Annotated in this window: 48 protein-coding genes (2 of these 48 running past the window's edge); 35 read left to right on the top strand and 13 right to left on the bottom strand. The window is 48.6% G+C overall.

What is annotated here, in order from left to right; all coding sequences use genetic code 11:
* The 7 genes from OM416_RS23720 to OM416_RS23750 all read left to right on the top strand — a co-directional run.
* Positions 1–160, top strand: partial view of a lactonase family protein gene (locus OM416_RS23720; RefSeq protein ID WP_264933624.1) — the end only. It extends 896 nt beyond the left edge of the window; only the last 160 of its 1,056 coding nucleotides appear in the window; its start codon lies beyond the left edge, outside the window; the stop codon is at positions 158–160.
* Positions 161–396: 236 nt separating this feature from the next.
* Positions 397–1,791 (top strand): helix-turn-helix domain-containing protein, encoded by a 1,395-nt coding sequence (locus tag OM416_RS23725; protein WP_264933626.1) that lies wholly within the window; start codon positions 397–399, stop codon positions 1,789–1,791.
* Positions 1,792–2,096: 305 nt separating this feature from the next.
* The gene (locus OM416_RS23730) at positions 2,097–3,974 is read left to right on the top strand and encodes a rhamnogalacturonan lyase (protein ID WP_319951928.1); all 1,878 of its coding nucleotides are present in this window, start codon (positions 2,097–2,099) and stop codon (positions 3,972–3,974) included.
* Between the two features lie 484 nt (positions 3,975–4,458).
* On the top strand, positions 4,459–5,538 hold the full coding sequence (locus OM416_RS23735; protein ID WP_264933627.1) for a sulfate ABC transporter substrate-binding protein: 1,080 nt from the start codon (positions 4,459–4,461) through the stop codon (positions 5,536–5,538).
* A gap of 87 nt (positions 5,539–5,625) precedes the next feature.
* Positions 5,626–6,462: a sulfate ABC transporter permease subunit CysT gene (gene cysT / locus OM416_RS23740; RefSeq protein WP_264933629.1), complete on the top strand. Its 837-nt coding sequence runs from the start codon at positions 5,626–5,628 to the stop codon at positions 6,460–6,462.
* A 67-nt stretch (positions 6,463–6,529) separates the two neighbouring features.
* On the top strand, positions 6,530–7,405 hold the full coding sequence (gene cysW, locus OM416_RS23745; protein WP_264933631.1) for a sulfate ABC transporter permease subunit CysW: 876 nt from the start codon (positions 6,530–6,532) through the stop codon (positions 7,403–7,405).
* Between the two features lie 156 nt (positions 7,406–7,561).
* The gene (locus OM416_RS23750; RefSeq protein WP_036607453.1) at positions 7,562–7,801 is read left to right on the top strand and encodes a YezD family protein; all 240 of its coding nucleotides are present in this window, start codon (positions 7,562–7,564) and stop codon (positions 7,799–7,801) included.
* Positions 7,802–7,902: 101 nt separating this feature from the next.
* Here the strand turns inward: OM416_RS23750 and OM416_RS23755 are convergent, their stop codons facing one another.
* Both OM416_RS23755 and OM416_RS23760 read right to left on the bottom strand, forming a co-directional pair.
* Positions 7,903–9,543, bottom strand: a complete 1,641-nt coding sequence (locus OM416_RS23755) for an extracellular solute-binding protein (RefSeq protein WP_264933636.1) — start codon at positions 9,541–9,543, stop codon at positions 7,903–7,905.
* 34 nt (positions 9,544–9,577) lie between these two features.
* Positions 9,578–11,899, bottom strand: coding sequence for an AraC family transcriptional regulator (locus OM416_RS23760; RefSeq protein ID WP_264933638.1), 2,322 nt, complete (start codon positions 11,897–11,899; stop codon positions 9,578–9,580).
* Between the two features lie 363 nt (positions 11,900–12,262).
* Here OM416_RS23760 and OM416_RS31840 point away from each other — a divergent pair, with 363 nt between their 5' ends.
* The gene (locus OM416_RS31840; RefSeq protein WP_319951929.1) at positions 12,263–14,974 is read left to right on the top strand and encodes an S-layer homology domain-containing protein; all 2,712 of its coding nucleotides are present in this window, start codon (positions 12,263–12,265) and stop codon (positions 14,972–14,974) included.
* 911 nt (positions 14,975–15,885) lie between these two features.
* On the opposite strand, the gene OM416_RS23775 is transcribed toward OM416_RS31840, so the two are convergent.
* Positions 15,886–16,773 carry a hypothetical protein gene (locus tag OM416_RS23775; protein WP_264933640.1) on the bottom strand — a complete coding sequence of 296 codons (888 nt, stop codon included), beginning with the start codon at positions 16,771–16,773 and terminating at the stop codon, positions 15,886–15,888.
* Between the two features lie 111 nt (positions 16,774–16,884).
* Here OM416_RS23775 and OM416_RS23780 point away from each other — a divergent pair, with 111 nt between their 5' ends.
* The 3 genes from OM416_RS23780 to OM416_RS23790 all read left to right on the top strand — a co-directional run bounded on the left by OM416_RS23780 (position 16,885) and on the right by OM416_RS23790 (position 20,141).
* Positions 16,885–17,313, top strand: coding sequence for a GNAT family N-acetyltransferase (locus tag OM416_RS23780; protein WP_264933642.1), 429 nt, complete (start codon positions 16,885–16,887; stop codon positions 17,311–17,313).
* Between the two features lie 318 nt (positions 17,314–17,631).
* Positions 17,632–18,264, top strand: a complete 633-nt coding sequence (locus OM416_RS23785) for an NAD(P)-dependent oxidoreductase (RefSeq protein ID WP_264933644.1) — start codon at positions 17,632–17,634, stop codon at positions 18,262–18,264.
* 197 nt (positions 18,265–18,461) lie between these two features.
* Positions 18,462–20,141 carry an NAD(P)H-hydrate dehydratase gene (locus tag OM416_RS23790; RefSeq protein WP_264933646.1) on the top strand — a complete coding sequence of 560 codons (1,680 nt, stop codon included), beginning with the start codon at positions 18,462–18,464 and terminating at the stop codon, positions 20,139–20,141.
* A gap of 642 nt (positions 20,142–20,783) precedes the next feature.
* Here OM416_RS23790 and OM416_RS23795 read toward each other — a convergent pair.
* The 4 genes from OM416_RS23795 to OM416_RS23810 all read right to left on the bottom strand — a co-directional run bounded on the left by OM416_RS23795 (position 20,784) and on the right by OM416_RS23810 (position 26,488).
* Positions 20,784–22,436, bottom strand: coding sequence for a methyl-accepting chemotaxis protein (locus OM416_RS23795; protein WP_264933648.1), 1,653 nt, complete (start codon positions 22,434–22,436; stop codon positions 20,784–20,786).
* 26 nt (positions 22,437–22,462) lie between these two features.
* Complete coding sequence (locus OM416_RS23800; RefSeq protein ID WP_264933650.1) at positions 22,463–23,476, bottom strand: BMP family lipoprotein; 1,014 nt, start codon at positions 23,474–23,476, stop codon at positions 22,463–22,465.
* 377 nt (positions 23,477–23,853) lie between these two features.
* The gene (locus OM416_RS23805) at positions 23,854–25,464 is read right to left on the bottom strand and encodes a gamma-glutamyltransferase family protein (protein WP_264933736.1); all 1,611 of its coding nucleotides are present in this window, start codon (positions 25,462–25,464) and stop codon (positions 23,854–23,856) included.
* Between the two features lie 124 nt (positions 25,465–25,588).
* On the bottom strand, positions 25,589–26,488 hold the full coding sequence (locus tag OM416_RS23810) for an SDR family oxidoreductase (protein ID WP_264933652.1): 900 nt from the start codon (positions 26,486–26,488) through the stop codon (positions 25,589–25,591).
* 155 nt (positions 26,489–26,643) lie between these two features.
* Here OM416_RS23810 and fosB point away from each other — a divergent pair, with 155 nt between their 5' ends.
* Together fosB and OM416_RS23820 are read left to right on the top strand one after the other, a co-directional pair.
* A complete protein-coding gene (gene fosB, locus OM416_RS23815) occupies positions 26,644–27,063 on the top strand; it encodes a metallothiol transferase FosB (protein ID WP_264933654.1) in 420 nt (139 codons plus the stop codon).
* 135 nt (positions 27,064–27,198) lie between these two features.
* Entirely contained in the window at positions 27,199–27,402 is a 204-nt protein-coding gene (locus tag OM416_RS23820; RefSeq protein WP_264933656.1) for a hypothetical protein, read from the top strand.
* Positions 27,403–27,530: 128 nt separating this feature from the next.
* Here OM416_RS23820 and OM416_RS23825 read toward each other — a convergent pair whose 3' ends face one another.
* Positions 27,531–28,781: a helix-turn-helix domain-containing protein gene (locus tag OM416_RS23825; RefSeq protein ID WP_264933658.1), complete on the bottom strand. Its 1,251-nt coding sequence runs from the start codon at positions 28,779–28,781 to the stop codon at positions 27,531–27,533.
* A 185-nt stretch (positions 28,782–28,966) separates the two neighbouring features.
* On the opposite strand from OM416_RS23825, the gene OM416_RS23830 reads away from it, so the two are divergent.
* From OM416_RS23830 to OM416_RS23910, 17 genes are all read left to right on the top strand, one after another.
* A complete protein-coding gene (locus OM416_RS23830; protein ID WP_264933660.1) occupies positions 28,967–29,158 on the top strand; it encodes a hypothetical protein in 192 nt (63 codons plus the stop codon).
* 239 nt (positions 29,159–29,397) lie between these two features.
* Positions 29,398–30,408: a 3-oxoacyl-[acyl-carrier-protein] synthase III C-terminal domain-containing protein gene (locus OM416_RS23835; protein WP_264933662.1), complete on the top strand. Its 1,011-nt coding sequence runs from the start codon at positions 29,398–29,400 to the stop codon at positions 30,406–30,408.
* Complete coding sequence (locus OM416_RS23840; RefSeq protein WP_264933664.1) at positions 30,347–31,735, top strand: ATP-grasp domain-containing protein; 1,389 nt, start codon at positions 30,347–30,349, stop codon at positions 31,733–31,735. The genes OM416_RS23835 and OM416_RS23840 overlap by 62 nt, the downstream gene beginning before the upstream one ends.
* Positions 31,736–33,022: a diaminopimelate decarboxylase gene (gene lysA / locus OM416_RS23845; RefSeq protein WP_264933666.1), complete on the top strand. Its 1,287-nt coding sequence runs from the start codon at positions 31,736–31,738 to the stop codon at positions 33,020–33,022.
* An 18-nt stretch (positions 33,023–33,040) separates the two neighbouring features.
* Positions 33,041–33,301, top strand: a complete 261-nt coding sequence (locus OM416_RS23850; RefSeq protein ID WP_017690901.1) for an acyl carrier protein — start codon at positions 33,041–33,043, stop codon at positions 33,299–33,301.
* A complete protein-coding gene (locus OM416_RS23855) occupies positions 33,301–34,179 on the top strand; it encodes a hypothetical protein (protein ID WP_264933670.1) in 879 nt (292 codons plus the stop codon). The genes OM416_RS23850 and OM416_RS23855 overlap by 1 nt, the downstream gene beginning before the upstream one ends.
* Before the next feature lie 31 nt (positions 34,180–34,210).
* Complete coding sequence (locus OM416_RS23860; RefSeq protein ID WP_264933672.1) at positions 34,211–35,167, top strand: 3-oxoacyl-[acyl-carrier-protein] synthase III C-terminal domain-containing protein; 957 nt, start codon at positions 34,211–34,213, stop codon at positions 35,165–35,167.
* A gap of 15 nt (positions 35,168–35,182) precedes the next feature.
* Positions 35,183–35,905: a hypothetical protein gene (locus OM416_RS23865; RefSeq protein ID WP_264933674.1), complete on the top strand. Its 723-nt coding sequence runs from the start codon at positions 35,183–35,185 to the stop codon at positions 35,903–35,905.
* On the top strand, positions 35,905–37,062 hold the full coding sequence (locus OM416_RS23870; RefSeq protein ID WP_264933676.1) for an acyl-CoA dehydrogenase family protein: 1,158 nt from the start codon (positions 35,905–35,907) through the stop codon (positions 37,060–37,062). Before OM416_RS23865 ends, OM416_RS23870 begins: the two co-directional genes overlap by 1 nt.
* Complete coding sequence (locus tag OM416_RS23875) at positions 37,055–38,023, top strand: hypothetical protein (RefSeq protein WP_264933678.1); 969 nt, start codon at positions 37,055–37,057, stop codon at positions 38,021–38,023. Before OM416_RS23870 ends, OM416_RS23875 begins: the two co-directional genes overlap by 8 nt.
* Positions 38,024–38,041: 18 nt before the next feature.
* Complete coding sequence (locus OM416_RS23880) at positions 38,042–39,430, top strand: MATE family efflux transporter (protein ID WP_264933680.1); 1,389 nt, start codon at positions 38,042–38,044, stop codon at positions 39,428–39,430.
* Positions 39,431–39,457: 27 nt separating this feature from the next.
* Complete coding sequence (locus OM416_RS23885; protein ID WP_264933682.1) at positions 39,458–40,639, top strand: arginase family protein; 1,182 nt, start codon at positions 39,458–39,460, stop codon at positions 40,637–40,639.
* Positions 40,640–40,641: 2 nt separating this feature from the next.
* Positions 40,642–41,619, top strand: a complete 978-nt coding sequence (locus tag OM416_RS23890) for a hypothetical protein (RefSeq protein ID WP_169480789.1) — start codon at positions 40,642–40,644, stop codon at positions 41,617–41,619.
* Between the two features lie 25 nt (positions 41,620–41,644).
* On the top strand, positions 41,645–42,949 hold the full coding sequence (locus tag OM416_RS23895) for a M16 family metallopeptidase (protein WP_264933685.1): 1,305 nt from the start codon (positions 41,645–41,647) through the stop codon (positions 42,947–42,949).
* A complete protein-coding gene (locus OM416_RS23900; protein WP_264933687.1) occupies positions 42,942–44,165 on the top strand; it encodes a M16 family metallopeptidase in 1,224 nt (407 codons plus the stop codon). The genes OM416_RS23895 and OM416_RS23900 overlap by 8 nt, the downstream gene beginning before the upstream one ends.
* A gap of 30 nt (positions 44,166–44,195) precedes the next feature.
* Positions 44,196–44,987: a 4'-phosphopantetheinyl transferase family protein gene (locus tag OM416_RS23905; RefSeq protein ID WP_264933689.1), complete on the top strand. Its 792-nt coding sequence runs from the start codon at positions 44,196–44,198 to the stop codon at positions 44,985–44,987.
* 127 nt (positions 44,988–45,114) lie between these two features.
* Positions 45,115–46,926, top strand: coding sequence for a S9 family peptidase (locus tag OM416_RS23910; RefSeq protein ID WP_264933691.1), 1,812 nt, complete (start codon positions 45,115–45,117; stop codon positions 46,924–46,926).
* 172 nt (positions 46,927–47,098) lie between these two features.
* Here the strand turns inward: OM416_RS23910 and OM416_RS23915 are convergent, their stop codons facing one another.
* From OM416_RS23915 to OM416_RS23930, 4 genes are all read right to left on the bottom strand, one after another.
* Entirely contained in the window at positions 47,099–48,136 is a 1,038-nt protein-coding gene (locus OM416_RS23915) for a phosphotransferase family protein (protein ID WP_264933693.1), read from the bottom strand.
* 21 nt (positions 48,137–48,157) lie between these two features.
* Complete coding sequence (locus OM416_RS23920; protein ID WP_264933695.1) at positions 48,158–49,132, bottom strand: SMI1/KNR4 family protein; 975 nt, start codon at positions 49,130–49,132, stop codon at positions 48,158–48,160.
* Positions 49,133–49,314: 182 nt separating this feature from the next.
* Entirely contained in the window at positions 49,315–50,346 is a 1,032-nt protein-coding gene (locus OM416_RS23925) for a ribonucleotide-diphosphate reductase subunit beta (protein WP_091018583.1), read from the bottom strand.
* A 215-nt stretch (positions 50,347–50,561) separates the two neighbouring features.
* Positions 50,562–52,874, bottom strand: coding sequence for a ribonucleoside-diphosphate reductase subunit alpha (locus tag OM416_RS23930; RefSeq protein ID WP_264933699.1), 2,313 nt, complete (start codon positions 52,872–52,874; stop codon positions 50,562–50,564).
* Positions 52,875–53,647: 773 nt separating this feature from the next.
* On the opposite strand from OM416_RS23930, the gene OM416_RS23935 reads away from it, so the two are divergent.
* The 3 genes from OM416_RS23935 (at position 53,648) to OM416_RS23945 (ending at position 55,826) form a co-directional block, all read left to right on the top strand.
* Positions 53,648–53,974 carry an MTH1187 family thiamine-binding protein gene (locus OM416_RS23935; protein ID WP_264933701.1) on the top strand — a complete coding sequence of 109 codons (327 nt, stop codon included), beginning with the start codon at positions 53,648–53,650 and terminating at the stop codon, positions 53,972–53,974.
* 225 nt (positions 53,975–54,199) lie between these two features.
* Positions 54,200–54,568, top strand: coding sequence for a hypothetical protein (locus OM416_RS23940; RefSeq protein WP_145151937.1), 369 nt, complete (start codon positions 54,200–54,202; stop codon positions 54,566–54,568).
* A gap of 25 nt (positions 54,569–54,593) precedes the next feature.
* Positions 54,594–55,826 (top strand): exo-alpha-sialidase, encoded by a 1,233-nt coding sequence (locus OM416_RS23945; protein WP_264933705.1) that lies wholly within the window; start codon positions 54,594–54,596, stop codon positions 55,824–55,826.
* Positions 55,827–55,910: 84 nt separating this feature from the next.
* Here OM416_RS23945 and OM416_RS23950 read toward each other — a convergent pair whose 3' ends face one another.
* Positions 55,911–57,035 carry a PsbP-related protein gene (locus tag OM416_RS23950; protein ID WP_264933708.1) on the bottom strand — a complete coding sequence of 375 codons (1,125 nt, stop codon included), beginning with the start codon at positions 57,033–57,035 and terminating at the stop codon, positions 55,911–55,913.
* Positions 57,036–57,467: 432 nt separating this feature from the next.
* Between OM416_RS23950 and OM416_RS23955 the strand changes: the two genes are divergently transcribed.
* Positions 57,468–57,572, top strand: a complete 105-nt coding sequence (locus OM416_RS23955; RefSeq protein WP_017690880.1) for a hypothetical protein — start codon at positions 57,468–57,470, stop codon at positions 57,570–57,572.
* A gap of 43 nt (positions 57,573–57,615) precedes the next feature.
* On the top strand, positions 57,616–57,671 hold the 5' portion of the coding sequence (locus OM416_RS23960; RefSeq protein WP_201028111.1) for a sporulation protein YjcZ. The gene runs 52 nt beyond the window's last position; only the first 56 of its 108 coding nucleotides appear in the window; the start codon lies at positions 57,616–57,618; its stop codon lies beyond the right edge, outside the window.

A 57,671-nucleotide genomic window follows, 5' to 3' on the forward strand; every position in this document is an offset into this window, starting at 1 on the left:
GCGTAACTTCAATATTTTGCCGGGCGGGATTCTATTGGTGGCGAATCAGGACAGCAATAACCTCGTAAGTTTCCAGATCAGTGAAGAAGACGGACGTCTGACGCATAACGGGTTCAAGCTGGAACTGCCTCGTCCGGTATGTATTGCGCCTGTGGTATAAGTTGTAATACGGTGAAGTAAACATGGAATATTACATCTGAAAAGTGGTCTATAAGCTGTGAAATCATGAGGAAACACATGGTTTTACAGCTTTTTTTAGTCTTTTTATACAATTAACTTGAAAATAGTGGCAATTATCACATTTTTTTATTGACCATTGTTCGAACGTTCATTATGATCAGAATATATGGTGATAAAACCTAAAATCTGGATGTTGCACGAAGGGTGGTGCTTTCCTTGGAACCTGCAAATTCAATTCGGGAGCAATTAACCCAGTTTATTGATAAGAACAGCATGACGCTCTCCCGATTCTCGGAAGTATCTGGCATGAATACAGGAACAATTAGTCGTATTTTACATGGGAATCGTCCCATATCCGTGAGTCAATTGATTGCGATCTCATCAGGAATGGGCGTGGCAGCAGATCATTTTTTTGCCGACTATGTGGAAGAGTGTTTCGCTTATTCCGTATCCATGCGGCGGATCAGACCGTTTATTCTCCGAAGTGCGGAGCTGAATAGGCTGGACTGCATTGAGCAGATTCTTCATCGGCTATTGGACGACCTGGATTATGCGACAGAACTATTTGAGATGGCAGAACAGTTATTTGAACGAAATCAGCGGTCTGCGGCGGCATTGTTATATAAGAGTGTGAGTGAAGTCGAGAAATATCAGCATTCCGAACGACTTGCGATGTGTCACTATCGGTTGTTTTTAATTGCACAAGGAGAAAACTTGGAGGAAAATCTAAGGACGGCTATCTTGTTCGAGCCCTATGTTGACCGGTTGGATGAAGGATACCAATTGGATGCGTTGAAACATTTGATTCATGTGTTTATGGCAGTTCATAAATGGATCAAGGTTAGTGAGCTTTCTCACAAAATGCTGCTCTTAGCCCAGATACAGTATGAGGCAAGTAACAACCGTAAACGTAAGAATCAGGAGATGAAACGGACAGAGCGACCACTGTACTTTTATATATTGTACTCCTGGTTGATCCAATCCACAGTATATGAGGAGCACAGGGACTATGTCCGAGCACTCGACTTTGTGAAGTTATATGCTGACGGACAAAGATGGGTGAAAGAGGACGATGAAGAATCCCGTCGTATATTGAAGCAGTTTGAAGAGTGGGCTGTGGCTAATACGTATCTCTATCGTTTAATGTCTGGCGAAGTTGAAGTCATTCCCGATTATGCAGACTATATTGAGGGACGTAAAGACGAAATCTTCATGGCCCTTCGATATATAGTACAAGCTGCAAATAAATTTGGCGTAAACATTGATCACATTTTAGATCGTTTCTCTGACTATATCCCCTTACGCACATACAAGACTGAATTTGGGGAGTACAATCATTCAATTATGGGTGAGACTTACGCACAGTTTTTAAGTGATTTAGGAGTATATAGTCTTACAAAACATCGTCATGATGCAATTAATCTAATTTTGGAAGGTTTGCATTTTTCAGTTAAAATAAATAGTGATAGGAATATTATTACGTGCATGACCCTGTTTGAGCAATACAGGGATCGGGCCGATTCAGTTGCAAAACAAAAATTCAAATTATTATCAAGCGAGGTGCAGCGGATCAATGCAGAAAAAAGTGTCGCTTTTGTTGATTCTGTGTAGTGTTTTAATCGTGATGAACCCTATAATCTATACTTTGATGGGACATGGAGCGGGTGGCGGCTGATTGTAGTAGTAAATGAAAATCGTGTATTCAAGGGGTTTAAACAGCATTCTCAAATTAATTGAGAGTGCTGTTTTTTTATATAGAATATATAATCTACATCATATTTTTCTGTTAATTACTAAATTAGACCTATAGATGGAATTATATGTTTAATTTAAAATGAATATATTAAAGCGCTTACATATAAGATGGCGCTACAAGGGCATCGGGCTTACCAATACAATTGGGGAGGCAATTGTTTATGGGAAATCGATCATCATTGTGGAAGCGCACATTACGTACAGCCGGAGTATCGCTGCTGAGTTCCGCGTTACTGGTCACTTCGCTTGGCTTGGGCAACACGCAGGTAACACATGCAGCGGGAGCAAGGCAGATGGAATATCTGGATCGCGGTGTGGTGGCTGTGAAGACCGGGACAGGTGTGTTTGTCAGTTGGCGGCTTCTGGGAACGGAAGGATCGAATGTATCGTTTAATGTCTATCGGGATGGAACCAAGGTGAACGCTACGCCCATAACAAACAGCACCAACCTTCAGGATGCAAGCGGGACAAGCAGTTCCAAATATACAGTTCGCGCTGTCGTGAGTGAAACGGAGCAGGCTGCTTCAGCGGCAGCAAGCGTATGGGGCAATAACTATCTATCTGTACCGCTCAGTGTACCCGCAGGTGGGACAACGCCCGATGGAGTAGCCTACACCTACAGTGCTAATGACGCCAGTGCAGGTGACCTGGATGGTGATGGTGAGTATGAATTGATTGTGAAGTGGGACCCCTCCAACTCCAAGGATAACTCCCAGAGTGGTTATACCGGAGAAGTGTTTATCGATGCCTACAAATTAAATGGAACACGCCTCTGGCGGATTAGTCTGGGCAAAAATATCCGTGCAGGTGCTCACTACACCCAGTTCATGGTGTACGATCTCGACGGTGACGGCAAAGCCGAAATTGCGATGAAAACAGCCGATGGTACCAAGGATGGTACTGGCGTGGTCATCGGGGATGCAAGCAAGGATTACCGCAATTCCAGCGGTTATGTATTGTCTGGCCCCGAATTCCTGACAGTTTTCAATGGGCAGACTGGCAAAGCGCTCTCCACGGTGAACTATGAACCAGCGCGTGGCAATGTGTCCGACTGGGGAGATAACTACGGCAACCGGGTGGACCGATTCCTTGCCGCCATTGCTTATCTCGATGGGGAGCGTCCAAGTCTGGTCATGGCGCGTGGGTACTACACCCGCACAGTGCTCGTGGCTTATAACTGGCGAAATGGACAGCTGACCAAACAATGGACGTTTGATTCCAATACCTCCGGTAACTCGGGTTATGCCGGGCAGGGCAATCATAATCTGAGCGTGGCGGACGTGGATGGGGACGGGAAGGATGAGATCATCTATGGCGCCATGGCGGTGGATGATAACGGCAAAGGATTGTACACGACAGGACTTCATCATGGCGATGCCATGCATCTGAGTGACCTGGACCCGGACCGTCCTGGACTTGAGGTGTTTCAGGTTCATGAGACGCCATCCAATGCGGGAGTGGAGTTTCGGGATGCAGGTACAGGCCAGTTAATCTGGGGTGTCAAAACAACGAAGGATATTGGACGCGGCATGGCGGCAGATATTGATCCAAGATATAAAGGCACCGAAGTGTGGGCAGACGGCAGTCTGTACACAGCCAAAGGGCAGAAGCTTGGGACAACCCTACCTTCCTCCACGAATTTTGGGATCTGGTGGGATGGTGATTTACTCCGTGAACTTTTGGACAGCAACCGAATCGACAAGTGGAATTATGCCAATAGCACAACGGTGAACCTGCTTACTGCATCCGGCGTTTCTTCCAATAACGGAACCAAGTCTACGCCGAATCTCCAGGCCGATCTGTTTGGGGACTGGAGAGAGGAAGTCGTGTGGCGGACGAATGACAGTTCGGCGCTGCGGATCTACACCACAACAGCAGTGACGGACAAACGCATCTATACGCTGATGCATGATCCGGTGTACCGTCTTGGCGTCGCTTGGCAAAATGTAGCCTACAATCAACCGCCGCACACTGGCTTTTATCTGGGGGAAGGCATGAGCACACCGCCGGTACCCAATATCCGGTATGCGGGCAGATGAGGAATGGACAAGGTGTGGCCGTCCAAATTCCGTTCATGTTTACAATAGACAGCGAAGTGTAGGATTCGCTGAAGGGAACAACGGACGATGGTTCGTTGTTCCTCTTTTTTTTGCCAATAGCGCAGAAATCCGGTAAAAATCGGAAAAAACGTTTGACAGGTATATAGACTGCCTTTATTATACGTATATAACTTACTAAACAGGTAGGAATAATAAAAATGAATCTGTTTTCATCGTGAAAACGGTCATTTTACAGACAGATGCAACCATGCAACCTGAACAGAATAACGTTCTCACCGTATAGACGGAGGAACACCGCAGCGCATCATTTCCGTATGAAGCATACACAGCCCAGGGGCTGGCATGACTTTATGAGGGAGAAGTGCGCGGGGGTTCCTCCGTCTTCTTATTTTTTACGGGGCGTTCCATCCTGTTCAGCCGGCCTGAGGTAGTCATGCAGATCTATATCGGGGGAGTGTTATTCATGAAAAAGAGAATTCACAAGGGTATTTTGGTTGGTCTGGCACTGGTGTTAACAGGGGTACTGGCAGCATGCGGATCGGATAGCGGCGGGTCCAGTGCGACCGGAACATCAGGGGGAGCAGAAGGCGGTACAGAAGGGGCCAAGGCCATCGAGCTGCTGAATGTTTCCTATGATCCAACGCGGGAACTCTATGAGCAATATAACAAAGCGTTTGCGGCGCATTGGTTGAAAGAGAAAGGCCAGGAAGTGACCATCAAGCAATCCCACGGGGGATCGGGCAAACAGAGCCGTTCTGTTATTGACGGACTGGATGCCGACGTGGTGACACTGGCATTGGGATACGATATTGATGCGATTGAAGATAAAGGTCTGATTAACGAAGGCTGGCAGGATAAATACGAGCATAACAGCTCTCCGTATACCTCTACGATTGTATTCCTTGTACGTAAAGGCAATCCAAAGGGCATCAAGGACTGGGATGATCTGATCAAAGGGGATACGCAAGTCATCACACCAAATCCTAAAACGTCCGGCGGGGCACGTTGGAACTATTTGGCGGCATGGGGATATGCACTGAAGCATAACAACAATGATGAAGAGAAGGCGAAGGAATTCGTGGGTGAATTGTTCAAGCATGCGCCTGTGCTGGATTCGGGTGCTCGCGGATCTACGACGACGTTTGTTGAACGTGGTATTGGTGATGTGCTGCTTGCCTGGGAGAATGAAGCTTTCTTATCGGTAAAAGAGCTGGGTCCGGACAAATTCGATATTGTCGTGCCTTCGGTTAGTATCTTGGCTGAACCGCCCGTTGCAATTGTGGACAAAAATGCAGACAAAAAAGGAAGCCGCGATGTAGCGGATGCCTATCTGAAATATTTGTACAGTGAAGAAGGACAGACGATTGCTGCTGAAAATTATTACCGCCCAACGCTGGACAGCGTGGAGGAAAAATTCAAAGATCAGTTCCCGGCGCTTGAACTGTTCACGTTGAAAGATGTATTCGGCACATGGCGGGATACTCAGGCCAAACATTTCAATGACGGTGGTATCTTCGACCAGATCTATGTTCCAGGCAGCTAAGGTTGCTCTGTTCAATGAACACCAGATCAATCGCGCTGTGAGCGGCCAACCAGCCTTACCGGCTGAAGGCAGAGAGGATGAACGTGCATGAGCAAGGTAATGTTGGCGCGGAGACGCACATTGCCCGGATTCGGATTAACGATGGGTTACAGTGTGTTCTACCTGAGCCTGGTTGTACTTATTCCATTGGCAGCGCTGTTGTTTAACTCGACAGGGCTGACGTGGGCAACCATGATTGAGGTTGCGACCAATCCCAGGGTGCTGGCTTCCTTCCAGGTCAGCTTTCTGACCGCAGGTGCAGCGGCCCTGATTGATCTCGTGCTGGGGTTACTCCTGGCATGGGTGCTTGTTCGTTATGAGTTTCCTGGTAAAAGGCTGTTTGATGCGGTCATTGATTTGCCTTTTGCCTTGCCAACTGCGGTAGCAGGGGTTGCCCTTACGGCGATCTATGCCGGCAATGGCTGGATTGGACAGTTTGTAGAGCCTTTGGGTATTAAGCTGGCCTATTCACAGGCCGGGATTACGCTGGCGCTGATGTTTATCGGCATTCCGTTCGTGGTTCGTACGGTGCAACCGGTGTTGGAGGAGTTGGAGGCAGAGGTGGAAGAGGCGGCTGCCACACTAGGGGCAGGAAGATGGCGGATATTCCGTACGATTCTGCTGCCGGATCTGATTCCACCACTGCTGACGGGCTTTGCTCTGGCCTTTGCTCGGGGCATCGGTGAGTATGGCTCCGTTGTATTTATCTCAGGCAATATGCCGATGAAAACGGAGATTGCTCCCTTGCTGATCATGGCCAAGCTGGAGCAGTTCGATTATGCAGGAGCTACAGCTGTAGCGTTGCTACTGCTACTGGTCTCTTTCATCCTGCTGCTAATCATTAATTCCCTGCAACGTTGGAGCCGGAAGGCGGGCAGAGCATGACCATGAAGCATGATGCAATAAGGATACGAACAGATGTCACTCACCCAAACCAAAGGAGGTGCAGCGTATGGCGGGTTCCGTTCCACTGAGCCCTGTTCCACCTGTGAAGACTGGCCGTGGAACTAACCGTGCAACAACGGAAGCTCCATGGGTCAAATGGTTGTTGATTGGACTGGCGAGCCTGGTACTCATATGGCTGCTTATTTTGCCACTGGTCATTGTGCTCATGGAGGCGTTGAAGCAGGGCTGGGGTGTGTACATCGCGGCTCTTACCGAGCCGGATGCCATGTCTGCACTGAAACTCACGTTATTGGTTGCGGCAATTACCGTGCCGCTGAATACGATATTTGGTGTGGTCGCTGCCTGGGTCATTACCAAGTTCCAGTTCAAGGGCAAGGGACTCATGATCACCCTGATAGATCTTCCCTTTTCAATCTCGCCTGTGGTGGGCGGGTTGATCTTTGTATTGGTCTTTGGTTCCAATGGATGGTTTGGGCCGTGGCTGTCCGAACATGATATCAAAATCATTTTTGCGCTGCCAGGCATTGTTATTGCAACGTTGTTTATTACCTTCCCTTTCGTAGCGAGAGAACTGATTCCGCTGATGGAGGACCAGGGAACCCGGGAAGAGGAAGCGGCGGTTACGCTGGGTGCTTCCGGGTGGCGAATCTTCTGGAATGTAACTCTGCCCAATATCAAATGGGGACTGTTGTACGGTATTATTCTTTGTAATGCCCGTGCTATGGGTGAGTTCGGAGCGGTATCTGTGGTCTCCGGACACATCCGCGGGGAGACCAATACGCTTCCGCTACATGTCGAGATTTTGTATAACGAATATCAATTCTCAGCTTCATTTGCCGTAGCTTCCCTGCTCCTGATTCTGGCTCTCGCCACGTTGCTGCTCAAGAGCTGGCTTGGACACAAAGCCGTTTCAGAAAAGTGATGATGAGAAGAAGAAAATACAGATTGACAGCTACTGGAAGCCCTGCTAATGTATAAACCAAGTATATAGGTTGGATAAGAATGATTTATATATCCGTTGGATGACAGCGCACTTAGGAATATGGCGGGCAGTAGCCCGAGAAGAGGAGGCGGCTCTATGGCTAAGCCGTTAAAAGTGGATGAGGTATGGTTGGACCGAATTGCCGGACAGCTGAATGACATGGAGTTTGGTTCTTTGCACATCGTGGTGCACGAAGGTCAGATTGTGCAGATGGAGCGGACCGAACGCAAGCGTTTTGAGAACACACCCTCAGGCAGCGCCTCCAAATCCGGAAGCACGGCACGAAGCAGTTCAGCCCGTTCACTACGCGGATCGAATGCGAGTGCGAAGGGATAGAGAGTGACGTGGCGTGAGGAAAGCGAGGATGGGTGCATAGGAACACACACACGTATACTTTCCAGAAACTCATGGGAAATGTATGTTCCATATCGTCCCACCTATTGCGCGCGACTTGTCTCCTTATGCTCGTTGTACCAATGATTCGCTTCAAGCAGCACCTGCTGCCCACCTGCATCCATGAATTCTTCCACAAAGATATCGAAATACCCCACAGGCTGATCGCCAGTGATGATGGAGATGTACGCTCTGTCTCTCATGCGAATCAGCTCAGATGAATATTGAATCAGGGCAGGGGTTGCAACCTCCAGGCGATTATAGATACCATTCTCCGTCAGCCCTGCAGATGCAGCCCACTGTTCACGTTTATCCGTTGTTGTACCTGGAACTGTCATGCCGATACTTGAACCGATCATATTGGTGTAATTTTCCATTCGGTTGTATGGGCGAAGCAAGTGGAACGATTTTGAATCTTCAGCGCTCCAATCCCAGTGCTTTCCTGGAAGGCCATACTCCATTTTGATCTGCTCCACCGGATCGGGGTTGGCACTTACATAATCGAGTATCTCCAAAATTTTCTCCAGTTTTCCCGGCTCTTTTGCAGCCTCAGCACCTATAGCAATAAAATTCATCAGCAGATTGTTCCCTTTGGAACCGCTTTGTCCATCCGGACCAATAACAGGAGAACCGAATACAACCTCTGCAGTTGCATTCTTCTGTAGTAGCTCATTGACATTAAACGAGGGTTCCACCGGTGTTTCCTCGCCATTTTCATTGAGAACACTGTAATCTCCCTTTTGATTCCAATGATAGTAGTTGCCCATCGAGGTCATCCCAATTTTTCCATTGATAAAAGCATGGGATAGATGCTTATAGCCGCCTTTATTCTCCCCCGTTATAAATTCAGGGTCGATAATCCCGTCCCGGTACCACTTATGCATATAAGTCAGGGCTTTTTTCATCTCAGGCTGCAAAGCGCCGATCACGAGTTGGTTGTTTTTTTCATTAAAATATAGCTGCTCGGTGAAAACCGACTGTCCAAAAGCGCCAAACACAACATTTAAGCCCTCTCTGGATAGACCATACGTATCCTGTTTCCCATTTCCGTCGGGATCACCTTTGGCAAAGGCATACATGACCGTTTCAAATTCCTCTAATGTCTTCGGTACGTCTAGACCAAGCCGCTTAAGCCAGTCCTCTCGATATACGACAGGAGTTCGATAGATGTTGGTCTCATTGATGGCCGGTATTCCATATAAGCTGCCGTTTATTTTTCCATACTCCAGGTAACGTGAGTCATAATCGCGAATTCGCTGTACAATATTTGGTGCATATTGTTCAAGGACCTCTGGGGAAATTTCCGCTAAGACCCCTTGCATTTGATACTTAAGCAGATCATGCGGCTGCCTGATCCGGAAAAGATCCGGTATTTTCCCTTGAGCCAGCTCCATATCCAGCAGTTCCTCGTACCGCTTGTTCTCAAGGTTCCATACCTCCAGATCGACATCAAACCGATCCTCTATATATGCAATCATCTCCGCGTCCTCAGGAACAGCAACATTTTGATGCATGGTCCAGGATATCGTATACTGCGGTGCTGTATCCTTCTCAGCGCTTGCCAAATGGCCTTGCTGCTGCACTTGTGCTGTTTCTCTGTTTAGAACGGTACATCCGCTCATCAATCCTATAAGAATAGATGTAGCAAACAGTAGACATAGCGCTCTTGAAAGGTTGATGTTCATAGCAGCTCCTTTCCTGATTTAAATTGAACCGAACCTATATAGACCCCTGTTCCATTAGACTGCGCATGAAGTTTTTTGGTGTACAGCCGTGAATTTCTTTGAACTTTTTAATGAAATAAGCGGGGGTACGGTAACCGACCGTATTTGCGACCTGCTCAACCGTAATTTCGCGTTGTGTCATGAGTTCCCGTGCGCGTTCCATTCTCTGATTCGTAACATATTCGGAATAAACAATCCCGGTTTCTTCCTTGAAAAGTTTACTTAGATATTTAGGGCTGATGAATACTTGTTCTGAGACATGATCCAGCGTGAGATCGCCCGAAAGATGCTCATGAACATAGGCTTTGACAGCCGAGATGGTATCCACACTCCGTACCTCGCTTCGCTTCTCCATATGCATCACAAATTCGGTCACGAGATGAATCATCCACTCCGAATAACGGTTGATATCGTAGAACAATGAAAATTGCTTGTACAGATTCATCGAGCTTGCGTCGGCGGGTTGCAGGCGCACCTGCTGGATACATTCAGCGTAAATAGATACCGTTTTTAATAATATGATACGGCTGTATTCGGCTGAATAGGGACCTTCCTTTATTGTCGAGACCACTTCCTGAATGGCCTGAACCGTACCTTGCACATCCCGAGTCTGCAATTTCTTCTCAAAGTTTATGAGGTATGAGTCCGGAATCTCCAAGCTGCTGGTTTCCCTGTTCAGAAGATTAAGATCCTGGATGGCAGACTGCTCGGGAAAGAAGTAGCTGTATCGAATCAAGGCATTCGCCTGATGATAACTTGTGTGGATCTTCGTGAAATGCTCTACCCATCCGCCCAGTGATAGTACAAATTTCAGACCGAATCTGCTCTTAGCCTCAGCGTGAATAAAGTCTACGATGTGATCAGAGAGAGGTTCCTCGGGTTGATTGGTACAGATAATGACCGCGATTTTGTGATCCTGTAATTCCTCTGCCAGCAGTTGAGTTCCATCCATTTCTACGATCTCTAGTTGCTGGATCATCGTGTACAACGTATGCTGCAACTGTCGTGGCTGCAGATCCTTCCACTTCTCATTGACCGGGTCAATGACGATGCAACGGAAGCGGGAGTAAGCCATCGAAATATGAACCGACTGCAGCTGCTCCGTAAGTTCCTCGGGTGTAAATCGGTTATTTAACATATTAAGCATGATACTATGCTTAATCATTTTGTGATTGGCCTGCAAGGTTTCTTCAAGACTATCAACTTTATTGGACAGACTGTTAAACGTTGTGTCGATGAACCGGTATTCGTCCTGCTTTAAGCTGGTTGGGCTATCCATCCGGCTCTTGATGTTATTCAGGATTCGCTTAAGGGGACTATAGTTGGCCCTGGTAAAGATGGACGACATCACGATCCCAACCGCAACAGCCAACAAACCAAGAAGAACCGAAACTTCCTTCAAGCTATCCAATTTGTAATAGAAGCTTTCATTAGGTGTGGTCGTGTAAATCCGCCATGCATTTCCTTTAAACTGATCTTGGGTAACGACTTGCGAGTCATGGTTAAATACAGGCGTAAAGCTCTCATCTGAAGAAGGATAGGAAAGGAGCGCCTGCGTCAGATTTTCCTCTGTGGAGGTGCCTATCAACGTTTTGTCCACGGCAGAAATGACAGTTCCGTCCTGATCTATGATTAATGTATTCGCATAGTCAGCAGGGAGCATATTTTTAATGATCTGACTGATCGCTGATTCTTTGATATCAATCGAAATTATGGCCTTATTGTCTTGTCCAGACGATTGAAACGGGTAACTGTGGACATAGGAAATTAAAGGACTCATGTTGCTCTGTTCCCGTGATTCGATATAAGCATCCTGAGGAACCATGCGAGTCTGCATCCATAAGGAGCTTTCTTCGGTTTCTTTCATCGCAGCAATCCAATCCGTCGTATGATCCACACTCGAAGGCGTGTCCTCATAGAGCATCAGCCCATATACAGATGAAACGATAAAGTGGTTCTTCGCATCGTACACATGAATAGCTTCAATGAGATCGGAATAATTTTGCACCATATTTTTGAGGGACTGTTCGATGTCCAGGATTTTACTATGGTTTCCTTTTAGGCTATCTAAATTGATACTTGCAGCGTTGCCCAGTGCCAGGGACAGATAGACCTGATTCACCTTCTGGATAACGGAGCTCTCAATAGTATTGACCGTGCTTTTCAGCGACAGTTGATTATTGATACGGATCTCTTTGCTGTATTGATGGGAGAAGAAGAGATAGAAAATGGAGCCGAAAAGAAGCGCAATGACAAGAACGACAGCGAGGTAGGAAAGAACCATTTTGGATCTCACAGACTGAAATGGCTTACGCATTCTTTTTCCCCCTTCATTTCTCGTTTCTAAACAACTTCATCATTATATAGTAGGCCGAGGATGAGAAATCATGTTGATCGAAATTTAACAAACTCCCACTCAATAATTTACCTTCAGTTAATAAAGCGTTTACAAAAGTAGGTAATATAATTGATAAATATAGTATCCCCTCCATTTTTCTTGGCATAAAAGCTCCGGAACGTACGATTTTGATATAAAGCGGAATTTGTTCTATAGATACCAAACTCCCCTAATGCTACAGTAACGGCAGATCAGACATCTGGATAGAGACTTTCTTACTCATTTGCTGACGCAGAAGCAAAAAAATTAATTTACTATAATGGGAGCGTGTATTTGCAAGCCATGAGAAAACCACTTAAAAAGTCACTGGCACTACTTCTAATGTTGTCTATGGTAGGTCCGACGTTTGCAGAGAAGAGTTTTGCAGCCGATCAGAAGATTCAGTTCTCTGATATTAAGGGACACTGGGCGGAAGCAAATATTCAAGCATGGGGTGATGAAGGATTAATTCGAGGCTACCTGGATCGTTCATTTAAACCGAACACGTATATTACCAGAGCAGAATTTATGAATTTGGTAAACGGTGCATTTGGATATTCCGGACAGGCTAAAATTACCTTTAACGATGTGTCTGAGAGTGCATGGTATTACGAAGCAATTTCTATTGCAAATGCGAATGGATATATAGATGGATACACCGATGGCACAATGAAGCCGCAAGATCCGATCACACGTCAGGAAGCAGCTAAAGTGATCGCTGGCATTTTGAATCTGGAGTTGAATGAAACAGCAGCGAATGTCTTTAGCGATTCGTCATCTATTGCGGCGTGGAGCAAAGGAGCTGTAGGTGGAGCGGCAGCAGCGAAAATTATCGCTGGATATGCAGATGGAAGCTTCAAACCGCTTAATTCCATCACTCGTGCAGAAGCAGTGTCTGCGCTCGTTAAGGCTGTGGAAACAGATGCTACTACAGCTGCCAAACCAGCTAAGCCCAAAGGAACGGCAACCGTACTGAACGTTAATCCCCCAGCAGATGAAGCTCGTTTGTCCGCCGTGGAGCATGGAGGCAATGCGGATGACGGCACCTTGAAAAATATTGCGGAAACCAATCCGTTTATTGATATTTTGGACGGTTTTGATCAAGTATGGTCCTTGAACCAAGCGGATTGGAGAGATGGAACAGCGGCAACCAAACTTGGTGCTGACGGCAAGAATGCAAAGTATGGAGATGGACCGACCTTATACTATGACGGTTTTAAAAACGATCCAACCGTAGCTGTCGCTGATCAGAAGACATTTGCGAATGCAGAGATCCGAAATAAAGCGGCGTGGGAAGCTAACATCAAGTATGTAGAAGATGCCACGCAAAATCGCACGGCTGAAGAGACTTTGGCAGCTTATTATGATGACCAAAGAGATAAGATCTATAGTATGATGGAAGCTTTCGGGCCTCTGGCTAATACGTATGTAGATGTTATCAAGCCAAAGACAAGTGTTGAACGAAGTGTGGATGAGATGAATGTTTTGTTGAAAGAAGAAACGGTGGAAGATGAAAGCCAAGGTATCGGAAGTGATTGGGCGGATACGGAGCTTGCAGATATGGTCGCTTTAGTTGATCTGGTGCGATTCAAAATCCCTGCCTCATCAAACCCTGCGAAATACTTCTACTCTACTCCTAGACCGTGGAGAATGAATTCAAACGGAGAAGTGAAAGAGGTCGTCGATAGCAAAGGATTACCCGTATGGGAAACAATAGGTGAAGGTGAAGGGACAGAAGTACCACTCCCTTCAGGTGGGAAGAAATCAACAGGAGAAAAACATTACCAGCAATATGAAACGAACGTTGTGCTTATCCCTGCATTAAGCTATGTCAAACGAATTGCTGAGGATGGAAGAGGAAAAGATGGTGGATTTCCAAGCGGTCATACAAGTGCATCGTACTTATCCGTACTTCCGTTTGCCTACGCTACGCCAGAACGTTTCTCTGAATTTTTAACAAGAGCAGCACAGATGGGTGAGAATCGAATTGTAACAGGGATGCATTCACCACTTGATGTAATAGGGGCAAGAATTCAAGCAACAGCAATGACTGCCTACGCATTTAATAAAGAAGAGAACCAAGATATGATGCAGAAGGCATATGAAAATGCAGGAGAGGTATTTGGAGCAGAAGCCAAGGAAAAAAATATGAGTTTGTATGAATATGCACACACCGTAACAGAGGATTATAATTTCAAGAGTGCATACGATGAAAACAAATGGGAAGATCACGACGCCAATAAAGCTTTCTATAGAGAAAAGATGACTTCCGGTCTGCCACAAACAGGAACTAAAGGTTTGGCCCCTGTTGTACCACAAGGAGCGGAAGCTCTGTTGAAAACGCGTCAACCGTATCTAACAGATGAGCAACGCAGAGCAGTATTGTATACAACATCCATTGATTCCGGTTATCCTGTCCTGGACGAATCCAAAGGTTGGGGTAGATTGGATCTGGTATCCGCAGCGGATGGCTACGGCGCATTCTTAAATAATGTAACTGTAGATATGGACTCTTCCAAAGGGCGCTTCAATGCAGAAGACTGGTGGAGAAATGATATAACCGGTAGTGGAATGCTTACGAAAAAGGGAACAGGAACACTTACACTGACAGGAAAAAATAGCTACACAGGCGGAACATTGCTACAAGCAGGAACACTAGTAGCCGAATCAGCAACTGCTTTTGGTACAGGTGATCTGTATGTAGAAAATGGAACAGTAGTCGTTGATGTCGACGGATCACTCAACTTGAATAGAAACTTGACCATGGATAACGGTACGTTGGAATTGGTAGTGACTGACAACAACAGTCAGCTCAATGTCGGCAGAAAACTCTATATTGATGGAGGAAGTCTCAAACTGGACTTGTCCAACTATAAGATCGAAGGTTCCAAAGATATTACGTTAATCACGGCAAATGGAATTACAGGTGAATTTGACAGTGTAACGGCAGATGGTTATGACGTGACTGTCACGTACGAAAACGGCCGTGTCATTGCACATGTTGTAGCGAAATAAGTGAAGTAATTATGCTTGATATAAAGTGTAAAGTGAACTAAAGAATGTTACACATGCCACTTCGATGACAGAATAACCTTCCGATCACTGTTATCCCCAGATTTTTTTGATTCCCTTCTTCAAAGGGGAAATCTGGGGATAAAGGCAAACGCTTCGATTCTTCACGTTATTTCTGCCCTCTCCGTTTCTTGTGTAATTTAATAAGTTCTTTTATATCGTGTAATTCTTCGCAAGAAAAGATTATAGAAAAGGGCTGAAACTACATTGTAGTTTCAGCCCTTTTCGCGTACAGATACGTTGGATATAGGACATGTATTCAACATGTCCTATATCCAACGTATCTGTACGTGTCCGGAGTAGGCAAGCGCTAAATACTGAATGTAAGAGCAAGCAATTAGGACGTCGCAAAAGCGGTTTTCCTATTTCCTCTACCAATGAAAATTTTCTTTTCGTATGGGAGGGACCCGAAGGTGTTCCGCTCGCTCGTGCTTGGAACAGAGCGTGAGCATGGAGTGAGCGCTAACGAATCTGAGGCACCTTATTCTAGGATTTGAAGCGTCTGTAGAAATCTAAGGAATCTGAAACACCCTATATCGGAATGTACGGCGTTTTATAGCGTTTTTTTCGGGGGATTTTGGGAAATAACGTGTCTGATGTTCTTTACAATTTTGAAAGAGGACGGAGAGGCCATATAAGACGTCCTGAGTTCCTTAGAAAATCGTCTGGCTATTCACCAGGATCAGCCAGACGGTATCTCGATACTTTTTGGACGCTGACATCCATCATCGTACAGCATGCCGAGTAAGGAGATACGACCTAGATGGTGAAAATCCAGCCGAGGGAGGTCCGAGTCTCGTATCATCGAGGTGGGTATCCAAGTTTAATCATATGGAAGCGGCTGGATGCGTAAGTTAATCGTCGGTGTTGGTACCAGATGTACGACGTGTATTCCCTTCAATCTCCGTAGAGACTTTCTTCGCTGGTTCCAGTTCCGTATGTCCTGCGTAGGGGCGGTCACTGCGAGAGCTGGTTCCGGTAAGTCCGAAACCTGACGTGAACAAGATCAGCTGTAATCCAAGGGCATAGGGAGCAGCAACAAGTCCAATCAGATGGAGCAAAGAGCATAGTGCGATCAGCAAGGAGAGCGTTTTGGTTACTGTACCCGGCGTATCCCGGCGTGGGCTTGCCCAGAGCAGATACCCATACATAATGGTGATCATCAGGGAAACTGCGCGAATCCAAGGCAAGATGCTGTCCCATGAGTCCACAGAAACGTCCAACATCCGCTGACGAAATACCAGATCTGTAACCAGAAATCCTGTGGCCGCCAGTGCGGCTGGTTCGGCTACGGGCCGAAGGATGGTCCAGACCGCTGTTCCCCAATGATCTGCATGTGTATCCCGGCTGAGTTCATCTGATAATACGGTGCATTCTCTTTCCAGTGCTCTATGCATCAGTCCGAGTCGGGCAGGATCATGTTCCTTAATACAGTCCCGGATCTGGTCCTGTAGCTGAGGGGATAGGTAAGATGCAGCTTTGCAGGCTAACATTGCCGTGATCAAATCGTTATGTTCGTGTTCCGACTGTTCGTATTTCCGATTTTCCTGGATGGTAAGTTGTCCCAAGAGGGCTGTACTTATGTATAATGTATCTCGTATCCTTCTCATTCGCCTTTCGTGGCTACGGCGAACTTCAGTGGCAGACCATATGTATATCCCTAGAAGCACAGCCATGACTCCAAGCAGCACAGCCACAGCGTCTGGGCGCGATGTTAGATCTTCAATCCAACGTTGAAACACACTTGTTCCTCCTTTGCAGCAACTTCACGTATCATGAAACACGCTTCACGTAAGCTTTCTCTCACTATTACACAGGAAGTAGATGAATTCAAGCAGAAAGGGGCACAATTCATGGATCAAGTGAATATTGAACACACACCACCCGCAGCAGTGGAGTACCTTGCCCTGCGGCAAATTGCCGGCCTTAGTGCAATGAGCAGGGAAGGGGCGGAGATTGGACTACCGAATAGCTTGTTTGCCGTATGTTTGCGTGAAGAAGATATGCTGGTAGGTATGGGGCGAGTGATTGGAGATGGTGGTTGTTTCTTTCAGGTCGTCGATATTGCTGTACACCCGGATGTTCAGGGCATGGGTTATGGAAAACTGATCATGAGCGAGATTATGAATTATCTGCGTGCAGTTGTGCCTGCTCGCGGTTTGGTCAGTCTGCTGGCGGATGTTCCGGCTGATCGTCTGTATGCTCAATTTGGATTTGAATATACCAGCCCGAAATCGGAAGGCATGTGGTGGAGACAGGGAGAAGAAGGGCCGACTACCTAACGGAACGGAAACTGAATTTTGATGTAAGATTAAACTTCATATCATGATGAAATCATCTTAGTATAGCCGCATTAGCGGCTTTTTTTCATGATCCATGTTGCTTGATGGTGGGGAGAGGGGATACTTCTGAGTGGCGGTGTTTCTTCCGTTAGAGAAGTGAAGATTGGTTTTCTACATATAAGCTGTAAGAGATAGGTTTACAAGTGTTCACATCCGGTTTAAGATGGCGTGAGCCGTTTAAGGTATATAACAATAGGATTAAGTATTAAAATAACGGTAAGTTGACAAGATGATATCTACAGAAAAGAGGGAATTCATATGAAAGTAGCTATTTTTGGAGCGACCGGAGCGATTGGCAAGACGATACTGTGGGAGCTGATGGATCGTGGGCATGAAGTGACAGCGGTGGTGCGTGACCCGTCGAAAGTCGAGATGGTGCACGAACGCTTACGTGTGGAACAGGGAGATCTGCTTAACCCGGATCAGGTGGCTGATTTTGCAGCAGGTCAAGAAGTGGTTGTGAGTGCGTATGGTCCGAAGTTCGGTGGAGAAGAAGAGATGCTGGAAGTCACACGTTCGTTGATCGAGGGTGTTCGCCGTGCAAAAGCAGGACGTCTGGTTGTAGTTGGTGGAGCAGGAAGTTTGATGACCGATTCTGGTGAGATGCTAATGGACACGCCGGGATTCCCGGAGGAAGTTAAACCCCTGGCAAAAGCACATGCAGAAGCATATGACCTGATTGAAGCATCAGGTATTCACTGGACGTATATGAGTCCTGCTGCAACGATCACAACAGGACGGCGGACAGGCCAGTTCCGGGTTGGCATGAACCGTGTGATTACGGATGATATTGGAGAAAGCTCGATTTCGGTTGGTGATTTTGCAGCGGCTTTGGTGGATGAACTGGACGATCCGCAGTTTATCCAAGCTCGGTTTACGGTAGGTTATTAAGCGTAGACAGGCTTGGGATGGATGAATCTGAAGTCTCGTGCACGGGATCGATAGAGCTTCCGATGATGTATCGAGTGGATCGTGGTAACTGGATGAGGTAAGGGGAAATATAGTGATACACATATAGGATGTAGCTTTAAGGTGTGATATTGCTACTTTTAGGTAAGAAATGAGCTTGTCACGGGGAGGGATGAACGTTGTTTATCGTAACCGCTGAACAGATGAGAGCTGTGGACGAGCATACTATTCATCAGCTCGGTATTCCGGCAGCAAGTCTGATGGAGAATGCAGGCCGCGCCATAGCCGAGGAAGTCATCAAGCTGTGCAGGGAAGGGCAGGCAGAAGGCCGGCTTGCGGAATCAGGGCAGCTTGGCTATAGCAGCAAGACCGATGCTCGGCGGGCACACACCGGGCCCGGTGATCGGCAAGGTTATGGTGGCGACATCATCGCCGATCCGGCGCTGGTGATGGAGCGCCCGGGAGATCAGCAGTGGTACATGCTGATCGGCAAGGGCAATAATGGCGGCGATGGGCTGGTGGCCGCGCGCCATTTGCTTGAAGCGGGGCTTGGAGTGACACTGGTCTACGCCGATGCTCCTGAGGCACTGCGGGGTGAAGCCGCAGTGCAACGGGATGCCGCTGCGCAGCTCGGCATCCCTGCCCTTGTCCACGGGCGCGAAGCCGTGGACTTTAGCCGGTGCACAGGCATCGTGGATGCGCTGCTGGGCACCGGCTCACGGGGGGCGCCGCGGGGAGCTTACGCGGCGCTGATTGAGGCGGCGAACGGCAGCGGCAAGCCGGTCGTGTCCGCGGATGTGCCGAGCGGGCTGGACGCCGACACCGGAGAGGTGTACGAGCCCTGCATTCAAGCCCGGGTGACTGTATGCCTCGCGCTGCTCAAGCGCGGGCTGGTGCAGTACCCGGGCGCTTCTGCCGCGGGGCGCATTGTGGTGCGCGCCATCGGCATTCCCGCGCGGCTTGCGCCAGAGCATGGCCCCTCGGTCCGTCTGCTGACGGACGAAGTGCTGCGCGTTGCGCTGCGCGTGGACACAGGCCGTCTCCGGGCACCGGACGGCCACAAAGGCACCTACGGCCACGTATTGCTGGCCGCAGGAAGTTTGCCGATGAGCGGCGCAGGCCTGCTCTCGGCCAAGGCCGCGCTGCGCGCAGGCTGCGGGCTCGCCACATGGGCGCTGCCCGCGGCACTGCTGCCGTATGTCATCGGCACCGTGCCCGAGCTCATGCTCGCTGCCGCCGCCGATGGCGACAGTGGCGAATGGAACGCGGCTTCCGCGGGCGTCGTGCTGCGTCTCGTGGAGAGCCGCGACGTGCTCGCGACCGGCCCGGGCCTCGGCCGCTTCAAGGGCGACACAGACTGGCTACGCCGTCTGTGGCAACAAACGGATCGTCCGCTCGTCATCGACGCGGACGCCCTCAACATGCTGGCAGACGCTGGCCCACATGGGCCTTGCGACTGGGGCCAGCGCAGTGCGGCGACGATCCTGACGCCGCACCCTGGCGAGATGGGTCGACTGCTGGGCACGTCGACCCAAGAGGTGCAGCGTGACCGCATTGGACACGCTGCAAAATACGCCCGCGAGCAGGGCGTGACCCTTGTGCTCAAAGGAGCACGAACGGTCATCGCAACGCCGTCCGGCGAGGCGTACATCAACACCACCGGGCACGCCGGCATGGCGACTGGCGGTGCCGGAGACGTATTGACCGGCATCATCGCCGGTCTGCTTGCCCAAGGGCTCAGCGCGGAGCAAGCCGCCGCGTTCGGCGTATATCTCCACGGACAGGCTGCCGAACGAGCAGCTCTGCTGCGCGGTGATCCATCGTCCCTGCTCGCCGGAGACATCATCGACGCACTGTGAGGACATGGCAAGTGTTGGACAAGCTCGCGTTTGGGGCTACTGCCTATGACGACTCTTTCCAAACTGGAAGTGATCCAACGAACCAGCACACCAAAAGTAGATGATTACTCATTGTTCATTTTTCAACGCCTAGTGCTCAATGCTCAGTACTCAATGTTCATTGCTCTAACGAACCTGAGGCACCTTATACCACGGTTTTACATGGAGGAGCAAAAGCTAACGAACCTCATCCACGTTATTTCTGTGTGTCTCAGAGAAAACACCTGAAAAACCGGACTAAATTAGGGAATAGAGTGCCTGAGATTCGTTAGATTTTTTAATCTGCAATTAATCGCCCAATAAGGCTTGCTCGGTTCGTTAGATGTTTGGATCTGAGACGTTAATGTCTTGTTATCAACTTTCGTGTCTTGTTACCGACTTGCGTGTGTCTTTGGAACAATGGTTAGATGAAACAACGATTAGCTACTGAAAAGGGGAGCCCTGTCATGATGATGACGGAGGCTCCCCTTTATTTGCTTGTATGTCCACGCTACCTGATCCTTGCTCACTTATAACCTGCCTATAATCTGCCTGAAATTTGCATCTAATCAACCCTAAACTACATCCGACCTACGTCTACTCCGAATTCTCCCGGCATCCTGCCTACAGCCGGAAACGCAGCAACTCCTGATGCATCTCTGCACTGATATCACGCAATGACTTCACCTTGATACTCGCTTCGGCGAAGGAACGTTGTTGTTCCGACGTGGAGGCGGTAATCTCTTCACTGCTGGCAGCCGACTGCTCGGTGATGGCACTGATATTTTCAATGGCCTGTTGCACCTGTGTACTGAGTTCGTTCGAATGCTGCATGTCCTCAGCAAGCTGATGGATGCCGGTACTAATACGCTCTACACTGCCACGAATGGCAGAGAAGGATTTCCGGGTCTGGCCGGTGGCTTGTTCCTGTTCCCCGAATAGCTGCATGCTCTGCGCTACCGAGTTTTTCACCTTGTCCATGGAGGTTGTGATCTCGCCAACAGCCGCGTAGATATGCTTGACCGATTGCGCAGATTGTTCCGCAAGCTTATTCACCTCGCCCGCAACAACAGCGAAGCCGCGTCCGGCTTCTCCGGCACGAGCAGCCTCAATGGAGGCATTTAACGAGAGCATGGTCGTCTGTTTGGCAATCTCCGATACATAGGCAGTCATCGTGGTGATTCGAACCGCGCTGTCTTCCAGTTCCCGCACCGTTTGTTCCACTTCGGACATCGCCAGACGATTCACTTCGGCCAGACGGAGTTGCTCCGCTACAGCCTTATTACCTTCTTCAACGGTAGTTAATACTTCACGACCATCGATTACCGATTGGGAAGTGGCCTCCAGATTACTGTTGAAGGTAGACTGCATTTTGTCCACGACCATCACCGTTTCACTCAGATCCTCGGCAATCTTTTGACTGCCAATCGATAGTTCCTCCGTAGTACGGGATACCTGTTGCACGATCGCTTGGGCCGTATCGTTGCCACGATCAATGTCTTGCGCCATCAGATCGACACGGTGACCGGCTGCACCAATGGATTGAATAATGCCGCGGATATTATGAGTCATGATACCGAAGGAGCGGCTCAGGTCATCAAGTTCATCTTTGCCCCGAGCTTCCGGTAATTGTCCGGTAAGGTCACCGTCTGCAATTTGTCCTGCTGCGTCTTTGAGCGTACGAATACGCTTGGCGATCTGACGTGAAGTATACATATTGAACAGCATCACCGCGACGAGCAATATGATGGCTCCACCGAGAGCGATTTGCCACGTTTGCTGGATATCACGCTCCAAATCAACGGTATATTGATCATATCGATCCCGAGTTATTTCATCCAACGAATAGATATCATTCTGTATGCCCCGAACCCGGGTGCTATACCGTTTCGCTTCCGCCCCGTCCATCTCTGTCATGGCCGCGGTTGCTCCCTGACTCAGAGCAGTGAGTTTCATCTGTATGGACTGAATAAGCTGCAACTGCTGATCCGTTTCAAGTAATCCGTCCGTAAGTTCCTGAATCATCGTTTGACCTTCATCCAGCAAGCGGAGCACTGTGTCCTGATTTCCTGCTGTCATGGAGAACGAATAGACATCCAGCGCCTGCTGGGTCTGAATCTGATTGGCATTTAGTTCGCTTACCTTGAGCATGGCAGGTACCAGATTTTGATTTTTAGCATTCATGCCGAGCAATTCCATAATGATATAAGCTACCAGCGCAAGGCATAGAAGTAGCGAGATCAGAGCATTAAGTATCAGTTTTCCCTGTAGTTTCATGTGCGTACCTCCTCGAATCCGATGGTTTATTGATCAAGCGTTATTTTAATTTGACCGGAAGAGATCTGTGTTTTCAGATCTTCGAAGGTTTTCTGTTGTTCATCACTGAGCGTGATATTATGTAGTGCGGTCAGGCCCACGGCGTTCTCCGCCAGCCCCTCCACGATTTCCTTTTGAGGGAAGGCATGATTGTTTTGAATAAACGAGTTAACGGCATTATAGATGGATACATCCACATTTTTCAGCATGGACGTAAGAATGGCTTTTTCCGCCAAAAAGAATTGATCGGTATCTACGCCAATGGCATATTTCCCTAATTTCTGAATCTCCGTCAATGCACCCACGCCCGTGAGACCGGCAGCCACATAGATCACGTCAGCACCCTTGTCCTGGATCATCTGTGCAGCGAGTTGTTCACCCAGATCGGCATTACCGAAGTCGCCTGCGTAGACGACATCTACGGTTGCATCCGGCTTGACAGCCAGCACACCTTGCTTGAAACCCTGCTCGAAATTACGAAGGACAGGTATCTCCATACCACCCAGGAAGCCGACATGATCCTCCGTTGAAGCCATAGCGGCAATAACGCCTGCCAGATAACTTCCTTCTTCCGCCCGGAATGAAATGGAGGCAATGTTAGGAAGTTCGGACTGACTGTCAATCATGAGGAACTGCTGGTCGGGATATTTGGCTGCAACCTTCTCCATATCCGCTTGGACCGTATCGCTCAGGCCGATAATCAGATCGAATTTGGCTTCTGCAAACTCCTCAAAAGCAGCTTCGGCGGTTAAATTGCCGCCCGGTTCACGATAGTCAAAGACAATGCTTTTCTCGTCTCTGGCCTGAACCAGTCCATTAAAAGCAGCATCATTAAAAGAACGGTCTCCCAAACCCACTTCCGTAAGCACAATCCCGACCTTTGTTCTTGTGTCTGTTGCCGTTGTTGTATTATTGGCGGAACAAGCCCCCAGGATCAGTACCGTCAGGATCATCATTAATGTGAGACCTAGACCTGCGCGTCTGTTCTTGTTTGTTTTCATGTGTGGTACCCTCATTTCTGTAGTCGCATTTTCTGATTTGAATTGTTCTTCAGCTCTTGGGAAATACGCATATATGGATGACATGTGTGGTGAGGATTTCCCTTTATCTATATCGGACAGAAAGGTACTGTGTTTTATGGTATGTAGTGAAAATTTACGAAAATCTAAATATGTTTCATGATTTATACATTAGTTTTACATTTCTCTGGTTAAAAGGGTGCTTTAATAACTACAGTATGTTGTTTGCTGACGTTAAAAGCCGAAAAAAAGACACAACAGCGATGACATGAATCATCGCTGTTGTGTCTTAGAATAGCATCATCCTATGGATCATAGGGCATCGCCGGACGAATATCCCTATAAAAATTACGTAGGTTTTACCAAGCCGCAATCGAGCCATCTGCTCGGGTTTCCGTTCCCCCGCATAATACGCCATTGTCCGGGTTACGCCAGATGATCTGACCGCGTCCAAACTGGGATGGATCGAGCGCCACCTGAATATCATGTCCCTTACGGGCGAGAGCCTGTGCAATGTGCTGTGGGAAACCGGGTTCCACGAGAATCGTTTTGCCCTTCGCCCACTGCCAGCGTGGAGAATCCAGTGCGGCCTGAGGATTCAGGTGATAATCGATCGTATTCATGACCACCTGCACATGACCCTGCGGCTGCATGAAACCGCCCATGACACCGAATGGCCCAACCGCTTCGTTGCCGCGGGTGAGGAACCCCGGAATGATGGTGTGATACGTTCGTTTGCCCGGCTCCAGGGCGTTTGCATGATTCGGGTCCAGTGAGAAATTATGTCCGCGATTCTGCAAGGCAATGCCTGTCCCCGGAACGACGAGTCCAGAGCCGAAGCCCATGTAGTTACTCTGGATAAAGGAAACCATGTTGCCTTCACCATCCGCCGTAGCCAGATAGACCGTTCCACTTGCTCGTGGATCGCCTGCCTCAGGTGCACGTGCGGTGTCACCAATGAGTTTGCGCCGTTCTTCAGCATATGCCTCGGACAGCAGTTCCTCCACCGTCACGCCCATGTTACGTTCTTCGGTAATATATTTCTCCCCATCGGCAAATGCCAGCTTCATGGCTTCAAGTTGCTGATGATATGCCAGAACGGATTCTTTCTCGTCAAACTCGTAACCTTTCAACAGATTAAGCGCCGCGAGAGCAATCAGCCCTTGTCCATTCGGTGGGATTTCCCACACATCGTATCCGCGATAGGAGACAGAGATGGGATCAACCCACTCGGGCTGGAATGCTGCCAAATCTTCGCGAGTCAGATAACCACCGTGTTCTGCCATAAAGGAATGAATGCGTTCCGCCAGTTCCCCTTCGTAAAAGTCTCGCGCTTCGCTCTCGCCAATCTGGCGCAAAGTCGCCGCATGATCCGGCGAGCGCCACATCTCTCCAGCTGCGGGAACACGCCCGCCGGGAGCAAATGTCTCAAACCACGCACGTCCTGCCTCCGCATCACCCTGGCGTGCATAGATCTCGGCTGCCCTTGCCCAGTGGCGGGTCAGCCCAGGCGCAAGCGGGTAACCTTCCTCCGCATAGCGTATGGCCGGTTCCAGCGCTTCCGCCAGCGTGAGCCGCCCGAAACGGCGGCTCAGCTCAGCCCATCCCGCCGGTGCGCCAGGCACCGTCACCGGAACAACCCCAAGCTTCGGCATCTCCGTATGGCCTGCCGCTTGAAGCGCCTCAATGGATATGCCCTGAGGCGCAGGGCCGCTGGCATTCAGGCCATGCAGTTTGCCCTCGGTCCAGACGAGGGCAAAAGCATCGCCTCCAATGCCATTGGACGTAGGCTCCAGCACGGTGAGTGCTGCCGCAGTTGCAATCGCGGCATCAATGGCGTTGCCGCCTTTTTTCAAAACATCCAGGCCAGCTTGTGCAGCCAGTGGCTGTGACGTCGCCACCATGCCTTGCTTGGCATACACAGGCACGCGGTAAGAGGGGTACGGTTGGTAGAGTGGATCGAAGTTCATCAGGTTGTTCAGCTCCTTGTCACAAGATGTCAGGTTCCGGTATAACCGGATCATACTCCTAACCCTCTTCGCAACCGGACAACCGATATCCTGCCACACCTGCCAAATCCAACCTGACACGAGCCTAAGTCGTTACCATATCGCCGCCATTTACATGAATGCATTCACCTGTGACGTAGGATGAATCGCGGGAGGCGAGATAGACGTAAGCTGCAGCCAGTTCGTAAGGCTGACCAGCTCGACCCATGGGCGTATCTGTTCCAAATACCTGTACATCCTCCGCAGAGAAGCTGGCAGGAATGAGTGGTGTCCAGATGGGGCCAGGAGCAACGGAATTCACGCGGATTCCCTGTGCAGCAAGCGATTGGGAGAGAACACGAGTCAACGACACGACAGCTCCTTTGGTGGAGGAATAGTCGATTAACTGGATGTTACCTTTATACGCTGTAATAGAAGCTGTATTGATGATGGAGGCACCTTTGCACAGATGCGGCAGCGCGGCCTGGATCAGAAAGAAATAGGCGAACACGTTCGTCTGGAAGGTGTGATACAGCTGCTCTTCCGTAATATCAACAATGCTTGGCTGCACATACTGTACGCCATGGTTGTTAACCAGAATATCGATCTTCCCATAGGTTTCCATCGTTGTTCGAATGACAGCCTCACAGTTTTTCTTTAGGCGGAGATCAATCTCGATCAACAGACAGCGCTGTCCCAGTTCCTCAATCCGCTCGCGAGTCCTTTCGGCATCTGTCCGTTCATATAGATAAGCAATGACGATATCCGCACCTTCCTTGGCAAAAGCGATGGCGGTCGCCCGGCCGATTCCACTGTCACCACCCGTAATAATGGCAACTTTGTCTTGGAGTTTGCAGCTGCCGATATAAGCAGGATCTTCGCTAATTGGTTCAGGCACCATCAGGGTTTCCAGACCGGGTTGCTGGTCCTGATGCTGGGGTGGGAATGCGAGCTTTTGCTCCTTGCACACCGTTTTCTCGCCATAAAAAGGATAGACAGGGTTCATGTGCTAAACATCCTCCTCAAACGTTCATTGATACGGATAAACTATGCATTCGCCCAGAAGAAGGTGCGAGGGGAGGCAGCAGAGCTGTTGTTTTTTGCACAAAATATACCATAATAAGGATAGGTCCTTAAATCGATGGAGGTGTCAGGAGCCACATGAATATTCAAGGAATCAATCATTTGTGCTTTTCCGTATCCAATCTGGAGCGGGCCATTACCTTTTATGAGCAGGCTCTCGGTGCCCAGATTCAGGTGAAAGGACGCAAACTGGCGTATTTTGAGCTTGCCGGTCTGTGGATCGCCCTGAATCAGGAGGATGTTATTCGCAACTATACGGAACGAACCTATACCCATATTGCATTTACCGTTACAGAAGAGGAGTTTGATGCATCTGTGCAGCAGCTGCGAGCAGCCGGAGCGGACATTCTTCCCGGAAGACCCAGAGATCCACGGGATGCATTATCTGTTTATTTTACTGATCCGGATGGTCATCTGTTTGAACTGCATACAGGTACGATGAAGCAGAGGCTGGATTTTTATCGCGAAGACAAGGCTCATATGACCTTTTATCCGTGAAATGGTTGTGCAAGTGGAGGTAAATGGGGATTAACGTGTTTAAAGTCATTGCGATTATCCGTAAAATACGTCTTAGGTTGCCAGGAATCGACGGTGGATTATGCTACCCAATTATAAACATGAGGAGAGATGAGCATGGAGAGTAAAGGAACCAAATTCGTTACAACCGCAAGTGAACTCTGCATGGTTACCATCATGCTTCTACCTTTTATTGCAGGACAGCTTCATGTTTCGGGGGCACATGCAGGATCGGCCAAAGCTATTGGCCAGCAGGGACAAGAATATGCCATTTCGACGGAAACGCTGCTGGATCTGAATGATCCTGTACCTGTTCGATGAGCAGTTTAAGATGATCCTATGTCCTGTCACCAGGGATTCCGGGAATTAAGGCCTCTGTTACAGAGACCCCAAACTCCATTTTTTCTTTCCCCTGTATTCTCAGTTGTTAGATGAAGAAGGCATCTGCTTTATTTGATAAATGACTTATAATCTTCGTAGTTCATTTTACGATCCTGCATGCTTAGCAGGAGGAGTTGATGGCTGATGTCAGCCTCGCGGTTTGCAGAGATGCGTTTAAGCAGATCGTGACTCATTCTTAGAAAATAATAACCTTCATTGCTGTTGTTTTTCTCATGAAATACAATACCCAGCAAGCGATACAGTTTGGCACGAAGCATCCCTTCATCTTGCTGATCCAGCAGTTGGAGGGCTTCTTTGATGATGGCTTCTGCTTGTTCTGGCTCGCGCTGCTCCAAATACACTTTACTGATTTCCTCTAATATGGAAGCCTTCTTGTGGGGAAGATTGCGTTTATCGTAAATTCGTGCGCATTCATCCAGCAAGGGGAGGGCTTCTTTTTTTTGCCCCATATGAAGCTGGATCACGGCGAGGTTGTGAAGTGCCAGAACGTAGGAGTCGCTGTTCGCCTGTTTATAGGCCTGTACGGATCTCTTGGTCCAGTCATAACTTAACAGCATGTGTCCGTCCTGTTCGGACATATAATAGGCTTTGCCCAAACCTAGCGTAATCTCGCCATACAGTTCCGGTTGCCCCGCCATTTGGGCTTCCTTCTCCGCTTTGAGATAGTAGTTTAACCCCTCATTCACATTGCCTAACCTTAAATGGGTTGTGCCAAGAAAGGTCAGCGAATGGATGTGTTCTTCCTGTAGATGTTTGAGTCTGCTGCTGTACGTATACGCCTGTTCGTAATGTTTCCGGGCAGCATGAAACAGCTCTGCATGAAAAGCCGCTCTCCCCATTTCCAGATAATATTCAACAATACGTTCCCTGTCACCCGTTCGGATGACTGTAAATGCTGCGGTTTCCCCTTCATCCAGGGCTTGTCGATAATCCCCAAGTCTGTTGTGACTTCGCAAAATGAGCAGATAGGCCTCAGACTGATCCGATGTATCCTCCGTCAACGTCAGCACTTTATGGGCTATGCGGATGCAGGCAGAATCATTCTGCTCGGCATAACAGGCTTTGGCCTTGTCCAATACAGCCTCACCAATATCCGAATCTGTCGATGCACTTCCTCCCAAAAAAAACTCCATGGGTGTATTAAGCCTTCTGGCAATAATTTTCAACATACGCTGTGAGGGAACGGCTCTACCTTTTTCGATAAGGCTGATGTAAGAACGCGTCATATCCTCACCTGCCAGTTGCTTCTGAGACAGTCCAAGCTGCTCCCGGATTTGCCGGATTTTGAGTCCGAGCATGATCGTTCACCGTCCCTTGATATAGTTTGATTGGAATGGAGATCTGATTGGTATGTTGGGTCTATCGTGTGTGTCCAGAAGCAGGGGTAAGGAGAGCGAGAGGTTCATTTACCTCCATTTACAGTTTAAATCCAATTTGGGAGATTATAGAATCAGAGTATCCAAGATGAAAGGAGGAGATATGAATGGTCATTAAAGCGACTCCCATTACACTGGAGCAACTGAAGCGCAAAGAAGTTGAAGCAGCACAATTGGAAACGAGTGGACTGGGCGAGGCACGTGAAGTCAGTGCACGCGCGGCTTCCGCTCGCGCAGTTGAAGCCCGTGCTGTAGCGGCTCGTGCTGTCGAAGCTCGTGCAGCGGCTGCTCGTGCCTGATTTATCCTACTTACTCATTTTGCATAATTCGAATCCTACCGCTCCAACAGCGTATAGACGAATAAGATCATTTCGATCTATATCTTGCTGATAGGAAGACGCTCAGGGGATTTATACAAAATGCTCACTTACTTATCGTATTACGCTAGATTCATAGATGGGAGCTTCTGCGGAAGCTCTTTATCTCCCTATATTTCAGTGAGATTCGTACGTTAGTGATAACGAGGTGTCTGAAGCCGATGCATATTAAGCAAATATGGTCTTACATTCCGGAGCACATTGTGCCGATCAGGGAACTGAACGAGGTGCTGGGACTCAATAATGCCCAGACGAAGGTACTGGAAAAAATTCATGGTTTGAAACAGGTTCGGCAAGACAGGGATGGAGATCTGGCTTCGTTACTAGGGCGCGTATTAACCCAGGTAGTAAATAACCCTGAGGTCGCTCCTAACTCGATTAAGTATATCATTTATTGCCACACAATTCAGGAAAATTTCCCCTTTCCTATGAAAGTTTTGCAAGTCCTGAAACGGGCTTACGGGTTGCAGCATGCCATCGCGTTTTCGCTTACGCAGCAGAACTGTGCATCGGGCTTAATTGCCCTGAATGTTGCCGAGACATTGCTGCCTTCATTGGAAGCGGATGATCATATTTTAATTTTGACAGGTGAAAAAACCTTTAGTCCCGTTGTGCAATTGATCCCCAATACCACTGTGATGGGAGAGGCATCAGCCGCCGTGCTGGTGGGCAACAAGGGCAACGGAAGTCGTGTCGTTGGACTTACGAGTGTTACCTTGGGCCAATTTTGTAATGTACTAACGGGAACCCCGCAGATCCTTAGGGAGTTTCAGGAAATCTACACGCCTCGGTTATGTGAAGCCATTGTTACAGCCGTGGAGCAGGCGGGTCTGACGTTGCAGGATATTCGATACATCGTCCCACACAATGTGAATCTATCCTCGTGGAAGAAGGTGGCTATTCGTTTATCCTATCCCCTTGAACGCATATATACGTCCAACGTACAGGAGATCGGGCATTGTTTCTGTTCGGACCCATTTATTAATCTGCAAGCCATTATAGAGCAGAAGCTGTTGCAACCAGAGGAATATTATCTGCTTGTTACGGTCGGACTTGGGGTTACATTCAGCGTAGCAGTGATGCAATATGCAGGAATAGGAGGGGATGGCCGTGACCACCGTATTGACGGATTTTTCGAGCAAGCTCAAGTGGGCGTTAACGGGCCAGCATGACGTTACTTTTGTCTATCTGAACAATTTTGAGGTAGAGGAGTACTGGAGTGAAACGGGTATTCTCAAGCTGCCCTCATTAAGCATAGGCTCGGCTGCGGATGTCGTTAATCGGATGGAGGAACTGGGTATTTTCCTCGCCGGAGAGAACGATATCATCCTGCTTAAGGGTCCGCCGAATCAGGAATTCATGGCAGATGCACAGGCGCTTGGGTTTGGTCGCTCCCGATGCATAACGGTGGAGCACAATGATCCGGCACTGAACATTACCGCGAATCTTCTGAATTGTCCAAGAACGATGGACAAGCTGCGAGAGCTGTCACAGGCTGCTGGAACGAATGCTTATCTGGTTCCCTTTGGAACCTCGGATCAGGAAGAGGAATTCTCCCGACGGACCGGCATTCCACTGGCTGTTCCGTCTTCAGATATCTTCCGCAAGGTCAATGACAAGGGGTATTCCCGTCGTCTCAACGCGGAGCTGGGCATTCGCCAGATTCCCGGCGTTGAATGCACGTCTTTGGATGAACTGGTGTCTGGTTTCGATCAGCTTAAGTCTGTGCTAGAGCAGGGTGGACGGCTTGTGCTGAAGGATTCCATGGGTGTATCAGGCAAGGGAATTACCGTCATCACCGATGAAGCCAGGTTTCACAAATGCATGAGTATGCTGGAGAAACAGGCAAGCAAAAGGGGGATACGGCAAATCAACTATGTGTTTGAACAATGGATTGAGAAAATCTGTGACCTGAACTATCAGATTCTCATCGATCGCTCCGGTGGAGTTGAGTTTCTTGGCGTAAAGGAATCGTTGGTAGAGCAAGGCGTGCATCAGGGGCATCTCATGCCTTCGCGACTCAACGATGTTCAACTTGAGGTTATTCGCGAAGCGGCCATGCGAATTGGAGTAGCTCTGTATCGAGATGGATACTACGGCATTGCCGGCATGGACGCCATTCTGGATGAGGACGGTACAATCTGGCCCAATCTTGAGATTAATGCCAGGTTTAATATGTCTACCTATCAGACCAACATTCAGCATCAATGGCTGCCCGAAGATCAATGTGGATTGGCGAAAAAATATACGCTCCGGCTCAATCACCTGCTGGAATACGGAGTACTTCGTTCCGGGTTGGGTACGTTGATGTTCGAACCGGAACGCGGCGAAGGATTATTGATCAATAATTTTGCCACAGTCAATGCGGCATTCAGAAGTGAGGGGACTTTGTTCTCCGGACGTCTGTATGGCGTGATTATTGCGTCCTCCCCTGAACGGCTGGGAGTGATCGACGAAGCGATAGAAGCCGTCCTATCTTCCATTAACGAGGTGATGTGAGTGTCTAAGGAATATCAGATTCAGCAGTTACCAATTTCGGACATCGCCGAGAGATTCGGGACCCCGCTGTATGTATATGACGGGGATGTGTTGCAGCAGGTGTATCAGGAGCTCCGGGGATTACTTACGCCTCAAGTGGAGCTGTTCTATTCATTGAAGGCCAATCCCAATATTTCGATTGTACACATGCTGCGGGAGATGGGAGCACAGGCAGAGGTATGTTCCCTGGCCGAATTGCATACGGCTGTACAGGCTGGAGTGGCGCCGGAAAGCATTATTTTTCTGGGGCCGGGAAAAAGCGATGACGAGATCACGGCATGTATACGTCTGGGCATATATGCAATCGTGTGTGAATCGTTCCAGGAGCTGGAGCGCATAGAGAGCATCGCTGAAAGTGAGAGACGAATTATGCCTGTGGCGCTGCGAGTGAATCCATCCTTTTCTGTTAAAGGCTCCAGGCTGACCATGGGTGGCAAACCACGTCAGTTTGGTATGGATGAACAAAGTGTGCTCCAAGGAAAAGAGCAGTTCGAGAGCTTCTCCCATGTGGAGATCATGGGACTTCACGTGTACATGGGAACCCGCATGTTGGATGTAGAGCCGATCGTTCAGAATACCCGTCATATTCTGGAATTGGCTGATCGAATCGAGAACGAGCTGGATATCACGCTGCGTATGGTCGATGTAGGCGGGGGATTGGGCGTGCCCTACCATGAAGGTGAGGAGTTCCTGTCCATAGCCACACTGACAGAACAGTTGAATCCAATGTTCGAATCGTTTCGGAATAGTCATGCCAACACCCGGCTGTTCATGGAGCTTGGGCGATATCTGGTAGGTACCTGCGGTATGTTGGTCAGTCGAGCCCTATACGTCAAGCAATCGTATGGAGAGCACTTCGTCGTAACCGATGGTGGAACGAACTGCCATATGGCGGCGGTGGGCACAGGTTCTTACGTGAAGCGTAACTTTCCGATGGCCTCCTTGACGCGTTATGGGGAGTCCCCTGTAGCCGAATACAATATTACGGGTCCCTTATGTACGCCCAATGATGTTGTTGGGAAACGGGTATTGCTTCCTCCTGTTGAACGGGGCGATCTAATCGGTGTTTTTCATTCTGGAGCCTACGGACCAACGGCTTCTCCCACACACTTTTTGAGTCACGGAAGTCCGGCGGAAGTGCTGATTGTCGCTGGGGAGGCTCATTTGATCCGCGAGCGGGATACTCCGCAGGATCTCCTGTCCAAGCAACGTTTGATTCAAGTGTCCCACACGGCAATAACCAATTGATGAGGAGAGATGATGATCATGACAACTGCAGTATTGCTTGAAGAGATCAAGGGTGCCCTTGCTGAAGTGTTGAATACGGAAGCCAGGCAGGATATTCAATTAAGCACATCTTTATTTGACGAACTCTATCTGGATTCGACCTCGGTTCTGGAATTGCTGATGACGCTGGAAGACCGGATTGAAGGTCTGGAGATCGACCCGGATGATCTGGAACCCGATGTATTTGATACGGTAGGCTCCCTGGCTGCTTATATTGAGAAGCAACTCATTGCGGCCTGATGGCTTCGCCTGTTGCCATACGGGAGATGGGAGTCAGGCTGTTCTCGGAGAGGAAACCTCCGTTTGATCATCCGGAACTGTTGCGATTTCATCAGGATATGCTCGCAGGTACTCCGATCAAGTACGACGTTCAGCTTTTGCAGGGGCGCAACAACAATGCCTATCACGAGATGAGTGTGGAATTGCTGGAGGAGACGGGACTTGATCGGGTCATGCAGGATGTGGATGTATTGCTGCTGGCATACAATTTTCCGAATACCCGCCCGGATATATCGATTGTGAATTATTTGATGGATCGTTATCAGGCCCGTTTTATCAGTTTTGCTGTAAATGATCTTGGTTTTGGTGCTCCTTTTGCGGCGCTCCACATGCTTCAGCATTATCTGGGCAGAGAAGGTTACATGAAAGGCATGCTGCTGGTCATGGACCAGACGGCTCTCCCCTATGAAACGAAGGAACTTGATTCAGCACCTGGGCCGGACACGGCTGCAGCAATATACCTTGATCGGATGACAGGCGTAGGACCTTCCCTGCTTGGTGTAGAGATGCGACATGCCGAGCATTTCATAGCCGATACTGCGGAGATGGTACTGGATCGATTATGTGCCCAGGCATCCATTCACCGGAATCAGATTAACCTGCTCATCCATCCTGATCTGGAGCAGTTATGCAATCAGGCTGCCTGGTACAGCGAATGTGGATCGAAGAGTTGTTATGATCCATCGCGCTGGAGTGCAGCGCCATTCTTCGCATTACAGGAGTTACTGGAAGAGAAGGACGGGGGCGAGTACATATGTCTTATGCATCTGGAGCAGACGGATTCGTTTATTCACGCCTTGCTGATCCGAACTTGTGAATGGAGTATGGATGGAGCATGAATGAACACGGGTCGCAGAAGGAGGGAGAACATTGGGGTTCGGTATTGTGGATATTGGCGTCTATCTGCCTGAACAGATTCAGCAGCCGGAAGAGGTGCTGGCTGCCCTGGAGCTTGGTAAAGGCGAGCTTCAGTTTCTGCGCAAGTACCACCGCCTGGAAGGTGTGCCTGTAACGGAATCGGGCCAGATGCTTGACGATACGATCGCACAGGCTGTGGAACGGCTCCAGACCAGACCTGCCCTTTCCGGAATCGACCTTGTTCTCTATGTCCATTCCTTCCAGGTGCAGACACCGAGCGATTATAGACTTGTGCAGCGTATCCTCCGGCGCTTCGGGCTGGAACATGTACCGTTCTATGGCATATCCCAAATGAACTGTGCATCGTCGATAGCCGCTCTTCAATGGCTTGAGCGAATCTCGCAAACGCAGCCTCACATTCGAAATGTATTGTTGATCTGTGCGGATCAATTCAATTTTTTGCCTCCCGAATGGCGCTATCTGCGCAAATCGGCCATTCTGGGTGATTCTGCTGTAGCCGTTCTATTGAGCAGAGAGAGCTGTCAGCATGTCGTTCAGGCGGCGCATGTGCTGCGAGACACCCGGTTCCATACTGGTTATCATGCAACCGCCGATGAGATCTCGGCATTTAACCGATTGTATGTGGACCATATCATTCAAGGGATGGAAGAGCTGCTGTCAACGCAAGGCCTGAGTTTCGAAGATGTGGATCATATTTTTCCCCATAATGTGAACTGGACTACCTGGAAGGAATTCTCGCGACGTACGGGAGTTGGACTTGAACGGATCTATCTGGATAACATTCAGCGAATCGGACACACCTTTTCCACCGATCCGTTTATTAACCTGAGTTCGGGATTGGAGCAGGACTGGGTGTGCAGGAAGGGGCGCTCCATCATGGTCAGTATCGGGCTCGGCAGTTTTTTTGGTTTTGCACTGGTGGAGCATGGAGGATGCGAAGAAGAATGAACAGGAGGAATGACAATGCACGTTATTGAATTCCAGGGCCCGGATGCAAAGCCCGTCGGATCAAAGGCAGCAGGCAACCCCGTTGCTCCAATATCGGAAATGTTGGAGGCAGAAACCTTGCTGGTGAACAATTGTCCAGTGCTTTTGGCAACAGGTCCCTACGTGCTCGCGACCGCTCATCTCATGGAACAAGATGCTTTACTTTGGCATGAAGAATCAGCAGGGCTGTATCGTTGGAATCAACTACATGCTGTTCATGTACAGGATCGGATGCTGGAGCCCTCCGGATTACTGTTATACAAGGTACAGCCGAATGAGGGGGAGAAGGCTGAGATATCAGGCGAGAAAGTGACCTCGAATGAGCTGAGAACACGCCTGCTTAAGTTCCGCGTAGAGCTGTGCAAGGCTGGCTTGGAGCAGGTTCGCAGGCATTTGTCCGTACGAATATCGGGCGGACAATCCACGTTTCAGCACCAGCTCGTGAAAGGCATGGTCGCTGACATCCTGACAACGCTCTACATGGCGGAAACATTGCCTGAAGACCGCTTCCTCTCAGCAAATCCAGGTCTTCCATCGGTCCGGGTTCATGCGTGGATACATCAGGAATTGGACGAAGCCTTCAGACAGATTCAACGTCTTGGCGGCGGTTTCGGTTTTTTGAGACATGGCGTATCTGCATATACATATGCAGGCCAACTGGTGAAAAACATGCTGTTGCCAGCTAAGGAGGAATATTGATGATTACTCCATCAACGATTGCGATTTTCGAGCATGTGATGAAGCAGTATGCTGCGGAGCTTCGTCAGATCGGCCTGACGATTGACCGGGAACCAGACCGACTCACCGAGTTTTTGCACACGTCTGCCCTGCAGGCCATCAATCATATGATGATTCCCCCGGAGTATGGCGGCCAGCCAATTGTAACCATAGGTCAGGATCGATATTATGGACTCTCTTCGCTGGAAAGAGTCATTACGATCGAGCAGTTGTCCGCAGGAGATGCGGGCGTTTTTCTGGGAGGACCTGGTCCTTCCATGTCCAGCATCGTCATGATTGACTTGGGCGATGAGGAACAGAAGGAGCGCTTTTATAGCCACTTTCTGAAAGGTCCGGCCTGGGCTGTTTTTGCCTTGTCAGAGCCGGAGAAGGGTTCAGATGCAACCGAGATTAGCACGCGGATTACACGACATCCGGATGGGGGAATGGAGCTAACCGGACATAAATTCTACATTGGGAACGGACACCGGGCGAGTATTGGACTGGTATTCGCCCAGACCAATCGTACGCCTCTGGGCATTCAGGTTGCTATAGTTGATCCTTCTCTTCCGGGTTTCACAGCAACCCCGCTGGACACGATGGGGCTTCGCGGTCTGCAACTCAGTCATCTGCAATTCGAGGCTTTCCCACTGGAAGAGAGAGATATTCTCGGTCGTCATTTAAGCCCAACCAAGCGTGGACTGTGGGGAGCACTGCGTACATTCCACCGGATGCGTCCTAGTGTGGCGGCATTGGCGCTTGGTGTTGCACAGGCTGCTTATGATTATGTTGTGGAGCACAGAACGATCTTCACAGAACGTGAAAAGACAGAACTGGAGCGACTGGAGATGCGTCTGCACGCGCTACGCAGCATGATTCGGAATGCAGCAGCAGAGATTGACCATGATGCGAATAAGGGATATCTGGCTTCCCTCAGTAAAATACGGGCTGCATCAGTTGCCGAGGAAGCGACGGAATGGGCTTTGGAGATGATGGGGCCAGGTTCCATGCTGGAGCATCCTCTGTTGAACAAATGGTATCGCGATGCAAGGGCCTTTGAGTTCATGGAAGGAACAACGTCCATTCAGAAGATAAACGTTTTTCAGGCGTATGCTAATGGGAAGATGCAGCATGTCTGATTCACTTCATGGTGATATTGGCGCGCCCATCTATGTGGATCATATTTGCTGGCTTACTGCGGAGGATCATCTGTACACGCTGGATTGGCCAACACCGGATGATTATGTTTATGTATCGCCGCACATATACATGGAGGATCACTATTTTGGTCGCGTGGGAACGCTGACACGCTCCCTTATGGCAGACGGGAGACGGGTGACCGCCGGTGATCTTGCGCTTATGGTGCTGGAGCGGTTGTGTACAAAGCCGTATTGGGATTGGTTGATCCTTGCCCAGTCCTGTCCGGAACGTCATGCGTTGAATGCTCCACTTGCCCGAATGCTTGAAACGGCTCCGTGGCGAGTTGATCATCCCATTGGTATTACCCATATGGGTGCGCTCGCAGGCACCGAGGCCATTCAGGTTGCTCTTTGGAGCATGTTTCCTAACGAACGGACTGCGATTGTGCTGGTGGAGCAGCGAATTCTCCATGACGATGGACAGATTGGATATGGTCAACCATCCGAACCTAAGGGTGATCTGGGCGACATGGCGGTGGCACTTGAGGCAGGCCTGGGTCAAGGAGCGTTGCAGGTACACTATGCGGGAAAACGGATCATCAGATCAGATGAAGCCACGGCTTTTGCATCCGAGGCACTCGGCATGATTCGCGAATGGATGGATAGCCATGCAGCCGAGCACGTCATTCTTCAGTCGAGACTGGGATTACGTCTCAATGGCAGTTCTATTTTGCATATTTACCCTTCCAAGACTATCTGCGTACCACGAACCGATTATCAGAGCGGGGATGTATGGATACAGCTGGCAGATAAGCTAGAGCGGGGTATTATCAGGCCAGATGATCGAGTCATGCTGGTCTCATGGGATGACGATCGGATGATATCCGCTTGTTGCGTGCATGTGATACGTCTGCCGATTCTCAGCAGGCTGACGATGAATCAAGAAATTATGACTTCATGAATTGTGGAGGTGAACCCCATGCAGGGGATCGATTATACGGCCGGCTCGATCCATCGTTTGTTATTCCGTACGGCCGTTCCGATGCTGCTCGCTTCTCTGGTTAACGTGATTACACAACTGGCCAATGTATTTTTCCTGGGTCATACGAGTCAAAGTGTATTATATGTGCTCTCATTGTATATTCCTGTCTCATTCGTCATGATTGCCATCATCGAAGCGATGCAGCTGTCTGTTCAGGTCGCGGTAGCGCGCAGTCGTGCCGGGGGCTCTCGTGCATTTACCCAGCTATTCGTGCACATGATGGGCAGTGCAATGCTGCTTGCCATTCTGACCGGGGGAATTGTGATGTTACTGACCCCTGTGCTCTCGTGGTTTTACCGTGTCCCTGCCGATATTGGGCCCATGTTTACGTTGTACGTAGGGGGCATGATGGCAGTGAGCATCCCGGCTGTCCTGGCTGCAGTGACCAGTGCGGCGTTACGAGGACTGGGTCGGGCCCAGGCAGCTTCGTGGAACGCGGTTAGCATGGCGATGCTAAACATTGCTCTCGTGTATACATTTGTGTCGGTCTTCGGGCTGGATCTGAAGGGCATCATCTATGCCAACCTGATCACTTCCGTCTTGTCCTTGGCTATTTCTCTGCTTATTCTGTTCATTCGTCGAGAAATGATCTTTGAACGCTTTGCTTTTGCACAAAAACATCTGATGGCCCTCAGGCATGTCGGTATTCCTGTGTTCATCTCGTACTGCATGATTTTTCTGAGTACATTTTTTTTCAATAAAATTGTCAGTCACTTTGGCGAAGGGGCGGTTGCTGGCTTTGGCGTTGGTTATCGAATTCAGACGATGGCGATCCTGCCGGGTATCGTCATTGGATCGGCCATCGGCATTATCATCAATCATAATTTGCAATCACCACACCGGCCAAGGGCCTATGCAAGTTATCGCCAAGGTCTGCTGCAATCCTTTGTTCTGTACGTGATCATTGCCGTTGCCGTCTGGATCTGGCGAGATCCGCTTATCGCATTTCTGATCGAAGACGCAGCAACCCGAGCCGAAGCGGCAAGGTATCTGTCCATCGTGGCTCTTTCCTATATTGGCATGGGTCCCATGATGACAACCTTGCTGACGATGGAGCAGAGTGGGCGTGGATACCAGGCCATACTCCTGAATGCGGTGTATTTTCTGATTATTATCGCACTTGGCTGGGGATTGACTCGGGCCTTCAATGAAATTACTTACTTCTATGCGGTGATTGCTGGCATGAATGTGGTCGGCATGTCGTCGTTCTTCCTGCCTTTCATGCGAATGCTGAAGCGGGAATATGTGGAATCATCTGCGGATAAGGACATCAGTACAGAAGGTGAAGCGACGTTGCCGAATAAGAGCTATTCCACACAGACTTGACTCTAACTACGTACAGGAGGCTTTTGCATGAAAACATCAGAACCTGCTTATCTGGTACGTCGCATTGCAGATGCGTGGATCGCTGCGGATGAAACGTTCAGCCAGTTTTATGAGCTGGAACCGACGAAAGAGCTGGAGCCACAACTCCCCCCGGATTTGCCGGGGGTGGAACCTGCGGAAGCGCCTTTTTTTTTGTATGAGCCTCTCATCGGTCATCGGGCTCCTCAACTGGGGATCTTGGGTATTCCCCATTCCGGTGGGACAAGCATGTTAAACTCCTCCGTTGCCGGACTTGCGCATGCGTTACGCGTAGAATCGTGGAAAAAGGTCATCTATCCATCGTTGCAAGAGTCCGGGAATTCGAGCTTGTACGATATTGGAAGTGGGAGACGATTGCTTGAGAGCGTAACCATGCAGGATTGGGGTACTTGTCTTATGAACGAAGAGGAGGCAGATACAGCTGTTCCTTATCAAAAGGGGCTTGCCGCCGCACTGGATCATGCGCTGGATCAACAGGCGCTATTGTGCTGCATTGGCGGAGACCATTCTATTACGCATACTGTGCTTCAGATGATGGCAAAGACCCAGGGTAGTCGAAGAGTGCTGGTCCAGTTCGATGCCCATCATGATTGCGGTATCGATGCCATCCATCAGGAGCAACCCAGTCACTCCAATTTTGTGAGACATTTGCTAGAGCAGGATACGGTTGCTGCTGTTGTACAGATCGGCCTGCGTGGTCTTCGCTCAGCAGATCAGATGTACAGCCATCCTGGCTTGATTCAAATATCGGCAGAGCATATGACACCCGAGAGGGTGAGCTATGTTCTGAACGAGGTAAGGCAGAAGTACGATGTCGACTCAGCTTATTTAACGTTTGACTTGGATTCCCTTGATCCGGGAAGCTTCCCGTTTGTTGATTTTCCGATTGCTGCAGGACCGACGTGGCAGAATATTCGAGACTGCGTTATTGCAGCGCTGGAAGTCCCGTTATCTTATGAAGGGATGGATATGGTTGAAGGACAGGGTGTGCAATCGGATCGGCACATTCCTGGACAATATGAGCTGGCGCTTCGAATGTTGGTCTATATGATGGATGGTATCGACCGGAATCGTCGGCGGTTTGAATCGTCTTCTAGAACTAGCGCAGTCAGGGAAGGAATGCTGTCGGGAGCGGGAGTATCCATGAATCAGGGCATACAGGAGGTGTAAGCATGGAGGATTTTCATACATTATATACGTTACATAAGGAACAGGTCAGGGAGGAGTTGTATAGGGAGAAGACAGACGGAATTCAACTGGGATTCTTCTATGCGCTAATGAATATTGTTAAGGAGCTTGCACCACTTCAACCGGAATCGTCACCGGAATCGATCTGGATGGATTATCTGGCCTTTTTAAGGACAGTTGACGAACACAAAAAAAGTCCGTACTCCTTTATGGATTGGGATGAAGTCGAGGGGCTTGAACATCTGCAAGCGACGTTGCAGGAAGGTGGGGCTTTGTTAACCTGGCATTACGGATTTGTCAGACATAACATGATCACCATCGGACAGGAGATTCGCGCAGGCCACATGAAGTCCGGATTACCCTTCTATCTGGTCGCTGAACAAGGCACCGTAGAGCAGGAGCAGAAGCTGTCGTCCTGGAACACCCTACGGCAGTTTGCAGGTGCTGATCTGCTGAACGCCGAGGATGAGATGATTGGCATACGATTATATTCTCATTTGCGGAAGGGAGGTTCATTCAACCTTTTCGTAGATGGTCAGACCGGGTTCAACGCGGATAATCGGGCAGTGGAGCTTCCTTTCCTGAGTTCACGCATCCGGACGAGGAGCGGTATTTTTCGTATTTTAGCCAAGACACGCAAGCCTGTATGCCCCTATTTCATGACATTGACTGAAGATTTTCGTTCCAAAATTGTTTTCTTGCCGCCTTTCATCTTAGAAGGCGATATTCAGGAATCAGCAGGACGTGTATATGAGCCGTTTCGCAATCAACTGCTGAAGCAGCCTGCATTATGGAGATTCTGGGACCGTCACCATCAGCAAGTGATTCACTGGAAAGAGGATGAGACTAACCTTCATTCAGCGGAAGCTGAGAGTCAGGTGGACTGGTTCTCCAAGCCGCTGGAGGGATTTGGTCAGCTTGGACTGAACACCGCGAGTGGCATGATCTACAATTTGGGTTAACCGTCAGATAAGGGGGGAGGCAAGGATGCAGTCTTTCATTACGGAGCAATACAATCGTCTATCGGTCCATGTGATGCCAACAAGCCAATACGCAAACTGTTATCTCCATCTGGGTATCGTTAACGAACAGGGAAGGATTCCATCAGCGGTGTTTGCAGTCATTATGCGGCTGCTTTTCAGGCAGGATTCGCTCGGCAAAAGAAAGCTACAGCAGCAACTATGGTCCATGTATGCCGATGAGCTAGGGTACGAATTGGAGCAGAAGGGGGAGGCTCAGCTCGCATCCATCCGGTTGCGTATCCCTGCAGGATTGCTGCCCGGGACCGATGCACGGACGCTCGATGCGCTGAAGCTGCTCGCAGATATGTTGTTTGGATCGAGCCTTAAGGATGTATTTGATTTTGATGAAGCGCAGATCCAGGAGGAACTTGTTTGGGCAGAACATCATGCGGGCTATGATGTTTCCAATTGGGACAAGGTGGTACGAGGGCGCAGTTTGGAGTGGCTTGGATATGCAGGACGAAGCAGGGATGCCGACTTCGAGCAACTGCAACATTGTGTGCGTGATGGTGAATTGCAGCATTGGTACCGGGAGGTGCTTTGCAGCCCGCTCCACATTCATGTGATCGGTGATTTCCAATCGGATGTGATGATAGCTCAGGTTATGGAGACCTTTGTGCCATTGCTTGTCACGGCCGAGGGGGGATTAACTTCATCTGTGATCGGGCATCAGCCTACTGAGCGCCTGGAGGAAGGCGAGATGATGCTTGAGCTGATGGATGTTCAGCAATGCAAAATTAATGTGGCCTTCACCACCAGGGTGACGTATGGATCGTCGGACTACCCTGCCCTGTTTCTTTTTCATTCCCTGTTTGGAGCTACGCCTGCGTCCAGGCTGCAATCCGAGCTTCGTGAACGAAAGCAATGGGTGTATCAGATCTACAGTACGCTGGATGATTATCGGGGAACGCTTCATGTGACAACGGGAACAAGCAGTGGATATGTGACAGAGGTGCTTGAAGCAATAGACGCTGAATGGCTGAGGATATGCAGTGGAGACATTCAGGAAGTGGAGCTGAATAGAGCTATTCAGAATGTGATGCATTATGTGCAAGTGGGTTACGATCTGCCTGAGCAGGTGGTCAACCTTCACATCGATCGGTTGCTCAACCGGGTTCAGATGACCACTCCGCAATTCCTGGAAGCCATATCCTGTGTTACTTCTGAACAAGTGGCCGAGGTAGCCTCTGGCATGAAAAAGGCTGTCACCTGGATTTTGTATCCTGAGAGTGAGTATTCCGCACCAGTACAGGAGGTGACTCATGAATAGTATTGTGAATATCGCACCGGTCCGCAGGCGCTTGTCCAATGGTCTGTCGGTCCACATTTTTCCCGAGTCCCAGTTCCATCATACTTTTGTTTCGTGGTCCGTGTCCTATGGCTCAATCCATGATGCAGCCCTGCCTGGCAGAGCACATTTCCTTGAGCATATGATGTTCTACAATCCGGATCAACGGCCCGTCAAGCCGCTATTTCATACTCTGGGAGCTTCGACATCTGCATTGACGCGTTACGATGTAACGACTTATCAAATGGCCTGCACAGGCGATTTGAAACGAAGTCTGGAGTTGTTCACCAGCATGCTCGCTTCTCCCTATTTCACCCCGATGCATATGGAACAGGAACGGGCCGCCATTCATCAGGAGCTATCCATGTATGCAGACCAGCCCTCCTGGCGAGCTTTGCAGCAGTTAACTCAGATGATGTATGGCAGCAATCACCCCATCACGATGGATGTTGCAGGCACACCGGATAGTCTGTACCAAATGACAACGGAAGAGCTGAAGCATGCCTACAACACTCGCTATGCCACAGGGAGAATGGCGGTAGCGGTTGCCGGTCCGGTTGAAGCGGATTTCATTGCGGACATGCTGGAACAATTCCCTGCGATGGAACCACTGAATGCTTCCTATCTGCCAGAAGTTACACTCCATTATTTGGGCGAGGATTCCAATAAGCAATATCGGGAGATTGAATCTGGTTTGCCCTTGCCGCTTGTAAGGTATGGGTTCCGTGCCGAAGATGGGATGCAGTTAAAAGAGCAAATCGCTTGCATGATCGGCATTGAAGCTTTACTGGGTGAAACTTCTGATTTCCACGCCGAATGTATGGAGCTGGGTCTGCTTCATAAGGGTGCAGCATGGGACCACTATTATCGTAAGGAATTTGCCTTTTCGAATGCTTGTGGGTATTCAGCAGATCCCGTTTCTTTATATAACCGGATTGAGGAGACGTGTGAGCATATTCAGAACGGAACGCTGTCCCTATCCAACTTGAACGATGCACGGATGAAGTGGTTAAGCAAGTATTATGCAGACATGGATTCGTTAAAACAGCGATGTATGCACGTCTCCGAATATGAGGTGATCGGACTGGATTATATGCAGCTCGGCACGTATGCACTTGAATTGACAGAAGAAGAGGTTAGGAGTGGTCTTAGAACTATGGCAACGTCTGCTCGTCTGCGGATGGTTGTTATACGATAGTATGAATCCACGCATAGGGAGGAGGGCCTTATGGATTCCAAAACCGGAACAATCAGCAGCCTTATAGCAATGAGGGAACAAAAAAATGATACGTTTGCGTCAATTGTAGAGGAACCGGGGGTCCATATTTGGACACAGACTTTGCCTATAAGAGAGGATCAACTACAGACAGCTACTGCCATGGACTCCAGTGCACTGACTTTAGAAGAACATGAACGTATGGTCAGAATCAGTAGTACCTCACGGTTAAAGGCTCATTGCTGGATGATTTCAAGGGTTTTCATGCGAAGAGTGCTGGCTCAGTACATGCAGGTTCAGGAACGGGATATTCTATTTCAATACGGGACCGGCGGAAAGCCTTATCTCGTGGGAGGTCCACAATTCAGCCTTTCGCATACGAATGGGCTGTGTGTACTGGCAGTTACATGTACTAACAACGAGCTTGGCGTGGATGTGGAATGGGTACGTCCACTACTGCGAGAGCAAGCCATCATCCAACGTTTCCTGACGCAAGAGGAACGGGATTATGTGCTGGAAGCTGGTGTGTGCTTCGGGGAGGATTCTTCTTCCCGGCTGTGGAAAGTCCTCACAGGCAAGGAGGCCTGGATCAAGGCTTCGGGTCAATCTTTATATGGACAGTGGAGAACGCTGAATACGGTACAGGCTATCCGTAATTATGAATATTTGCTGGAATGGGACGGACAGAATTATATGTTGAATTCTCTGGATATGGGCAAGGGGTACTCCGCATCATTATGCGTGACAGGGACGGAGAGATCACTCATACGCCGGATGAATGTGGCTGATCATATACATTGCTAAAGGAAGATAGGAAAAATTAAATCTTACATATCTATTGTCTAAACATTGTCATTACCTATAATATGGACAAATGGTACCTTAATTTACCAATGTTAAATTCATTGGTTCAATTCCAAGGAGGTTTGTCATGATTCAGTTCCCTAAACCGGATGTCGAGCAATATTTTCAGACGTACCGAATTTCGCATTTTGCCGTATCGGCCGACGAGAAACGTTTGTTCATGGACAGCAATCTGAACGGTCAGCCAAATATTTGGGCGATGGATTTGCCCGGAGGGTACCCGTATCCTTTAACGTACTTGAATCAGAGTAGTCAATTTATCAAAGCAGACCCGCAGGGGCGTCATCTTCTTACCGCGTTTGATCGGGATGGTGACGAGAACTATCATCTATATGCACTTAAGCCAGAAGGCGGTGTTCCACTGCCTATTGTTCCGGCTGAGCCAAATGACCGCTGTTATTACGCCCACTTATCTGAAGATGGAAAGCGTTTGTATTATATAACCAGCGCCGGTAACCCGAATTATCTCAATTCGCGCCGGCTTCATCTGGAGACGGGAGAGGACGAGCTCTTGCATCAGGGGGACGAGGTGACGAGCAATCTGATTGCTGTAAGTCCAGATGAACAGGCCTATGTCATCTTGAAAATGTACTCGAATACGTACCAGACAGCTCATCTGTATCGTGACGGTGAAGAACAGGAGATCCTGCCAGTCTCAGAACGGCAGAGTCAGATCCCGGATCTGATTTTTGCAGATGACAATCGTATTCTGATGATCACCAATGATGACTCTCCATACGCTTATGTAGCTGAGTACCGTATTGATACACGTGCGTTCCGTCCATTGTGTAAAATTGAAGGGGAAGATGTGGAGTTCATCCGCTGGCATCAGGCTTCCGAAACTTTATATTTTTGGACACTAACAGGACCGGAGAATCGCATGTACGTATTGGACAAAGATGCAGCTCAGCCTTGGCGTGTAGATATGCCGCTGGATACAATTGAGCAGGTGACTGTTACGAAGGCAGGTAATGTATATATTTTGGGGCGCGGAGCAATCCAGCCGCATAACATTTATCGCAAAATAGCAGGTGCTGAGTCCTGGGAGCCGCTGACTGCCAATCGGGTAACCGGACTGGACCCAAGTGATCTCGTGTACCCTGACGTCATTCGGTATAACTCCTATGATGGACTGGAGATCGAAGCTCTTTTGTTCAAAGCAAAGCCCGAGCAGGCCAATGGTTATACGGTATTTTGGCCGCATGGCGGGCCGCAAGCATCGGAAGCGAAGTTTTTCCGGCCGATGTTTCAGATGATGCTCGCTCAGGGCTATCATATCTTTGCACCGAACTTCCGTGGCAGTAACGGATATGGTGCGGAATTCGTCAAATTGGTTGAGCGGGATTGGGGCGAAGGCCCAAGGCTTGACTGTGTTGCCGGAATTAACTGGCTGTTTGATCAGGGAATTACCTCGCCGGAGCGTTTGTTTGTGGTAGGTGGAAGTTACGGTGGATACATGACCCTGCTACTAGCAGGGCGCCATCCGGAGCTGTTCCGGGCCGCGGTCGATATTTTTGGGCCGAGCAACCTGTTCACATTCCTGGAATCCGTGCCGGAAGACTGGAAGCCGATGATGGATAACTGGCTGGGTGATCCGATCCGTGACCGCGAACGCCTAACGAAGGATTCACCGATTACGTATCTGGATCAGATGGTAAACCCGATGCTGGTCATTCAGGGAGCCAATGATCCAAGAGTCGTGAAGGCTGAATCCGATCAGATCGTGGCTGCGCTTCAGTCAAAGGGACTGGATGTGGAATACATCGTTCTGGACGATGAGGGCCACGGCTTCTCCAGAAAGACCAACGAGATTCTCGTATATCGCCGGATGCTGGAGTTTTTGCAGAAACATCAGGAGTCACCCGTCGCACAAGCTTAGTTGAGCGGGGGTTCATCGTTGATCGAAATATATCGTGGTAGGACGAAAACCGCCAGAGATCATCATTGATCTTTGGCGGTTTTATGCATTCGCCCGGATGTTGGGTGACATATATGGAAGTATACATACGTAAGTTTGGAAGGCCGCCATCTAGTGACCGACCTGTACAAATCTACTCATCCAGTAATGCGACAATCGATTCGATGGACTGTTCGGCCCACTGTGCAAAAGGCAGGTCGGTTGCCCACGTGACTTGTCCCGTCGCTTTGGCTTCACCCCACCACAAGATACGTTGATAGAGCAAATGCACGCTGAGACGTGCACGGAAGTGCTGACATTTCTCCACGTCCCCTGCACAGACCAGATCCCGGTAGCAGCGAAGGAATTGTGCGGCCAGCTCTGGTTGACCCTCACGGACATACCTGGTGGACATTTTGGTTAAGTCGGCTATGCCGTCTCCGAAATAGGCGGTTGTAAAATCGAATAGACCGCTAATTTGCCAGCCTGAAGAAGGGTCATCCATTTTCTGAATAAGAACATTCTCGACCTTGAAGTCCCCCATGACAAATCCCGGAACAGCCTTGGACCGAAATGCCGGTTCAGCATGCTTGAATTGCTCGTCCACCCACTGAACATCTTCATCCGTAATCACCGAGTACTGTTCGGCATCATGTAACCAGTGGCGAATGGTTCCGTACAACCAGTCCAGATAATCGCCTGCAAAGGAAACAATCTGCTTCGCTACAGGATCATATTCCCCAGCATCAGGCACCTTCCAGCGGTGCAGTTCAGCCAAAGTATGGGCAAACATACAGGCGATCTCTTCCTGATCTTGCTGTGACAGTGAGGCCTGGAATGATGGATCATACAAGTGATTCCCCGGCAGGCGCGGCATGATGGCATAACTCCAGCCGAGAAGATTGGTGTCTTCATGTATTAAATAAGGGTCAGGGACAGGAATGGACGTATGCTTCGCGAGTTGTTCTACAAAGAACTTTTCTTCCTGTAACTGTCCTGAATATAACGGATTGCCTTTCAAAATATACTCTCCACGGGAAGAGCGGATGAGCAGTGTCTGACCCATAACGCCTTTATCCGTTCGTCTATAATCTTCAAGGGTTCCCAGATCAAATTCATTCAGCGCATCTTGCAATGAAGCTGCGGCCACTTCGCCGAGTTGATTGGAACCAAAATATATACGGGTTGTCATATGGCCGGACCCTCCTGGATTTTAGTCCTCATTCTGTTCGTCAGACAGGTCATACGTATCCTCATCGAGCAAGCCACGGATGAAAGCTTCAAAATTCGGCGCAAGATATGTAATCTCATAATCATTTTCCTGATCCACATGAACTACACAGGGCTCTCCTTCCGGACCACAGAATCGATAATCCAGCATAACGACATCATGACCAGCGGACGGACAATCACAGATCACAATCCCCAGATCGGGATATCCCCAATCTTCGATCATGAACCGACTTCCCAGCTCACCACCGAGTGCGTATGTTTTATCGTGTCCGATCCCCATAATGCTTGAAATGGTAATGTGATCCTCAGCCCAGGAAGTTGCTTCTTTGGTGGGAAATACAGTAAGCGCGGGGATACCGCCGTTCTGGGTATTCATTAAATGAATATAGGAAGCGGGCAGCTTGTAACCCAGTTCCTTCTCAATAGACACAATCTCTTCTTCGTCAAATGGTTCCGAGACATGATTTTCCTGCGCATAATCGCTGTGTACCCAGAACGTTGCGGGAGCGTAAGTCCCTGAGGCGGCTCTTAGATGGTTCTGTGTGCCGCTCTGCTCCAATGCTGCGATATTCTCTTCATGGCGTTGTCGATCAAGCCGCATTTTCTCCGCTTGGGGACGAATCTGGCGAAGGAATTCAAGCGTAGATTCATCATGAGGCAGAAGTTCGTCAGCTCTCTCAAAAGCCAGTAGTGCCTGTTCATAGCTCGCGATGTAACAGTATGCGTAACCCAAACGATATTGCCAGAGCGGATCGCTTACTCCTCGCTCCTGTACAGACAACAACTGTTGAATGGCTTCGCGGTAACTTGCGTCATTGTTATAGGCTCTGGCGAGTTGACCAATCAGATCATAATCCCGCTCTGCGACGGGGATACGTTCAATATGTTCAATAATGAGACTGAATTGGTCCTGCTCATGCCACAAGTTGATTTGTTCCAGCAGTTCTCTTTCCATTAATAGGCCTCATTTCAGTAGGAGGGGTATGAATCTCTTTCAAAACTATCTTACAAGGTTAAGAGACAAAAAAACACTCCCGCATGCAGATAGCCATGAAGGCATTCTATCAAAGGGAGTGCTTTAATTTGTGTTTATTTATACTGGATATACTCAAGTAGTAGATACCCGATCAGAAGATTTTACAAATCGTCAAAACCGTTATCATCGCCAACTTTACCGTAGTTACGGGATTTAGCTTCGAAGAAGTCCGTTTTTGTTGCATTTAGTGCTTCATCAGAGAATGGTTTGATCCAAGGCATGCAGTTTACATCCACACCTTCATACGCTTTTTCCATACCCATCAGACGCAGACGTTTGTTGGCGATGTACTTGATGTAGTCTTCCAACTCATTCAGGTCAATACCGCGTACATTGCTGAGTGTGTAATGTGCCCAGTTGGTTTCAAGCTCAACAGCACGATGGATGGTTTTGTATACATAGTCCATGTTCTCAGGTGTGTTCAGTTCAGGGAAGTCTACCAGCAACTGTTTGTACACTTCGGCGAAGAAGTAACAGTGTTGGTTTTCATCCCGCTGGATATACGAGATCATCTGGCTGGTTGCCATCATTTTCTGGTCACGGGCCAGATTGTAGAAGAAGGCAAACGTACTATAGAAGAAGATACCTTCGAGTACCAGGTCAGCTACCATAGCCTGGAAGAACGTCTGTGGAGACGGCTCGTCCCGGAATGTTTGGTAAATGTCTGCGATGAAACGGTTACGGTCAAGCAGTACTGGATCATGTTTCCAGTATTCAAATATTTCCTTTTGCTCCCGATCAGATACGATGGAAGACAGGACGTAGGAATACGATTGGTTATGAACGACTTCCTGTTGTCCGATAATGGCCGAGATTGCTTCGAGTGAAGAATCGGTAAAGTAACGTTTCACGTCACCGACAAACATCGTCTGCATGGAATCAAGTACCGCGAGCAGGGAGATGTTGATTTTGAACGTACGTTGTTCTTCCTCGTCCAGCTGGGCAAACTGGGAAGCATCTTTGGACATTGGAATCTCGTCTGCGATCCAGTGGTTGAGCAGCAGTACTTTGTACAATTTGTACATATGAGGCATGCGAATGTCGTTCCAGTTCAGGATACCGGAGCATTCACCTTCAATAATACGGGTCGATTGGTTAGGCGCTTCGGTGTTGAAAATTTTCTGTACTTGCATAGTCCGTTTCACTCCTTGAAATTTCATAATGTTCTGCCGACAGAACTTTGGAAAAGCATCTATATCAACATCTTGCGATGCTGTGATCGTATTTTAGGCAAAAAAGAACCAGGGCAACGCCATTTTGCAATCAAAACAGGATGCCCTGGTGGTCACCTTGAATCTAGTAAATCTTCTCTATCATGGATAAAACGGATCTTGCGCAAAAATCAAGATTATTCAATCGTTAATGCCCGGCTACGAACATAATAGGTTGATTTCATGCCGGCTCTCCAGGCGTGCAGATGCAATTCCAGGAATTCTGTTGCTTTAATATCCGGTCGAACGTAAAAGTTGAAGCTTTGTCCCTGATCGACGTGGCGCTGACGGGCAGCCGCCATATTAATGGAAGCATGTTGATCCACCATGAACGCCGTTTGGTAATAAGGGCTTGTTTTTTCGGACAGATCCGGAGCCGGATTGGCAATTTTGTACGTTGTTTTCTCTTCATAAGATAACAGCTCATAGAGCGGATCAATACTAGCCGTTGAGCCGGCAATGATGGACGTGGAACCATTAGGTGCAATGGCGAACAACCAGGCATTACGTACACCGTTTTGCTGTACTTCGGCTTGCAGTTCTTTCCACTGTTCGGTTGTCACGAATTCACCTACGCGCTCACCGGATGTGTACTCGCGTTGGTCGAAGTAATGACCACTTTCCCAATCGGAACCTTTGAACTTCGGATAATGTCCTTTTTCTTTGGACAGCTCCATACTGGATTTCACGAGCAGGTAGTTAATTTTTTCATACAGATTATCGTTATATGTTACCGCTTCGTCAGACTCCCAATGAATGCCTTCGAGAGCAAGCAGGTGGTGAAGTCCAAACGTTCCCAGACCGACTGCGCGATATTGGCTGTTGGTATATTGGGCTTGCAACACTTCAATGTTGTTAATGTCGATAACGTTGTCCAGCATGCGTACCTGAATTGGAACGAGACGCTCCAATACATTATGAGGTATCGCGCGTGCCAGATGAATGGAGTTCAGGTTGCAGACAACAAAGTCGCCAGGCACTTTGGAGATCACGATGCGAGTTTGTCCATCCTTGGTTACGAGTTCTTCCTTTTCAATTACAGTGGCAGACTGGTTCTGCATGATTTCGGTACACAGGTTGGAGGAGTATACCATACCGTGTGCACGGTTAGGATTCGAGCGGTTAACCGTATCCCGGTAGAACATGTATGGTGTGCCTGTCTCCAGTTGGGATTTAAGTACACGCTTCATGATGTCAATTGCCTGTACTGTAATCCGGGACAGCAGTGGGTGATTCACCGCTTCTTCGTATTTATCACGGAACGCACCTTCGCCAAAGGACTCATCATAGAAATCTTCCAGTCCGAGTGCACGACCATTCTCGTCCTTCCAGCCCATCACTTTCTTCGTTTCGTGTGGACAGAACAGGCTCCATTCGCCGCGAGTGGATACCCGCTCCATGAACAAGTCAGGCAGACAGATGCCGTGGAATACGTCATGCGCACGCATACGCTCGTCGCCGTTGTTCAGCTTCAGATCGAGGAAGGCCAGAATGTCTTTGTGGAAAACGTCCAGGTAGACGGCAATGGCACCTTTACGCGTACCGAGCTGGTCTACGCTGACCGCTGTATTGTTTAGTTGGCGAATCCAAGGGATTACACCGGAACTTGTATTTTGGTGACCACGGATATCCGAACCACGAGCTCTGACTTTGCCGAGGTAAACGCCGATGCCGCCACCCATTTTGCTCAGACGAGCTACATCCGTGTTGGAATCGAAGATGCCTTCGAGTGAATCATCTACAGTATCAATGAAGCAGCTGGAGAGCTGTCCGGCTACTTTTTTACCTGCATTGGACATCGTAGGGGTAGCTGCAGTCATGTACATGTTGCTCATTGCCCAGTAAGCTTCCTTGACGAGATCCATACGTCTCTCGGCAGGCTCCTGATGCATTAGGAACATGGCGATAACCATATAACGCTCTTGCGGCAATTCCATTACTTTTCCGTCAAAATCGTGTGCGAGGTAACGTTCTGCCAGTGTGAGCAAGCCGATGTAATCGAAGAGCAGATCGTTGCGGTAGTCAATGCACTCAGCAAGTTCATCGATCTGTTCTTTGGTGTAACATTCCAGCAATTCTTCGCGGTAGATACCTTTCTTCACGAGATCTACAAGAAGAGGATGGAATGCGCCGTAAGGCTCGTCCGGGTATGATTTGTATCTGCGGTTGGTAGCCGCTTTTTTGTACAGGGAAGTGAGCAGGGAGCGTGCCGCTGCAAATTTCCAGTTAGGCTCCTCTTTGGTTACCAGTTCCAGTGCGCTCATGATAAAAGCGTTGCTGATTTCGTCTCCGGTAACTTCATCACGGCGGAGCTTGCTGTTTACCCCACGTACCAGACGTTCCTTGTCCAGCATTTCCAGTCCTTCCAGAGTACGGTCGGCATATACCGAGATGCGCATATCATCAAAGGCAAGCTGGCGGTTGTTCGGCTTGGTCACAACTTGTGGCATGAATATTCCTCGCTTTCGCATGTTTAAGAGATAAATTGGAGAAATTCTTTATATAAAGAATTGAGTGTCGTCTTACGGTGAGAAAAAGGTAAAGGTTGCGTTTGGCGGACTGAAACGGCGGTGACAAGTCATGTCTTAAATCGCTCAACTTGAGGAGCACAAAACAGCACAATGCAGAACATGCTCATATAAAAAGCATTCTCCCCGCCTCGCGGCTGAAAATGCCCATGGATGCTCTTGCTTCCTTACTGTCTTAGTAGTCAGGAAATCGACAGAAAAGGGTGCTTATGTAAGCTTTTGTATATTGCAGATGTGCCTGTAGTTTGAGGATACCGGATGCAGTCCAAACAGCCCCGTTAACCTCCATGTCAACTCTGTTTCGAGAAAGCGATTTACACCTACAGGGACGTGCCTTTGGAGGTGATTTCATCCTGTTTTTCGCGAGAATGCAGAAGGTGACTAATAGAAGCGGAGAAATCTAGTGTTACTACATTTTGTAGCTGTCAACATACTGTAACCCAACATATTGTGTTTGTAAAGTGGGCCGATACAGTAAAACGTAATTCCGAGTATACCATTTAAGCGAGGAATCCGCAAAGGAAAAGGACTGGAAGATTTGAAGATTTATCAAAAAAAAATTTTGACCAATTCGAATGACGTCTTCACGTCAGTTTGAATTGTAACGTATTCAACTGGTAGAATAAAAACAGTCAAAAATCGACTAAAAATAAGTGGCAGCGGTTGTTCACGGGGCCCAGAGGAGGCGGAGCAAAATGGCAATAGCAGAAGTGACTGTAATTCCAATCGGAACGGGTACGACCAGTCTGAGCAGTTATGTGGCAGACATGCAGAAGGTATTGGAACATCAACGGGGCATTACATATCAGTTAACTTCCATGAGCACCATTATTGAGGGGCCGCTTAACGAGGTCTTTACAGCAATTGCGGCTCTGCATGAAGCGCCGTTTTTGTCAGGAGCTCAGCGCGTATCCACATCCGTCAAGATCGACGACCGTCGTGATAAACCGGATGCCTCAAGCTTACAGAAGTTACAATCGGTTCAGGATAAATTGACATCGCTTCAGACAAGACCTAATTAACAGAGTGCAACTTCAGCGAAAAATAAGCCTCGTATCACGACTGCAAGTCCCGGTTCGGGGCTTGCAGTTTTTGCTCTTTATTGTGGTTTTCAAAGTTAGGCGATTCTTGCAAGGATTCTTTCAGAAATTCGCAGATTCTGCCGTGTCTTTCAACGAGAGATCACATATTTTATAGTATACTGTCAATCTTTGTCGGCAGTGATATAGAGGAAGGGAGGCATGGTGATGCCCTATAGTACAGGTCTCATCTTCAACACTCCGATGGGGAATGATCGTGCGACACAACTGATCGTTACTTGCCTAAATGATTCTCTCAATATTCCCTCCAATATCGAACTTCAGGTCTTTCGCTGGGACACTTCCCAGAACGCCAGAATTCCAATAGGCCATGATCTGTTCCAGTTACCAGCCCAAGTATCCAAAACATTATTGTATACCCTGAATGCAGCGGATTATTTTGAGGTTCAAAGCGACTATTTCAGTGCAACCAGCACGATCATTCAGGTGTACAGTCTGGATTCCGCAGGGAACATTACGCAGCGTGTGCTGCAATCGGAGATGGTATGGGTGGACCGCTTCACCAATATTCCTTAAATTCAATATGCGGAGGTGAATACAGATGCCAGTTGTAAATATTACAGGGGCACTGGGAGGCAGCCAGTTCGAACCATCGATCGCGGTTAATGAATTGCTTCCCAATATAATGTGTGTTGTTGCGGTCGATACAAGTACTGGACCAACAAGGACCGGATTCTACCGCTCCATTGATGGGGGGCAGACCTGGGTGACATCAACTCTGCCGCAACCAGCAGGGTACGAGGGTGCGGAAGCGCCTACGATTGATTATACCTTTCCAAGCACATTCATTGTAACGGTACATGTATTCAATGGAGATAATGACGGTACGATCATTAGCTATACTTCGCTTGATGACGGTGTGACCTGGACCCCGCCTGTATTTGTTAATAGGGGTTACGGACTGATTGTTCACAATGATGAACCGTTTGTAGCCTGTGATCGTACGCCTGGAAGCCCCTATCGAGGGAATGTTTATGTCGGCTATACCCCGCTGGCAACGGCAGCTTCATCGATATTCTTACAACGAACTGAGGATGTGGCATCAACCTGGCAGATTCCGAGCAGGATCTCCAATCCAAGAGGTTTCCATGATCGGGCGACCATCGGGATTGGATTCACAGGGCAAGTCTATGCCGGCTATATCCTCACGGGTCCGGGCAGTGCGTATGCTTTACTTCGGACTTCCTATGACGGGGGCACTACATTCCAGCCACCTATTAGCAATCAGTCCACCCTAATTGCCTCCGTTGTACCTTCACCGCAGGTTTTGCCTGTACCCAATTATGCATTTCGTGTCCAAACAAACCTGAATCTGGCTGCGGACATATCCAACAGTATCTACAGTGATACTGTTTACGCGGTATGGAATGATGCCCGGAATGGGTATACGGATGTATTCATGTGTACCTCACCCGATGGATTGCTCTGGAGTGAGCCGGTGAGTATTACAGGAGCACCGGTGGGAACACAGAATTTCTTTCCTTCCATTACCGTATCTCCGTTCACCGGTGTAATACGGGTTATCTACTACACCAATCAGCTCGATGGTTTTTTGCTGGATGTCTATGTGGCGGAATCGTTTGACGGGGGGGCGACTTTTACGAATCGGAGGCTTACTACAACTTCGTTCAATCCGAATGGGAACTCGCCTACACCTACGGTACTCATTGGCGACTACATCACTGCTTACACCCAGGCACCCGACAATCTGGCGGCGGTATGGATGGCAACAACCCCGCCTACAGGGAAGCTGGATGTCTATTTCGGGTCATAAAATAGAGATGTCTATAAATTAAAGGACAAAAAGGACCAGCTTAACGTTCATTAAGCTGGTCCTTTTGTATATGCATGTAACATATTAATCTGCAATTACCAGTGAAGCACCAATCAAAGTGGCATTAGTGTAACCACCGCCAACATTTTCAAAAGAGAAGTTGGTAATTGGCGCACCAATAACAGTAGCATAATCGCCATCAAGTAGATCTCCGGTCGTTGCAGGGTATAACGCTATAATATCGTTCCCATTCTCATCCATGACATGAACGATAGAGAAGGTTGCTCCGAGAGAGCTATCTTCTTCAACGGAGATGACTTCCCCGCTGACTTGTACGAATGTATTGTAATAATTGGCCACATTTTTATTCAGATGACGGGTCGTTACATTGGAGTCAACGAGACCCTGTACCTTTTTGCTTAGTTCTGCCGTAATGGCCGGGAATACATCGCTATCTTTACCAAAGAAATCGTAAGAAGCCTGCTCCATAAAGGCTGTATCTTCTGTAATGTACGGAGTTAACTCATTAAAGAAATCGGCAGCTGATGACGTGGCCGATGAATTTCCAGTCGTTGCAGTTTGAGCTGTTTGCTCCAGAGGAGCAGTAATATTCAGGGAATCAAGGATATCTTTGATCTCGTCTTGATTATACGTATCTTTGGCATAGGTTAACGTCATGCTATAGAGTTCTGTATTGGTCGGAATCAGATACTGGACAAGGGCAACATCGGTACCCGATGTGTGTTTATACGAGCCTTCCAAGACACCAGCGCTATATTCTTTATAAGGCTTGTTTGTGTAGCTGGTTTTTTTATAATCGGAAATGCCGATAGTTGAACCGTTTTGTGTGTAATAATCAACTACATTATTGGCGTATTCTTCAGGATTAGTTGAACCCGATGGGCTAGCCTCAATCGTCAAGTTAACGTTATCTGCAAATGTGGCTGATGAGGATTGGTCCGAAAAAGCAGCTTTAATTGCGGGAACATTCATTTGACTTGTATCTACGCTTTTCCAGGATTCAGGATATGCAAAAGAAAATCCTTCTCCACTATATGTAGTGTATTTCGCAGCTTTAGCTTCCGTTGAAACAGTTTCAGTTGCTTGGGTTGTTTCCGAAGTTTGGGTATCGGCTGTTGTGTTTGTTTCTGAATTACCACAAGCGCTAAGCAATGCGGCTAGTGCCAGAATCGTAATAAGTTTCTTCATTATGTCTAATTTCTCCTAATGTGCTTCCCATCGGTTGGGATTTTTTCTAAGGTCATCATCTTGTTTGCGATAATCAAGTTTAGATGTTAGGTGTTCGTAATTGCTCGCTTGCTAATAAACTTAAGAACTGCCTGGTTTCATCCTTGAGCTAATTCGGAGACTCCTTTCTACTTTATTAGTAAAATAATAACATTAATAAAGATTTCAGTATTCATAATTATCAAAAAGGTAATTTGTCTGATGTAACCGTGACATTTATTTGTGACTTAAACGTATTTGAATATAAGAACCTGACTAAAGAACTAACCTTGTATGTATGTGCAATTAGAGAATGATTTGTGGAAAAGAACTGCCCATTTTCGACCTGAGCCCGGTCCCATGTGTGATTGGTGCATATAGTGAACTGTACCTCAAATCAAAGGAGGGGTTTACATGAGTGGAGTAGTAGGTGGATACGGCGGCGCATGGACATCGACTGGCGCGATCTTGGTTCTCTTTATCTTGTTGGTCATCATCTCTAAAGCATTCTTGATCTAATAAACCGTTCGGACCCTAATATATTGGTAAAGGAGGGTTCTGCATGAGCAAAGTAGTTGAAGGCGTAGGATACGGCGGCTGGACATCGACTGGAGCAAT

The organism is Paenibacillus sp. LS1, from assembly GCF_026013365.1.
Classification (GTDB): Bacteria; Bacillota; Bacilli; order Paenibacillales; family Paenibacillaceae; genus Paenibacillus.

Bases quoted from the DNA above. Each gene is read 5' to 3' on its own strand.
- OM416_RS23830 (WP_264933660.1), top strand. From the start codon at position 28,967: ATGGTCATTAAAGCGACTCCCATTACACTGGAGCAACTGAAGCGCAAA.
- OM416_RS23905 (WP_264933689.1), top strand. From the start codon at position 44,196: ATGGATTCCAAAACCGGAACAATCAGCAGCCTTATAGCAATGAGGGAA.
- OM416_RS23930 (WP_264933699.1), bottom strand. From the start codon at position 52,874: ATGCCACAAGTTGTGACCAAGCCGAACAACCGCCAGCTTGCCTTTGAT.
- OM416_RS23890 (WP_169480789.1), top strand. From the start codon at position 40,642: ATGGAGGATTTTCATACATTATATACGTTACATAAGGAACAGGTCAGG.
- OM416_RS23785 (WP_264933644.1), top strand. From the start codon at position 17,632: ATGAAAGTAGCTATTTTTGGAGCGACCGGAGCGATTGGCAAGACGATA.
- OM416_RS23795 (WP_264933648.1), bottom strand. From the start codon at position 22,436: ATGAAACTACAGGGAAAACTGATACTTAATGCTCTGATCTCGCTACTT.
- OM416_RS23935 (WP_264933701.1), top strand. From the start codon at position 53,648: ATGGCAATAGCAGAAGTGACTGTAATTCCAATCGGAACGGGTACGACC.
- OM416_RS23915 (WP_264933693.1), bottom strand. From the start codon at position 48,136: ATGACAACCCGTATATATTTTGGTTCCAATCAACTCGGCGAAGTGGCC.
- OM416_RS23760 (WP_264933638.1), bottom strand. From the start codon at position 11,899: ATGCGTAAGCCATTTCAGTCTGTGAGATCCAAAATGGTTCTTTCCTAC.
- fosB (WP_264933654.1), top strand. From the start codon at position 26,644: ATGAATATTCAAGGAATCAATCATTTGTGCTTTTCCGTATCCAATCTG.
- OM416_RS23735 (WP_264933627.1), top strand. From the start codon at position 4,459: ATGAAAAAGAGAATTCACAAGGGTATTTTGGTTGGTCTGGCACTGGTG.
- OM416_RS23750 (WP_036607453.1), top strand. From the start codon at position 7,562: ATGGCTAAGCCGTTAAAAGTGGATGAGGTATGGTTGGACCGAATTGCC.
- OM416_RS23910 (WP_264933691.1), top strand. From the start codon at position 45,115: ATGATTCAGTTCCCTAAACCGGATGTCGAGCAATATTTTCAGACGTAC.
- OM416_RS23825 (WP_264933658.1), bottom strand. From the start codon at position 28,781: ATGCTCGGACTCAAAATCCGGCAAATCCGGGAGCAGCTTGGACTGTCT.
- cysT (WP_264933629.1), top strand. From the start codon at position 5,626: ATGAGCAAGGTAATGTTGGCGCGGAGACGCACATTGCCCGGATTCGGA.
- OM416_RS23780 (WP_264933642.1), top strand. From the start codon at position 16,885: ATGGATCAAGTGAATATTGAACACACACCACCCGCAGCAGTGGAGTAC.
- OM416_RS23925 (WP_091018583.1), bottom strand. From the start codon at position 50,346: ATGCAAGTACAGAAAATTTTCAACACCGAAGCGCCTAACCAATCGACC.
- OM416_RS23855 (WP_264933670.1), top strand. From the start codon at position 33,301: ATGGCTTCGCCTGTTGCCATACGGGAGATGGGAGTCAGGCTGTTCTCG.
- OM416_RS23730 (WP_319951928.1), top strand. From the start codon at position 2,097: ATGGGAAATCGATCATCATTGTGGAAGCGCACATTACGTACAGCCGGA.
- OM416_RS23835 (WP_264933662.1), top strand. From the start codon at position 29,398: ATGCATATTAAGCAAATATGGTCTTACATTCCGGAGCACATTGTGCCG.
- OM416_RS23900 (WP_264933687.1), top strand. From the start codon at position 42,942: ATGAATAGTATTGTGAATATCGCACCGGTCCGCAGGCGCTTGTCCAAT.
- OM416_RS23880 (WP_264933680.1), top strand. From the start codon at position 38,042: ATGCAGGGGATCGATTATACGGCCGGCTCGATCCATCGTTTGTTATTC.
- OM416_RS23895 (WP_264933685.1), top strand. From the start codon at position 41,645: ATGCAGTCTTTCATTACGGAGCAATACAATCGTCTATCGGTCCATGTG.
- OM416_RS23805 (WP_264933736.1), bottom strand. From the start codon at position 25,464: ATGAACTTCGATCCACTCTACCAACCGTACCCCTCTTACCGCGTGCCT.
- OM416_RS23865 (WP_264933674.1), top strand. From the start codon at position 35,183: ATGCACGTTATTGAATTCCAGGGCCCGGATGCAAAGCCCGTCGGATCA.
- OM416_RS23950 (WP_264933708.1), bottom strand. From the start codon at position 57,035: ATGAAGAAACTTATTACGATTCTGGCACTAGCCGCATTGCTTAGCGCT.
- OM416_RS23870 (WP_264933676.1), top strand. From the start codon at position 35,905: ATGATTACTCCATCAACGATTGCGATTTTCGAGCATGTGATGAAGCAG.
- OM416_RS23755 (WP_264933636.1), bottom strand. From the start codon at position 9,543: ATGAACATCAACCTTTCAAGAGCGCTATGTCTACTGTTTGCTACATCT.
- OM416_RS23810 (WP_264933652.1), bottom strand. From the start codon at position 26,488: ATGAACCCTGTCTATCCTTTTTATGGCGAGAAAACGGTGTGCAAGGAG.
- OM416_RS23875 (WP_264933678.1), top strand. From the start codon at position 37,055: ATGTCTGATTCACTTCATGGTGATATTGGCGCGCCCATCTATGTGGAT.
- OM416_RS23885 (WP_264933682.1), top strand. From the start codon at position 39,458: ATGAAAACATCAGAACCTGCTTATCTGGTACGTCGCATTGCAGATGCG.
- OM416_RS23955 (WP_017690880.1), top strand. From the start codon at position 57,468: ATGAGTGGAGTAGTAGGTGGATACGGCGGCGCATGGACATCGACTGGC.
- OM416_RS23800 (WP_264933650.1), bottom strand. From the start codon at position 23,476: ATGAAAACAAACAAGAACAGACGCGCAGGTCTAGGTCTCACATTAATG.
- OM416_RS31840 (WP_319951929.1), top strand. From the start codon at position 12,263: ATGAGAAAACCACTTAAAAAGTCACTGGCACTACTTCTAATGTTGTCT.
- OM416_RS23850 (WP_017690901.1), top strand. From the start codon at position 33,041: ATGACAACTGCAGTATTGCTTGAAGAGATCAAGGGTGCCCTTGCTGAA.
- OM416_RS23940 (WP_145151937.1), top strand. From the start codon at position 54,200: ATGCCCTATAGTACAGGTCTCATCTTCAACACTCCGATGGGGAATGAT.
- OM416_RS23945 (WP_264933705.1), top strand. From the start codon at position 54,594: ATGCCAGTTGTAAATATTACAGGGGCACTGGGAGGCAGCCAGTTCGAA.
- OM416_RS23920 (WP_264933695.1), bottom strand. From the start codon at position 49,132: ATGGAAAGAGAACTGCTGGAACAAATCAACTTGTGGCATGAGCAGGAC.
- cysW (WP_264933631.1), top strand. From the start codon at position 6,530: ATGGCGGGTTCCGTTCCACTGAGCCCTGTTCCACCTGTGAAGACTGGC.
- OM416_RS23820 (WP_264933656.1), top strand. From the start codon at position 27,199: ATGGAGAGTAAAGGAACCAAATTCGTTACAACCGCAAGTGAACTCTGC.